This is a genomic window from Pilimelia terevasa, from assembly GCF_014647915.1.
GTDB lineage: Bacteria > Actinomycetota > Actinomycetes > Mycobacteriales > Micromonosporaceae > Pilimelia > Pilimelia terevasa.
This window is the reverse complement of the sequence record NZ_BMQC01000002.1, coordinates 171,131-228,801: the sequence shown is the minus strand read 5'-3', so window position 1 is coordinate 228,801 and position 57,671 is coordinate 171,131. Positions and strand designations below refer to the sequence as shown.

General features: G+C 75.9%; 49 protein-coding genes and 1 pseudogene (2 of these 50 running past the window's edge). 21 read left to right on the top strand and 29 right to left on the bottom strand.

Annotated elements, in window-relative coordinates; all coding sequences use genetic code 11:
- Positions 1–1,211: the 5' portion of a chemotaxis protein CheA gene (locus tag IEY75_RS03995; protein WP_189112807.1), read on the bottom strand. Its footprint begins 1,132 nt before the window's first position; 1,211 of the gene's 2,343 nt are visible here — the first part of the coding sequence; it begins with the start codon at positions 1,209–1,211; its stop codon lies beyond the left edge, outside the window.
- Positions 1,212–1,323: 112 nt separating this feature from the next.
- Complete coding sequence (locus IEY75_RS03990; RefSeq protein ID WP_229789332.1) at positions 1,324–1,713, bottom strand: response regulator; 390 nt, start codon at positions 1,711–1,713, stop codon at positions 1,324–1,326.
- A gap of 437 nt (positions 1,714–2,150) precedes the next feature.
- On the opposite strand from IEY75_RS03990, the gene IEY75_RS03985 reads away from it, so the two are divergent.
- Positions 2,151–2,444, top strand: a complete 294-nt coding sequence (locus tag IEY75_RS03985) for a hypothetical protein (RefSeq protein ID WP_189112806.1) — start codon at positions 2,151–2,153, stop codon at positions 2,442–2,444.
- Positions 2,441–4,642, top strand: coding sequence for a bifunctional polysaccharide deacetylase/glycosyltransferase family 2 protein (locus tag IEY75_RS03980; RefSeq protein ID WP_189112805.1), 2,202 nt, complete (start codon positions 2,441–2,443; stop codon positions 4,640–4,642). The genes IEY75_RS03985 and IEY75_RS03980 overlap by 4 nt, the downstream gene beginning before the upstream one ends.
- Here the strand turns inward: IEY75_RS03980 and IEY75_RS03975 are convergent.
- The 13 genes from IEY75_RS03975 to IEY75_RS03915 form a co-directional block, all read right to left on the bottom strand.
- Entirely contained in the window at positions 4,639–5,121 is a 483-nt protein-coding gene (locus IEY75_RS03975) for an SRPBCC family protein (protein WP_189112804.1), read from the bottom strand. The two genes, IEY75_RS03980 and IEY75_RS03975, sit on opposite strands and share 4 nt — an antisense overlap.
- A gap of 25 nt (positions 5,122–5,146) precedes the next feature.
- Positions 5,147–5,491, bottom strand: a complete 345-nt coding sequence (locus IEY75_RS03970; RefSeq protein WP_189112803.1) for an ArsR/SmtB family transcription factor — start codon at positions 5,489–5,491, stop codon at positions 5,147–5,149.
- A gap of 75 nt (positions 5,492–5,566) precedes the next feature.
- On the bottom strand, positions 5,567–6,001 hold the full coding sequence (gene soxR / locus IEY75_RS03965; RefSeq protein WP_189112802.1) for a redox-sensitive transcriptional activator SoxR: 435 nt from the start codon (positions 5,999–6,001) through the stop codon (positions 5,567–5,569).
- A 34-nt stretch (positions 6,002–6,035) separates the two neighbouring features.
- Positions 6,036–6,875, bottom strand: a complete 840-nt coding sequence (locus IEY75_RS03960) for a hypothetical protein (RefSeq protein WP_189112801.1) — start codon at positions 6,873–6,875, stop codon at positions 6,036–6,038.
- Between the two features lie 65 nt (positions 6,876–6,940).
- Positions 6,941–7,201, bottom strand: a complete 261-nt coding sequence (locus tag IEY75_RS03955; RefSeq protein ID WP_505847392.1) for a glycine-rich domain-containing protein — start codon at positions 7,199–7,201, stop codon at positions 6,941–6,943.
- A gap of 174 nt (positions 7,202–7,375) precedes the next feature.
- The gene (locus tag IEY75_RS03950; protein ID WP_229789331.1) at positions 7,376–7,816 is read right to left on the bottom strand and encodes a hypothetical protein; all 441 of its coding nucleotides are present in this window, start codon (positions 7,814–7,816) and stop codon (positions 7,376–7,378) included.
- Between the two features lie 22 nt (positions 7,817–7,838).
- The gene (locus tag IEY75_RS03945; protein WP_189112799.1) at positions 7,839–9,086 is read right to left on the bottom strand and encodes a helix-turn-helix domain-containing protein; all 1,248 of its coding nucleotides are present in this window, start codon (positions 9,084–9,086) and stop codon (positions 7,839–7,841) included.
- A 161-nt stretch (positions 9,087–9,247) separates the two neighbouring features.
- Positions 9,248–10,309, bottom strand: a complete 1,062-nt coding sequence (locus IEY75_RS03940) for a right-handed parallel beta-helix repeat-containing protein (protein ID WP_229789330.1) — start codon at positions 10,307–10,309, stop codon at positions 9,248–9,250.
- Positions 10,306–12,234 (bottom strand): right-handed parallel beta-helix repeat-containing protein, encoded by a 1,929-nt coding sequence (locus tag IEY75_RS21215; protein WP_189112798.1) that lies wholly within the window; start codon positions 12,232–12,234, stop codon positions 10,306–10,308. The genes IEY75_RS03940 and IEY75_RS21215 overlap by 4 nt, the downstream gene beginning before the upstream one ends.
- Positions 12,231–13,541 carry a glycosyltransferase gene (locus tag IEY75_RS03930; RefSeq protein WP_189112797.1) on the bottom strand — a complete coding sequence of 437 codons (1,311 nt, stop codon included), beginning with the start codon at positions 13,539–13,541 and terminating at the stop codon, positions 12,231–12,233. Before IEY75_RS03930 ends, IEY75_RS21215 begins: the two co-directional genes overlap by 4 nt.
- Before the next feature lie 299 nt (positions 13,542–13,840).
- A complete protein-coding gene (locus tag IEY75_RS03925; protein ID WP_229789329.1) occupies positions 13,841–15,043 on the bottom strand; it encodes a S8 family peptidase in 1,203 nt (400 codons plus the stop codon).
- 17 nt (positions 15,044–15,060) lie between these two features.
- A complete protein-coding gene (locus tag IEY75_RS03920; protein ID WP_189112795.1) occupies positions 15,061–17,142 on the bottom strand; it encodes a S8 family serine peptidase in 2,082 nt (693 codons plus the stop codon).
- 185 nt (positions 17,143–17,327) lie between these two features.
- The gene (locus IEY75_RS03915) at positions 17,328–18,983 is read right to left on the bottom strand and encodes a DNRLRE domain-containing protein (RefSeq protein WP_189112794.1); all 1,656 of its coding nucleotides are present in this window, start codon (positions 18,981–18,983) and stop codon (positions 17,328–17,330) included.
- A 285-nt stretch (positions 18,984–19,268) separates the two neighbouring features.
- Between IEY75_RS03915 and IEY75_RS03910 the strand changes: the two genes are divergently transcribed.
- The 3 genes from IEY75_RS03910 to IEY75_RS03900 all read left to right on the top strand — a co-directional run bounded on the left by IEY75_RS03910 (position 19,269) and on the right by IEY75_RS03900 (position 22,396).
- The gene (locus tag IEY75_RS03910) at positions 19,269–19,505 is read left to right on the top strand and encodes a DUF7455 domain-containing protein (protein WP_189112793.1); all 237 of its coding nucleotides are present in this window, start codon (positions 19,269–19,271) and stop codon (positions 19,503–19,505) included.
- Positions 19,506–19,602: 97 nt separating this feature from the next.
- Positions 19,603–20,262, top strand: coding sequence for an O-methyltransferase (locus IEY75_RS03905; protein ID WP_189112792.1), 660 nt, complete (start codon positions 19,603–19,605; stop codon positions 20,260–20,262).
- A gap of 97 nt (positions 20,263–20,359) precedes the next feature.
- Entirely contained in the window at positions 20,360–22,396 is a 2,037-nt protein-coding gene (locus IEY75_RS03900; protein ID WP_189112791.1) for a sensor histidine kinase, read from the top strand.
- Positions 22,397–22,420: 24 nt separating this feature from the next.
- On the opposite strand, the gene IEY75_RS03895 is transcribed toward IEY75_RS03900, so the two are convergent.
- Both IEY75_RS03895 and IEY75_RS03890 read right to left on the bottom strand, forming a co-directional pair.
- Positions 22,421–23,185, bottom strand: a complete 765-nt coding sequence (locus tag IEY75_RS03895; RefSeq protein ID WP_189112790.1) for a hydrolase — start codon at positions 23,183–23,185, stop codon at positions 22,421–22,423.
- 180 nt (positions 23,186–23,365) lie between these two features.
- The gene (locus IEY75_RS03890; protein ID WP_189112789.1) at positions 23,366–24,094 is read right to left on the bottom strand and encodes a response regulator transcription factor; all 729 of its coding nucleotides are present in this window, start codon (positions 24,092–24,094) and stop codon (positions 23,366–23,368) included.
- A 233-nt stretch (positions 24,095–24,327) separates the two neighbouring features.
- Here IEY75_RS03890 and IEY75_RS03885 point away from each other — a divergent pair, with 233 nt between their 5' ends.
- The 4 genes from IEY75_RS03885 (at position 24,328) to IEY75_RS03870 (ending at position 26,610) form a co-directional block, all read left to right on the top strand.
- Positions 24,328–24,993 (top strand): response regulator transcription factor, encoded by a 666-nt coding sequence (locus IEY75_RS03885; protein WP_189112788.1) that lies wholly within the window; start codon positions 24,328–24,330, stop codon positions 24,991–24,993.
- 199 nt (positions 24,994–25,192) lie between these two features.
- Positions 25,193–25,864: a GNAT family N-acetyltransferase gene (locus IEY75_RS03880; protein ID WP_189112787.1), complete on the top strand. Its 672-nt coding sequence runs from the start codon at positions 25,193–25,195 to the stop codon at positions 25,862–25,864.
- A gap of 4 nt (positions 25,865–25,868) precedes the next feature.
- Entirely contained in the window at positions 25,869–26,222 is a 354-nt protein-coding gene (locus IEY75_RS03875) for a hypothetical protein (RefSeq protein WP_189112786.1), read from the top strand.
- A complete protein-coding gene (locus tag IEY75_RS03870; RefSeq protein ID WP_189112785.1) occupies positions 26,215–26,610 on the top strand; it encodes a hypothetical protein in 396 nt (131 codons plus the stop codon). Before IEY75_RS03875 ends, IEY75_RS03870 begins: the two co-directional genes overlap by 8 nt.
- Here the strand turns inward: IEY75_RS03870 and IEY75_RS03865 are convergent.
- Both IEY75_RS03865 and IEY75_RS03860 read right to left on the bottom strand, forming a co-directional pair.
- On the bottom strand, positions 26,600–28,033 hold the full coding sequence (locus IEY75_RS03865) for a DUF2079 domain-containing protein (protein WP_189112784.1): 1,434 nt from the start codon (positions 28,031–28,033) through the stop codon (positions 26,600–26,602). The two genes, IEY75_RS03870 and IEY75_RS03865, sit on opposite strands and share 11 nt — an antisense overlap.
- A gap of 60 nt (positions 28,034–28,093) precedes the next feature.
- The gene (locus tag IEY75_RS03860; RefSeq protein WP_189112783.1) at positions 28,094–28,873 is read right to left on the bottom strand and encodes a hypothetical protein; all 780 of its coding nucleotides are present in this window, start codon (positions 28,871–28,873) and stop codon (positions 28,094–28,096) included.
- A gap of 306 nt (positions 28,874–29,179) precedes the next feature.
- Here IEY75_RS03860 and rocD point away from each other — a divergent pair, with 306 nt between their 5' ends.
- Entirely contained in the window at positions 29,180–30,388 is a 1,209-nt protein-coding gene (gene rocD / locus IEY75_RS03855; RefSeq protein WP_189112782.1) for an ornithine--oxo-acid transaminase, read from the top strand.
- 177 nt (positions 30,389–30,565) lie between these two features.
- On the opposite strand, the gene IEY75_RS03850 is transcribed toward rocD, so the two are convergent.
- Positions 30,566–31,726 carry an FHA domain-containing protein gene (locus IEY75_RS03850; RefSeq protein WP_189112781.1) on the bottom strand — a complete coding sequence of 387 codons (1,161 nt, stop codon included), beginning with the start codon at positions 31,724–31,726 and terminating at the stop codon, positions 30,566–30,568.
- Positions 31,727–31,833: 107 nt separating this feature from the next.
- Positions 31,834–35,382 carry an SCO7613 C-terminal domain-containing membrane protein gene (locus tag IEY75_RS03845; protein WP_189112780.1) on the bottom strand — a complete coding sequence of 1,183 codons (3,549 nt, stop codon included), beginning with the start codon at positions 35,380–35,382 and terminating at the stop codon, positions 31,834–31,836.
- Positions 35,383–35,556: 174 nt separating this feature from the next.
- On the opposite strand from IEY75_RS03845, the gene IEY75_RS03840 reads away from it, so the two are divergent.
- From IEY75_RS03840 to IEY75_RS03810, 8 genes and pseudogenes are all read left to right on the top strand, one after another.
- Complete coding sequence (locus tag IEY75_RS03840; protein ID WP_189112779.1) at positions 35,557–36,171, top strand: hypothetical protein; 615 nt, start codon at positions 35,557–35,559, stop codon at positions 36,169–36,171.
- 410 nt (positions 36,172–36,581) lie between these two features.
- Complete coding sequence (locus IEY75_RS03835; protein WP_189112778.1) at positions 36,582–37,247, top strand: DUF4360 domain-containing protein; 666 nt, start codon at positions 36,582–36,584, stop codon at positions 37,245–37,247.
- A gap of 135 nt (positions 37,248–37,382) precedes the next feature.
- Positions 37,383–38,048 carry a DUF4360 domain-containing protein gene (locus IEY75_RS03830; RefSeq protein ID WP_189112777.1) on the top strand — a complete coding sequence of 222 codons (666 nt, stop codon included), beginning with the start codon at positions 37,383–37,385 and terminating at the stop codon, positions 38,046–38,048.
- A gap of 115 nt (positions 38,049–38,163) precedes the next feature.
- Positions 38,164–38,808: a DUF4360 domain-containing protein gene (locus IEY75_RS03825; RefSeq protein ID WP_189112776.1), complete on the top strand. Its 645-nt coding sequence runs from the start codon at positions 38,164–38,166 to the stop codon at positions 38,806–38,808.
- A gap of 54 nt (positions 38,809–38,862) precedes the next feature.
- Positions 38,863–39,513, top strand: a complete 651-nt coding sequence (locus tag IEY75_RS03820) for a DUF4360 domain-containing protein (RefSeq protein ID WP_189112775.1) — start codon at positions 38,863–38,865, stop codon at positions 39,511–39,513.
- A 102-nt stretch (positions 39,514–39,615) separates the two neighbouring features.
- Entirely contained in the window at positions 39,616–40,419 is an 804-nt protein-coding gene (modA, locus tag IEY75_RS20725) for a molybdate ABC transporter substrate-binding protein (protein WP_229789328.1), read from the top strand.
- Entirely contained in the window at positions 40,416–41,189 is a 774-nt protein-coding gene (locus IEY75_RS20720; protein ID WP_229789327.1) for an ABC transporter permease, read from the top strand. Before modA ends, IEY75_RS20720 begins: the two co-directional genes overlap by 4 nt.
- Positions 41,186–41,818: pseudogene (locus tag IEY75_RS03810) on the top strand (ABC transporter ATP-binding protein); the annotation flags it as partial. The gene IEY75_RS20720 and the pseudogene IEY75_RS03810, both read left to right, overlap by 4 nt.
- 45 nt (positions 41,819–41,863) lie before the next feature.
- On the opposite strand, the gene cphA reads toward IEY75_RS03810, so the two are convergent.
- From cphA to IEY75_RS03795, 3 genes are all read right to left on the bottom strand, one after another.
- The gene (gene cphA / locus IEY75_RS03805) at positions 41,864–44,596 is read right to left on the bottom strand and encodes a cyanophycin synthetase (RefSeq protein WP_189112774.1); all 2,733 of its coding nucleotides are present in this window, start codon (positions 44,594–44,596) and stop codon (positions 41,864–41,866) included.
- Entirely contained in the window at positions 44,593–45,456 is an 864-nt protein-coding gene (locus IEY75_RS03800) for a cyanophycinase (RefSeq protein ID WP_229789325.1), read from the bottom strand. The genes cphA and IEY75_RS03800 overlap by 4 nt, the downstream gene beginning before the upstream one ends.
- A gap of 101 nt (positions 45,457–45,557) precedes the next feature.
- Positions 45,558–48,902, bottom strand: a complete 3,345-nt coding sequence (locus IEY75_RS03795) for a cyclic nucleotide-binding protein (protein WP_189112773.1) — start codon at positions 48,900–48,902, stop codon at positions 45,558–45,560.
- 158 nt (positions 48,903–49,060) lie between these two features.
- Between IEY75_RS03795 and glpK the strand changes: the two genes are divergently transcribed.
- The gene (glpK, locus tag IEY75_RS03790; RefSeq protein WP_189112772.1) at positions 49,061–50,557 is read left to right on the top strand and encodes a glycerol kinase GlpK; all 1,497 of its coding nucleotides are present in this window, start codon (positions 49,061–49,063) and stop codon (positions 50,555–50,557) included.
- A 78-nt stretch (positions 50,558–50,635) separates the two neighbouring features.
- On the opposite strand, the gene IEY75_RS03785 is transcribed toward glpK, so the two are convergent.
- The 5 genes from IEY75_RS03785 to IEY75_RS03765 all read right to left on the bottom strand — a co-directional run bounded on the left by IEY75_RS03785 (position 50,636) and on the right by IEY75_RS03765 (position 56,335).
- Positions 50,636–52,219: a S1C family serine protease gene (locus tag IEY75_RS03785; protein ID WP_189112771.1), complete on the bottom strand. Its 1,584-nt coding sequence runs from the start codon at positions 52,217–52,219 to the stop codon at positions 50,636–50,638.
- Between the two features lie 66 nt (positions 52,220–52,285).
- Positions 52,286–53,848, bottom strand: a complete 1,563-nt coding sequence (locus IEY75_RS03780) for a sensor histidine kinase (RefSeq protein WP_229789360.1) — start codon at positions 53,846–53,848, stop codon at positions 52,286–52,288.
- A gap of 44 nt (positions 53,849–53,892) precedes the next feature.
- Positions 53,893–54,603 carry a response regulator transcription factor gene (locus IEY75_RS03775; protein WP_189112769.1) on the bottom strand — a complete coding sequence of 237 codons (711 nt, stop codon included), beginning with the start codon at positions 54,601–54,603 and terminating at the stop codon, positions 53,893–53,895.
- A gap of 65 nt (positions 54,604–54,668) precedes the next feature.
- Positions 54,669–55,556: a lysophospholipid acyltransferase family protein gene (locus tag IEY75_RS03770; RefSeq protein ID WP_189112768.1), complete on the bottom strand. Its 888-nt coding sequence runs from the start codon at positions 55,554–55,556 to the stop codon at positions 54,669–54,671.
- Complete coding sequence (locus tag IEY75_RS03765; RefSeq protein WP_189112767.1) at positions 55,553–56,335, bottom strand: GNAT family N-acetyltransferase; 783 nt, start codon at positions 56,333–56,335, stop codon at positions 55,553–55,555. The genes IEY75_RS03770 and IEY75_RS03765 overlap by 4 nt, the downstream gene beginning before the upstream one ends.
- A gap of 89 nt (positions 56,336–56,424) precedes the next feature.
- On the opposite strand from IEY75_RS03765, the gene IEY75_RS03760 reads away from it, so the two are divergent.
- Positions 56,425–57,093 (top strand): hypothetical protein, encoded by a 669-nt coding sequence (locus IEY75_RS03760; protein ID WP_189112766.1) that lies wholly within the window; start codon positions 56,425–56,427, stop codon positions 57,091–57,093.
- A 131-nt stretch (positions 57,094–57,224) separates the two neighbouring features.
- Positions 57,225–57,671 carry the 5' portion of an ABC transporter ATP-binding protein gene (locus tag IEY75_RS03755; RefSeq protein WP_189112765.1) on the top strand. Its footprint extends 462 nt past the window's final position, so 447 of the gene's 909 nt are visible here — the first part of the coding sequence; its start codon is at positions 57,225–57,227; the stop codon falls past the right edge of the window.

Sequence of the window (57,671 nt, the reverse complement as noted above, 5' to 3'; positions counted from 1 at the left end):
GCGGCGGCGAGGATCCCGCGCTCGACGGCCTTGGCCCGAACCTTCTCCACGTCGATGCCGGCGCCGTCGTCGATGACCTCGACCGTGACGTGCCCGCTCTCGTGGTACGCCTTCAGGGTCAGCGTCCCCTCGGCCGACTTGCCGGCGGCCACCCGCTGCTCCGGGGACTCGATGCCGTGGTCGACCGCGTTGCGCACGAGGTGGGTCAGCGGGTCCTTGACCGCCTCCAGCAGGCTGCGGTCCAACTCGGTCTCGGCGCCGACCATGGCCACCCGGACCTGCTTGCCGAACGTCGTCGACAGGTCCCGGACCACCCGCGGCAGCTTCAGCCAGAGCTGCTCGATCGGCTGCATCCGGGTCTTCATGATGCCCTCTTGCAGCTCGCTGGTGATCAGGTTCAGGCGCTGCGTCGTCCGCACGATCACCGGGTCGGCGGCGTCGGTGGCGGCCCGCACGAGCTGGTTGCGGACCAGGACCAGCTCCCCGACCAGGTTCATCAGCGAGTCCAGCAGGTCGACGTCGACCCGGATCGTGGCGTCCGCCACGCTGCGCCGGCCCTGCGCGGCCAGCGCGTCGTTGACGGCCGCGGGGTTGGTCTTGCCCTCGTCCAGCAGGATGGCGCCCAGCCGGCGCTCGTCGCCGCCGGTCTGCTTCTCCAGCGCCCAGTTGACGTCGGTGTCGACCGCCGCGCCGGACTCCACCAGCAGCTCGCCCAGCGGCCGGCGGGCCTCCTCGTCCGGGGCGCCGGCCGGCGCGTCGACGCTGACCGTCGCCTCCCCGGTGCCGGCCGCCGCGTCGGCGGGCGGGGCGTCGGCGGGCGGGGCGGCCGCGTCGGCGATCTGCGCGTTGACCTGGGCGACCAGCCCGTCGATTGGGATGTCGCCCTCGACGCGACCCTCCTCGATGCTGGCCAGCAACGCCCGGACGCCGTCGACCATCGCGAGCAGCGCCGTGATCGTCTCCGGGGTCACCGGCTGGACCCCGTCGCGCAGCCGCGACAGCAGCGACTCGCCCGCGTGGGTCAGCGCCTCCAGACGGCCGAAGGCCAGGAAGCCGCTGGTGCCCTTGATCGTGTGGATCGTGCGGAAGATGCTCGACAGCAGGTCCCGGGAGGGCTCCCGTTCCAGGGCGACCAGGTCGCCGTCGAGCTGGTCGAGGTTCTCGTGGCTCTCGACCAGGAATTCGTCGACGATCTCACCGAGATCATCCACAGCGGGGCCTCCAGCTCCGTCGCGGGCGCGGTGGCCCGGTGTCGCATCGGGGTGGCGCGGCCGGGAGTGGCGGCGCGTGGTCCGGGTGCGCCGTGGCACGTCGGCCGGGCGCCTAGTGCGCGAGCGCCTCGCGGACGGCCGCGACGAGGCTGTCGGTGGTGAACGGCTTCTGGATGACCGTGTCCTCGTCGTGGAGCAGGCCCCGGCTCACGGCGCTCTCCTTGGGCAGGCCGGACACGTAGAGGACCCGGATCCCCGGGCGGACGGCCTGGGTGTCCCGGGCCACCCCCAGGCCGATCGCGTCGGGCATCCCCAGGTCCGCGAGCAGGACGTGGATGTCGCCCTGGTGCTCCTTGCACACCGCCACGGCGTCGCTCGGATCCCCGGCGGGGAGCGCGGTGAAGCCCTTGCGCTCCAACATCCGGCACATCACCTCGCGTAGGTCGTCCTCGTCATCGAAGACGAGGACCGTGGGGTGCTCTAGCTGTGCTGGCGCGGCCACATCTGCCCCCTAGGACTCGGCGCTGCCCCGGTGCGGGTACTCCGTCGGTGCCCGGCATCAGGGTAAGCCACTGTTTCCGAATAATACTCGCAAAATGCCCGATCACGGAACGCCCGTCCTGCGACCGCCGGTGCGGCCCCGGACACCCTCGTCCGGCGACCCTCGTCAGAGAATAGGACATCGCTGGCCTATCGCCTACTTGGGAGAGGGATCTCACGGTGGTGAATATCCCGGCCTACGGGGTGGCCGGACAGGAATGGGCGATAGCAACGCACAATTCGTGGCCGACAATCACGAGACGGAAAGCACAATTTATCGCAGTCGATTTTCTCGAATAGTTCTGGTAAACCTGACGCGTGGCTCTCAATGATGCACTGGACCTTGCCCCACCAGCGGAAACGTCAGATTGGCAGACCCTGTCGACGATCGGCTCCCCCGTGCCGAACGGGGCCGCCACCCCCACGGTGAGCCCCGCCGCCCAGCCCGCGGCAACAGTCGCCGAAAGCACGCCGGTATTCGTCGACTCCAGCGGTCGGCGGCAGCGTCGGATTCTTCGTTTCGCGTACCTTTTCGGCCTGGCCGCCCTCGCCTTTGTGGCCGCCACGATGATCAGCGCCTTCGGCGGCCGGGTCACCCCCGCGGGTACCCCGTCCGCGCCCCTGCCGGCCGGCGGCGTGGCGCCCCCGGCCACCGTCTCGGTCCCCGCCCTCCCGGGGGCCACCGGCCGATGAGGGTCCGGTCGAGGCGCGACCAGCAGCGCGCCGGGCGGACCTCGGCCGTCCCGCTGGCGCTGGGCCTGCTCGTGGCCATCGCCGGGGTGCTGGCCGTGAACGCCTACCTGTCCGACCGGTTCACGCCCGACCACGAGGTCGGGTCCGGCGCCACCGCCACCGTGCCGGCCGCGGTGCAGCGCGGCGGGCCGCTGCTGGAGGCCCGGCCCGACGGCTTCCACACGTACCCCGTCCCCGACCGCACCCTGGTGCTGACCTTCGACGACGGCCCCGACCCGACCTGGACCCCGAAGGTCGCCGACGTGCTGTACCGGCACGGCGTCCGGGCCACCTTCTTCGTCGTCGGCGGCCAGGTCGCCAAGCACCCGGACCTGGTCCGCCGGCTCGTCGCCGAGGGGCACGAGATCGGCGTACACAGCTTCTCCCACCCGCAGCTCGCCGCGCTGCCGGCCTGGCGGCGCGAGCTGGAGCACAGCCAGACCCAGATCGCGCTGGCCGGCGCGGCCGGGATCACCACCAAGCTCGTCCGGTTCCCGTACTCCTCGGTGAACGAGGCGATCGACGACGTCAACTGGCCCGTCTACCGGGAGGCCGGCGCCGACGGGTACCTCAACGTGCTCAGCCAGCTCGACAGCCGGGACTGGGCGCGGCCCGGCGAGGCGGCGATCGTCCGCAACATGACGCCCGCTGCCGGGCGCGGCGGCGTCGTCCTGCTGCACGACGCGGGCGGCGACCGCAGCCAGACCGTCGCCGCCCTGGATCAGTTCCTCGGCCGGATGCGCGCCGAGGGCTACCGGTTCAGCACGCCCGCCGAGGTGCTCAGCGAGGCCCGACTCGCCGCCACTACCGGGGAGGCGCCGCCGCCCACCTTCCGCGCGAACCCGCAGGCGCCCGACAGCCTGGTCCTGCGCGGCGAGGTGATGCTCGGCGCGATCACCTTCTCCGGGCGCGCCGTGGCCCTGCTGCTGGCACTGTTCCTGCTGATCGGGCTGCTGGCGGTCGCCCGGATGCTGCTGCTGGTCGGCACCAGCGTCCGGCACCTGCGCATCCGCCGGCACCCCGACTTCCGCTGGGGGCCGCCCGTCACCGCGCCGGTCTCGATCATCGTGCCGGCGTACAACGAGGCGGCCGGGATCGCCGCCGCCGTGCGCTCGCTGGCCACCGGCGACCACCCCGGGATCGAGGTCGTGGTCGTGGACGACGGCTCGACCGACGACACCGCGGCGATCGTGCGCGGGCTCGGCCTGCCCAACGTCCGGCTCGTCTCCGTGCCCAACGGCGGCAAGGCGGCGGCGCTGAACATCGGCGTCGACGCGGCCCGGCACGACCTGATCGTCATGGTGGACGGCGACACCGTCTTCGAGCCGGAGTCGGTCCGCCGACTCGTCCAGCCGTTCGCCGACCCCACCGTCGGCGGGGTGTCGGGCAACGTCAAGGTCGGCAACCGGCGGGGCCTGCTCGCCCGGTGGCAGCACATCGAGTACGTGATGGGCTTCAGCCTGGACCGGCGGCTGTACGACGTCCTGCAGATCATGCCGACCGTCCCCGGCGCGATCGGCGCCTTCCGCCGGCAGACGCTGCGCCAGGTCGGCGGCGTGAGCGACGACACCCTGGCCGAGGACACCGACCTGACGATGGCGGTGACACGCGCGGGCTGGCGGGTCGTCTACGAGGAGTCCGCGCGGGCGTGGACCGAGGTGCCCACGAGCGTGCGGCAGTTGTGGTCGCAGCGGTACCGCTGGGGGTACGGCACCATCCAGTCGATGTGGAAGCACCGGCACACCCGCGACGACGGGCCGGCCGGCCGGCGGTTCGGGCGGGTCGGGCTGCCGATGCTGGTGGTGTTCCAGGTGTTCATGCCGCTGGTCGCCGGGGTGATCGACCTGTTCGCGCTGTACGGCCTGTTCTTCTACGACCTGCGCCTGACCGCGGTGGCGTGGGGCGCCATGCTCGCCGCCCAGCTCCTGACCGCCGCGGTGGCGTTCCGGCTGGACGGCGAGCGGCTGCGGGTGCTCTGGCTGCTCCCGCTGCAGCAGCTCGTGTACCGGCAACTGATGTACCTGGTGGTGGTGCGCTCGGTGGTGGCGGCGGTCAGCGGCGCCCGGATGCGCTGGCACAAGCTGCGCCGCGCCGGCAACGCCGCGATCCTGACCGCCCCCGCCCCGACCCCGGCGGCGCCGGGCGTGCCGGTCGGCTAGCCGACCGACGCCCCGGCCGCCAGCAGCTCCGTCAGCCGCTCCATGCCCTGCTCCACGCCGTCGGCCATCCCGCTGGCGACCAGCGCGTCGCGCTCGGCGACGCTGCGGTAGACGGCGAAGTTGCGCAGCAGGGTGCGGCCGTCGACCTCGGTGAACGTCGCGTACTCCAGGCTCACCGCACCGGGTGCCCCCTCGTACTCCCAGGTCTGGATGATGCCCTCCACCGTCGGCTCGCCGTGGTAGACGCCCCGGAAGCCGTACTCGGTGCCGTCCTCCTCCACGTGCACGAACCGCCACCGCCCGCCGTCGCGGGCCTCCAGCCGGTCGATGCGGGTGGTGAGCCGGCGCGGGCCGAGCCACCGGGGTAGCAGGGCGGGGTCGACGTGGGCGCGGAAGACCAGCTCCCGCGGGGCGTCGAACTCCCGCCGGATCTCGACGGTGGGCTGGCCGGGCTCGGTGATGATCTCGGTCTGGTGCATGGCGGGTCCTCTCGGTGTGGGCGGTTCAGGGGCGGTCGGTGGGCGGCGCGGCCAGCAGGGCGGCGAGCCGGTCGTGGCTCTCGGACCAGTAGTCGCGGTACTCCGCCAGCCAGCCGGCGGCCGCGCGCAGGGGCGCGGCGTCGAGGTGGCTCAGCCGGGCGGTGGCCCGCCGGCTGCGGGTGATCAGGCCTGCCTCCTCCAGTACCCGCAGGTGCCGGGAGACGGCCGGCTGGGACATGGCGAACGGCGCCGCGAGCGCCGCGACGGTCGCCTCGCCCTCCTTCAGTCGGCGCAGGATGGCCCGCCGGGTGGGGTCGGCGAGCGCGCCGAACACCGCGTCCAGCCGGGCCTCGCCCCCGTCGTCCACCATTTATAACCTCCACATTCTAAAACTTATTAGTTATATAAACAGGTACAGGCGACCCCGTCAAGGACGCACAGCGGGTCAGGGACCGAGCAGCCGGCGCGGCCCCGGCCCCTGCCCGGCCAGGACGTCGCCGGGGTTGGCCAGGCGGCACGCGCGCAGCGAGAGGCAGCCGCAGCCGATGCAGTCGGTGAGGTCGTCGCGCAGCCGCTCCAGCAGGGCGATCCGGGCGTCCAGCCGGTCCCGCCAGCCCTGGGACAGGCGCGCCCAGTCCTCCTTGGTCGGGGTCCGGCCCTCCGGCAGCTCCGCCAGGGCGGCGCCGACCTCCTCCAGCGACACGCCGGCCTGGGCCGCGATCCGGATGAACCCGACCCGGCGCAGCGCGATCTGCGGGTACCGGCGCTGGTTGCCGCCCGTGCGGTCCGCCCGGATCAGGCCGAGCCGCTCGTAGTACCGCAGCGCGGAGGGGGCCACGCCGCTGCGGGCGGCCAGTTCCCCGATCGTCAGACCCGCCACCGCCGCTCCCCTTAATCTCAACCCCACTTCATATTCAGCCTACGGTGCACCGAACGTCCGTGCTGTGGCCACAGCGCCGATGTCCAGGTCGCAGGAAGTCCACCAGGTCGAGTGTGGCGGCGACCAGCTCGGCGCGGTGCGGAGCAGGGGCGGCGTGTTCGCGCCGCCGCCATATGTCAGCCACACCGTGCAGCACCTCGGCCACGACAGCCGGGTCGGCGGCCTTCCACGGCGCCACTCCTTCGGCCCAGGCGAGAGCTTGAGAAGGACGGTGACCGGCGCGCACCAGCCGACAAGCGACGAGCGCCGTGTCTATCCAGGCAGGACCGCGGCCAGGCGTCGCCCAGTCCACCAGGACGACCTGCGTGCCCCGCACCAAAAAGTTGCGTGGGCTGACGTCGGTATGGGCCACCGTGTCTCCGGCCACCAGCTCCGGGACCACCCGACCAGCCCAACGGCGACCCATGGGCAGGACCGGGATCGCACAGCCGGTCAGCCTCTCGGCGGCGCCAGCCAGCGCCGCGGCCAGCAGCGGAAGGTCCGCCGTCCCAGGGGAAAGGTCCAGGTGCCGGCCGTCGTGGTGGTCGAAGAGCAGCACCAGCCACCCGTCGACCTCCACGACAGCGCGTAGCGCCGGGGCGATACCCGTCGGCAGTAGGGGCACGATCCGGGCCTCGTTGCGGTGCATGGCCGCGCGGTGATCGGCAACGCGGACCGCCTTGATGAACACCGGCGGTCCGGCGGCCGTACCGAGCACGGCGACGCAGTCCGACGCCGACCCGTACGGCAGGTCCCGGACATGGGTGACGCCGCCGCACCGCGCGGTCACGCCGCGACGCACGGCGGCGGGCAACTCAGTCCAATGAGTGCGCATGACTCGACCCTCCGTCACGCCTGACCACGCCAGCGCAGACGGTTCAGGCGGCCCGTCCGCAGCCCCTACCTTCCGCCGGTGGGGCTGTCGTGACAGCCCGCGTGGCACTGGCTGCACTTGGTCAGGTCCGCGGCATCCGCGCAGTCCCACAACTCGCGGTCGACCTGCCAACCAGCGGCCGCAATGACCTGCGCCGTCCGGCTTACCGAAACCCGAGCGTCGCCGTCAGTGTCGGGAACGTGGTGGATGAATCGACTGGCGACACGCTGGCAGAAGACGTGATAAGCCATGGTGTCGAGCAGGAAGGTGTGCCAGCCGAGATCCACCAGACGCAAAGGACCGATTGGCTCAGCCGCCACTGCGCAAGTGGCCAAAATGCGCACGTCTGGTCGACAACCCGCGCAGCGGTACCCAGATCAATATCGGGGTTCTCGGAGTGGACGCTCAGGGTCAACCTGTCGAACGTCGCGTCGTCCAGCAGGGCGCGACCGGGCTTGAGTTCAGCGGCGGTCGAGGCTTGTGACATCGTTGTCTCCCATCGGCTGGCCACCCGTTGGGGGCGGCGTGAACGCGCCGAGACGATGACCGGCGAGGGCGTCGAAGATATCGATGTCGGTGGCCTGCTGCCACGGTGGCAACTGCGCCCAGTCCGCGACGTACCCGGGTTTCGGATCTCCGAAGTGCCGGTACATCTGCCCGAGCCAGCAGAGGGCCACGAACTGTCCCCGCTGGGTGGGCGTGAGTCTGCCCGCCGCCCCGCCGGTCACCTCGACGAACCTGCGGACCTGCTCCTCGACGGCCGCGGCCGCCGCCCGTTCCCACAGTGGAGTGTCCGCCCAGGGCGTGACGTAGCTCGCCCTGGGCTCTCCGGGGTGGTGTCGGTGCACGCCGGCTATCCAGGCCACCCGCAGCGCCTCGCCGGGTTCCATGCTGCTGTTCACGCTCGCTCCTGTCGTCAGTGGATCAGGTACTCAGGGCCGCGATCTGCGCGTCGACTTCGGCAACTCGCCGGTCCGCGCCGAGTTGGCGGAGCGCCGGCCGCGCCGACCGTAGCCGGCTGGCAACGGCGCCTGAGCCGGCCGCCAGGGGCAGGGCGGCCGAGGCGTGGGCAAGCACCTGGTCGATATCGCCACGACCAGCGCCAACGGTGATCAGATCAGCGAGGACCGCACCCCTTCTTCGGGCGGACAGCGGCTGGTTCAGCGCGGCGGTCAGGCTGGCCGCCGCGGCCGCGTGGTGACCGAGTCGGGTCTGCCACGCGCCGCGCTCCTCGGCCAGGCGCGAACCGTCGAAGCGGAGCCATCCGGTGTTCCGTGCCACGGGTAGGCGCAGTACCTCACCAGCGCACTCCCACGCCCGCCGGCAGGACGGCCCGTCACCGGCCGCGGCGTGCGCCTGGGCGGCTACCGAGGCGACCCAGAAGCGGGTTGTCAGTTGCCGGTCGCCCTGGGCGGCGACCCTGCCGGCGGCGTCCAGTACGGCGAGGGCGTCGCGGGGCCGACCGGTGTACAGGCACACGTAGCCGTGGCGGACCATGGCGCAGGCCTGCCGGTCGGCATCCGCCGCGTCCGCGGCCGCGGACGTCGCCAGTGCGTAGGCGTGGGCCGCCTCCTCGTACCGGCAGGCGTCGAAGAACACTTCTCCGGTCAGTTGCAGAGCCTCACTGAACGTGGCGAGCATCGGTGTGGTCTCACCGATTGCGTCACGGAGCACCCCGGCGATCATCAACAGATGGTCATGTAGTGGCGGCAGCAGAGTCTGCTTGTCGGCCGTGGCGGCGAACCGCTGCCACAGCGCGGCTGTGCCACGCGACAGGGCTGCGCAGGTCGCCGACCCGGTCACCGTGACGGCGGAAGACAAAGGGGCTATGGCCGCGGCCACGCCAGCGACGCGCAGAATATCTCGGCGGTACACAGCGTCATTCTCCCCGTCGGCGATGGGCGAACCGGGCAGCGTGAACCACAGCCGCTTTGGCGGAATATGCAGGGTTCGCGCCCAGTGAACCAGGCGATCCAGATCCTGGACCGACCCCCCAGTCTCGATCCTGCTCAATTGGGACTGCGTCAGCCCGATCCACCCGGCCACGACCTCTTGCGACAGTGGTGCGGCGCGGGCGGGATGACGGCGGTAGGCAGCGATCACCTGCCCCATATGCCGTGCTGCCAGTGCCTTTTGCAGCGACGGATGCTGCCAGAACGACGGGGGAACCACGGTGGGATGCGAGGCCGAATGGTGACGACTCACTGCCGGTCCGGTAGCCGCTCGCACGCACGTTCTTCGCCCTGCTCGGTTGTCGTCACCTGCCTACTCTACGAGCTTCGCGGGCACGCGGCGGGTCACGGCGGCGATTCCCTGTGCCGTACTCAACGGGATCAGGTAGCGCGGGGCGGCGGGGTGTCGGCGCAGGGGATGTTGGCGACGCCGCGGGCCGCGCCGGTGACCGTGTTGTCGCAGGTCACCCGGTTGGTCGACGCCGGGGTCAGGCGGAAGCCGAACCCCGGTCCCGCCACCTCGGCGACGTTGGCCGAGAACACGTTGTCGCGCCCCCAGCCGGGCAGGATCTCGTGGGTCTGGAAACCGTCGCCGCGCGAGCGTCGGCCGCGGTTGCCGGCGACCGTCCAGCCGTTGCCCTTGACGTCCACCCACGAGTCGGCGTACGCCCCGGCCAGGCGCGCGCCGTCGAAGGTGTTGCCGAGGATCTGCCCCGCGGTGGTCCCCTCCTTGACGTCCACGGCCTCGGCCGCGGTCTGGGCGATCCGGTTGTCGCGCACGACGTTGCGGTCGGAGGCGTCCGGCGCGCAGCCGGAGACCGCGCACCACTGGGTTTGCGCCGAGCCGATGTAGACGCCCTCGCCGAACTCCGGGTGCCGCAGCCCGGTGGCGCGCACCACGCTGTCCACGACGAGGTTGTCGGTGGAGAACTCGCGCAGCCGGATCCCCTCGTCGCCGGTCCGCTCGACGGTCAGCGCCCGGAGCTGTGCGAACCGGGTCCGGTCGGCGACCACGCCCTTGAGTCCGTTGCGGACGGTCAGGCCGACCAGGCGCACGTGGGCGGCGCCGTCGAGGTGCACGACGTAGCCGCTGCCGGTGCCGGAGCCGTCCAGCACCGCGGCCGGGCCGCCGCAGATGTGGATGGGCGCGGCGGCGGTACCCGAGACCCGGACGACCAGGCGGCCCGGGTGTACGCCGTCGGCGAGCCGGACGGAGTCGCCCGGCCGGGCGGCGTCGACGGCCGTCTGGAGGTCCCCCGCGTCCCGGGCCGTGCGGGTCGGCGCGGGGCAGGCGGCGCCGGGCGGGTCCGCCGTCGGCGTCGCCGCCACGGGCGCGGGCGAGGCGCCGGGAGTGCCGCCGCGGACGGCGGCGACCCCGGCGGTGCCGGCCAGGACCACGACGGCGGCGCCGGCTGCCCAGGACAGCCGGTGCCGTGCGCTCACGGCCCCGCCCGGCGGTCCGGCTCCGGCGCGGGGTGGGGCGTCGGGCCGGGTCCGTAGGGGGCGCGGCCGGCGACGCGGGGGCGGCGCCGGCCGGCCAGCCCGGTGCCGGCGGCCAGCAGGAGCAGCAGGGTCCACAGGATCGTGGTGGGTGTCGCGTACCGGGCCGCCGCGGCCCAGCCGCTCGGTCCGGGTCGGCGCTGCAGGGTCCGGTTCTCGCCGACGTCCACGCCGCCGTCGGCCTGGGCGGTGTCCAGGGCGGACGGACCGGTGGTGGCCAGCAGGTTCTCGCTGGCCGTCGAGCCCGCCGCCGACCCGACGAAGGAGATGCCGTGGCGGTGCGCCTTGGTCACGGTGTTGCCCTGCACCACGGCGACCGCGTCGCGCACGTAGACGCCGTTGCCGACGTCGGCGATCACGTTGTCCACGACGGACGCGCCGGTGCCGGCCAGCACCGCCACGCCGTGCCGGCGGGTCTCCCGGACCTGGTTGTTGGCCACGGTCACGTGGGCGGCGCGGCGCAGGACGATGCCCATGTCGCCGCCCACCACCCAGTTGCTGCGCAGGGTCAGGTCCGCGGCGCCGTCGACCACCATCCCGTGGTGGGCGTTGTTGCGGGCCACGCCGCCGGTGATCGCCGTACCGTCGGTGCCCGCCACGACCGCCGTGGCCGCCGCGGCCGCGGGGTCGGCGCCGACGACGAAGCCGTCCTGCCGGTTGTCCTCCGCCCGGCACATCACCAGGGCGACCCCGCGGGCGGCCGCCGCGCTGACGAAGCCGCTGCCCCGGTTGCCCCGGGCGACGGCCTGGGTGACCCGCGCGTCGCGGACCGCACCGGCGAACACCAGCCCGTCGGTCAGGTTGCCGGCGAGCGCGGTGTGGGCGACGACGACGCCCGCGGTGTCCGCCAGGTGGAGGCCGACGGCGTTGCCGGCGAACTTCGCGCTGCGGACCAGCGCGGTGTAGGGCGCGGCGCCGCGGGTCGGGGGCGCGCCGGTGACGCTGACCCCGCCGGTCGGCCCGGCGCCGAAGCCCAGGCGCAGGAACGCCGCGTAGGTGAACTGCGCCGTACCGCCGACCACCCGCAGGTGCGCCCGCCCGTCGGCGGTGGCGCCGTCGGGTGCCGCCGCCCGCCGGTCCCAGCTCGTGACCGTGACGGGGGCGCCGGGGGCGCCGGTGACGGTGAGCCGCCCGCCGAGGACGTACAGGCCGGTGTACCCGTCCGGGCCGCTGGCCAGGCGCAGGGTGAGGCCGCCGGGGTCGGCCACGTCGAGGGTCGCCCCCGCGGGCACGAGCAGGCTGGCGCTCAGCAGGTACGCCCGGGTATCCGCCGCCGCGAGGACCGGCGGCGCGGACCGGCGCAGGTCGGCCAGCGTGTACGGGGCGGCGCGCGGGACGAGCACGAGCACGTCGCGGCCGGCGACGACCGTGGTGTAGGGCGCGGTGGCGGCGCCCGCGAGGGTCGACACCTGCGCCCGGAGCTGCGCCAGCCAGCGCTCCTCGGCGGCGACCGCGGCGGCCTGCCGCGCCTGCGCAGGGTCGGCGGCCGGCACCGGCGCGGGAGCCGCGGTCGACACCGGCGCGGGCCGGCCGGCTGTCGACGGTCCGCTGACAACGGTCCCGTCGGCCGGGGCGGACGTGGCCGGGGCAGGCGGGACATCGGCCGGGGCGGAGGTGGCCGGGCCAGGCGGCACGTCGGCCGCCGGGGCAGTGGCCGGGGCGTTGGCCGTCGGGGCGGGGGTCGCCGGGGCCGCGACCGGGCGGACGGATCCCGGCCCCGGGGCCGGGGTCGGGCGGGCGGCGGCCGGGGGCGCGGCGCCGGCCGGGGCGGCTGCCGCCGGCCCGGCGAGCGCGGCGCCCAGCAGCGCCGCCGCGAGCAGCACCCCGCGCCGCGCCGCGCGCCGCGGGCGGGACCGCAGGGCGCTCACGCGTGGGCTCCCGTGCGCCGGCCCGCGCGCGGGCGCCGGCCCCCGACGCGGGGCCGGGGGCGCAGCGTGCCCGCGTCCTGGCCCTCGCCGCCGATCCGGTCCGGGGTGCGGGTGAGCCAGCCCTGCCGGTTCATGGTCAGGAAGGCGTACAGCTTGATCGGCAGCGCGACGGCGATCACGACGAGGGCGACCAGCGGGAGCAGGAGCAGCTCGCCGAGGTGCCGGCGCAGGTGCGACCAGCCGCGGATCCCCCGGCCCACGAGCAGCCAGGCGACCGCCAGCAGCACGCCCCCGGCCGTCGGGCTCAGCCGCGAGGCGACCAGGTACCCCAGCGTCATCCCCATCGTCAGCGGGGTCAGCAGGATCTGGAGCACCGTCACCTTGGTGACCAGCGGCGCCCGCCAGAGCCAGCCCTTCCAGGCGGCGGTGAGGTAGCACCGGTAGGAGTTGCGCGACCAGCGCACCCGCTGCTTGACGAACGCGCGCAGCGAGGCGGGGAACATCGAGACGGCGCGGGCGCTGGACTGGTGCACGGTGCGGTACCCGGCGGCGAGCACCAGCCAGGTCAGCCGCCCGTCGTCGCCGGCCACGCAGCGGCGGCCGAGGAAGAACTCGTCCTCCAACTGGTCCAGGACGGGCAGCACCGCGGCCCGTCGGTAGGCGGCGGTCCGGCCGGAGAGGCAGGCGACGGCACCGGCCCGGCCCATGGCCGGCACGTAGTCGTAGTACCGGAGGTTGACCAGCCAGTCCGCGATCCGCCGCCAGACGCTGGAGGTGCGCTGGTACACGTTCTGCTGGGTGCCGACGCCGCCGACCCGCCAGTCGGCGAACGGCATCTGGACCGCGGCCAGCAGGCCGGGCTCCCAGCGGGTGTCGGAGTCGACGAGGACGACGACGTCGCTGACCGCGGCGCGGATGCCGACACCCAGCGCGGAGCGCTTGCCGCGGTGGGCGAACGGCAGGATCCGCAGCCGGGGGTCGCGCCGCGCGCGCAGTTCGGCGATGACCTGCGTGTCGCCGAGGTCGGGGACGACGATGACCTCGTGCGGGTTCTGCTCCAGCCAGGTGTCGAGGCACTCGCGCAGGATCTGCGGGTCCTCCCGGTAGGCGGGGACGACGACGGAGACGGTGGTGCGGAAGTCGTTGACGACCGGCCGGGCGAGCCGGGACAGCACCAGCCGGTAGATCCAGATGCCCCAGACGAGCACCCCGGCGACGCCCAGCGGCATCAGCTCCCGCCAGGTCGAGGCGCCGAGCGCGCTGACGAGCCAGGACCACAGGGCGTCGAAGGACCCAGAGTCGGGCATACTTCCCTTCCCACGAACACACCGGAAAGCGGTTTGTCTTGGTGATCCGAGGCGGCGACAGCAACGGACCACGGCTGTCGCATAGCACCGTAGGCAGGGAGTGCCGGGTATTCCAAATCATCCGTCGAATTGACTGTCATTGTTTTCGGCAGGGTCGGATGACTGGCGGGAAATCGGGCGTTTTCGCTGGTGAGATGGCCAGGAAGGGTTGACGAAAGGGCTCCGGCGGTCGGCGGCCGGGGACCGGGCGCCGACCGCGACAATTGCGCCGACGAATGCGTGTCCGTGCGGCGGGGGACTCAGTACACGAAAAGCAGCCGGTTGGGACTTCCCGATCCCGCGCCCGCCACCCGGTACTTGGTCGAGCGCGCCGCCAGCGCTCCGGCGACCTGGGCCGGGGTCAGCCGCGGATTCCGGCTCAGCAGCAGCGCCGCCGCGCCGGCCACGTGCGGGGCCGCCATGGAGGTGCCGCTGCCCTTGGCGAGGCTGGCGTTGTCCAGCCGGAACGCCGACACGATGCCGACGCCGGGGGCGAACAGGTCCAGGCAGCCGCCGAAGTTCGAGAAGCGGGCGCGGCGGTCCCGGGAGTCGGTGGCGCCCACGGTGATCACCTCGCGGACGCGGCCCGGCGAGCTGCCGCACGCGTCGCGCCCGTCGTTGCCGGCGGCGGCCACGAACGTGATGCCCCTGGCGATCCCCCGGCGCACGGCGTCGTCGAGCGCGGGCGAGACGCCGCCGCCGAGGCTCATGTTGACCACGGCGGGGCGGCGGGCGTGCGAGGTCACCCAGTTCACCCCGGCGATGATCTGCGAGTACTGGCCCCAGCCGGCGCAGTTGAGCACCCGCACGCCGACGAGCCGGACCGACTTGGCCACGCCGTAGGTGTTGCCGCCCAGGGTGCCGGCCACGTGCGTGCCGTGGCCCTCGCAGTCGTTGGCGTTGGCGCGCCGGTTGACGAAGTCGTAGCCGTACCGGGCCCGGCCGCGGAACTCGCGGTGCGTGGTGCGCAGGCCGGTGTCCAGCACGTACGCCGTGACCGTGGCGCGGGCGGCCGGGTACCGGTAGGTCCGGGTCAGCGGCAGCCGCCGCTGGTCGACCCGGTCCAGGCCCCAGGACGAGGAGCGCTGCACGGTCTCGGCGCGCACCCAGCGGTCCTGCTCGACGGACGCGACGGCGGGGTCGGCGGCGAGCCGCCGGGCGCTCTCCAGCGGCATCCGCGCCGCGAAGCCGGCCTGGCCGGCGGCGTAGGTGGCCGTGACGGCGGCGCGGTAGCGGCCGGCGACCGAGGCCGCGGCGGCCGGGCCGCCGGCCGGCGGCCGGCGCCAGGTGACGATGAAGGAGCCGGGGACGGCGAGCCTGTCGCCCTCGTGCAGGACCGGGCCGGCGGCCGGCGCGAGCCGCGGCGCGGCGGCCGCGGGCGCCGGGACGGCCCCCAGGCCGGTGGCCACGGCGAGGCCGGCCAGGCCGGCGGCGAGGCGGGTGCGGGCGGGGTGGGACGTCATCCGTGACTCCTCCATCGTCACCGGCTCCAGCGCCAGGCCGCTGAGAGCCTGACGTTGCCGGCATTGTCGGTCGACCGGAGCTGGGCCCGCATGGTGCGGGGCTGGGCGGCGGCGACCAGGGGCAGGACGTACGGGCCGCGGGTGTCCCGGGCGACGACGCGCCCGTTGACCCACAGCGCGACCTCGGCGACGCCCGAGGCGTCGGTGGTGCGCACCGGCACCCGCACCAGCCCCCGGACGCGGGCGCCGCCGCGCGGGCCGCCGATCCGGGTGACCGAGGGGGCGTGGTTGTCGACGTACACCGGGCGGTAGGTCAGGGCGGCGTTGCCGGCCCGGTCCCAGGCGCGGGCGTACAGCCGGACCGGGCCCTCGGCGCCGCGGGAGTCCCAGCTCGGGAGGTACGGCGCGGTGCTGTCGGAGGAGACCTTGACGCCGCCGACGAGCAGGTCGACCCGGGCGATCCCGCTGCTGTCGGCGGCCGTGACCGCGACCTGCACCCGCCCGCGGACCGGGGCGTGCGCGACCGGCGCGGCCACGGCGACGGACGGCGCCTCGTTGTCGACGGTCGCCGGCACCGTCAGCACGCCGAGGACGCCGTGGGCGTCCTGCGCGACGACGGTCAGGCCGACCTGCGCGGACCGGCCGTCCGTGGCCAGGTCGTGGGTGTGCGGGCCGGCGCCCGCGGCGCTGGCGGCGACCGTGCCGTCGACCAGCAGCGCGACCGCGGCGACGCCGTCGGGGTCGGTCGCCCCGTAGCTGAGGCGGGCCGTCCCGCGCAGGAGGGCGCCCGGGGCCTGGTCGAGGGTGGCGGCCGGGCCGCCGGCCGGCGTGAACCGCTGGACCGCGGCCAGCGCGTCGACCCGCCCGTGGGTGGTCCAGCCGGTGGTCGCCGCGTCGGCGGTGTCGGTCAGGGCGGCGGTGAGGTCGGCGACGGACGCGGCGGGGTCCGCCGCCAGCGCCAGGGCGGCGATGCCGGCCACGAGCGGGGTGGCGGCGCTGGTGCCGCAGAACTCGCGCCACCAGTCGTAGCGGTCGCCCGCGATGACGCAGCCGGGGGCGGCGACGTCCACCCAGGACGCGCCGTGGTTCGACCAGGGGTACCGGCCGTCGGTGGGTGTCGCCGCGCCGACGGCCACGACGCCGGGGCTGGCGGCGGGGTAGAACCGGGCGGCGGTGCCGTCGTTGCCGGCCGCGGCCAGGACCAGGACGCCCGCGGCCACCGCGTCGGCGATCGACTGGTCGAGGGTGAGGCTGTCGACCGCGCTGCCCAGGGACAGGTTGACGATGTCGGCGCCCTGGGCGACCGCCCAGTCGACCCCGGCGGCGATGCCGGCGATGTCGCCGTCGCCGTCGGCGTCCAGCACCTTCACCGGCATGATCCGGCAGCTCCAGCACATGCCGGCGCTGCCGCCGTGGTACCCGCCGCCGACGGCGTCGTCGCCCGCGCCCGCCACGGTGCTGGCGACCATCGTGCCGTGGCCGTGGTCGTCGACGGGGTCGGCGTCGTTGTTGACGAAGTCGTACCCTGGCGTGATCCGGCCGGCGGGCAGGTCGGCCGTGGCCATGACGCCGGTGTCCAGGACGGCGACGGTGACGGCCGGGTCGCCGGTCCCGTACTGCCAGGCGCCGGGGGCGGCGATCCGGTCGAACGCCCACTGGTCGGGGCGGAAGTAGTCGTCGGCGGTGACCACGGCGGTGATCCGCGCCCGGGTGTTGCGCTCGACGTACCGCACGGCCGGGTCGCGGCGCAGCGCGGCGGCGGCGGCGCCGGCCTGGCCGGCGGGGACCGCCACGGTCGCGGCGGCCAGGCCCGGCACCGGCGCGGCGGCGGTCACGTCGACGCCGCGGGCGGCCAGCCGGGCCACGGGGGCGGCGAGGGTGGCCCCCGGGCGCAGCCCGACGACGAGGTCGCCCGGCGGGGCGGCGGCCGGCGCCGACGCGGCCAGCGGAGCGGCGGCCGGCGGGGCCGGAGCCGGCGCGGCCGGGGACGCGGCCGGCGCGGGGCTCGCCGGGGCGGCGGCGGGCAGCGCGCACACCGCGGCGGCGGTCGTGGCCGCCGCGAGCAGGCCGGCGGTGGAGCGCCGGTGGCCGTGCTGCATCGTGTCGCTGCCTTCCTGGCACCGGGGAGGTCCCCGTCCGTGGGGCGTGCGGGTACCCATCGCCCGCGGGACCGCCCGCGTGAGTGCGGACGGGGTGCGGCTCGGTTGCCGTGCCGGCCGCGGACGTGGTGCGGCCCCGCCACCGCGCCCGAGGGCAGCGACGGCGGGGCCACGTGCGGGTCGGGCTAGCGGACGGTCACGTCGAAGCGCGGGTCCGCGGCGATCCGGCGGAACTCGTCCAGGGCGCCGGTGGAGCTGTCGATGCGGATGTCCGATCCGTTCTGGTCCTTGGCGGTGTCGAACCAGAACATGCCCTTGATCGCCGGGAACTGCTTCATCTCGTCCAGCACCGTCGACAGCGTCTTGGCCTTCTGCGCGGGGTCCGCGGCGTACTCGTGCACGCCCCACTCCGAGAGCATCAGCGGCTTGCCGGCGTGGTGGGCCTGGTGCCAGTTGTAGAAGCCGGGGAACTTGGTCTTGTCGGTGGTGCGGTTCATCAGGTCCTTGAGGGTGCCGTAGTGGTAGCCGCCCGGCTGCGACGCGACGTAGGCGTCCAGGCCGATCCAGTCCACGACGTCGTCGCCGGGGTACAGCTCGTTCCACCAGGGCTGGTTGTAGAACTTCTCGATGCCCATGTACGCCACCACGAACACCGCGTTGCCGACGCCGTTGGCGCGCATCCGCTGGACGGTGTACCGGAACATGTTGGCGAAGTCCTTGGCGGTCATGCCGGAGCCCGGGGTGTTGTTGACGTCGTTCTCGGGCTCGTGGTGGAAGGTCAGGAAGAACTTGTCCTGGTAGGTCGCCTTGAGGTACGCCGACAGCTTGTCGATGCGGGCGTCCTGCCGGCCGGCGGCCACGTCGGCCCACTTGCCGCCGTAGTTGACCTTCCAGTTGATGAACAGCAGGCGCTGCTTGCCGGGCTCGTTGGCCATGGCGACCTCGGCCTTGGTCGGGAACATCTCGTCACCGCGGTGGTACGTGTGGTACACGGTGTTGCCCTCGCGGCCACTCTTGGCCTCCCACTCGCGCATCGCCTGGTCGCGCGGGGTCTCGGAGAAGCCGCCCGCGGCGGCGCCCCAGAGGATGTTGCAGCTCGGGACGAGCAGGGCGTCCACGGTGCACGGTCCGGTCGGGGCCGGGGTGGACGGTGCCGGGGTGGGGTTCACCGGTGCCGGGGTGGGGTCGACCGGTGCCGGGGTGGGGTCGACCGGTGCCGGGGTCGGCGCGGTGGCCTTCACCACGGTCAGGCGCAGCGTGGGCTTGCCGGCGGCGGCCTCCGAGGACCGGAACCGGGCGAGCTTGGCGACCGGGGTGGTCACGGCGAAGGCGTAGACGCCGCCGGCCAGGACGTTCTTGCCCAGGTCGAAGGTGACCGTGGCGGCGGTCGGCGCCGGGGCGGCCGCGGCGATGTCGGTACCGACGGCGGGGCGGCTGCGGTGGGTCAGCGCGGACTCGGCCCAGGCGGCGGAGCCGGCCTTCTTCAGGCGCAGCGCGGCGGGGAACGTCTCGACGTCGCGGGTGAGGGTCAGCGTCGCCTTGCTGACGCTGGTGCCGGCGGCGAGGGCGCCGACCTTGAACTTCAGGTACGTGGTGTAGGACTGGGCGCCCGAGCGGCCGGTCACGAGCTTCGTCCACGACCCGGTGGCGGTCTTCGTGGCGCCGCTGACGCTGTAGGCGTCCTCGACGGCGACGTACGCCGCGGTCGAGGTGGTGGCGGCGGCCGCGCCGGTGGCGACGACGGCGCTCGCGCCGCACATGACGGCGGCGGCGAGGAGCGGGAGGGCGGTGCGTCGGGTGGCCTGGCGGACGCCGAACCGGGTGATGGTTCGCTTGCTCACGAAGAAGCTCCCTTGGCTGGTCGGCACCGCAGCGGTTCACCGCGGCCACTTACGACAGTCGGGGGGCCGGAGTTCCAACCGGGTCAGGGGACGTTGCCGTTCGGGAGCGGGCCGCCCGGCTGGCCGACGCGGGCCCGGAAGCGGGGGTCGGCAACCGGCCCGCACCCCGACCGCGACCGCGGAGCCGGGCGATACCCTCAGTGCCGTGCAGGAGGGGTCGATGGGAACGGGTGACACACCGCCCGGCCCCACCGCCGCCACCGCGAACCGACCGAGGAGGTCGCCATGTCGTCGACTCTGCTGCCGCCACCTCGGCTGGACGTCGTACCGGAGCTCACCGAGCGCTGCGACCGCTGCGCGGCCGCCGCCAAGCTGACCTTCCGCCTGCCCACGGGCGGGGAGCTGGTCTTCTGCGGCCACCACGCGAACCGGCACACCGAGGACATCCTTCGCGCTGCCGCCGTCGTGGTGATCGAGGACGGTTTCGTCTGGCAGGGCGCCGATCGGGTCGCCAGCGGCTGACCGGCCCGCCCGGCCGCCGCGCGGCCGCCCCCGGCTGCCCGCCCGCGTGAGTCGGGTCACACTCCGGCCGGGCCGCGGATCCGGCTAGCGTGAGGGCATGGCCTCTTCCAGCGCGTACCTGCCGGAGCACCTGCACGCCTACACGCTCGCCCACACCACGCCCGCCGACGACCTCGTCGGGGAGCTGGTGGCGCGGACCAGGGAGGCACTGCCGGAGCAGTCCCGGATGCAGATCTGCCCCGAGCAGGCGACCCTGCTGGCGATGCTGACCCGGCTGACCGGCGCCCGCGACGCCGTGGAGGTCGGCACGTTCACCGGGCTCAGCTCGCTGGCCGTCGCCCGGGCGCTGCCGGCCGACGGCACGATGCTGTGCCTGGACGTCTCCGAGGAGTACACGGCGATCGCCCGGGAGTTCTGGGCGAAGGCCGGCGTCGAGGACAAGGTCACGCTGACGCTCGGGCCGGCGGTGGACTCGCTCGCGGCGCTGCCCGACACCCCGCGGTTCGACCTCGCGTTCATCGACGCCGACAAGGTCAACTACGAGCGGTACTGGGCGGCCCTGCTCCCCCGGATGCGCACCGGCGGCGTCATCGTGGTGGACAACGTCCTGTGGAGCGGGCGGGTGCTGGACCCGGCGGAGGACGACGCGGACACCGCCGCGCTGCGCGCGTTCAACGCGCTGGTGGCGCGGGACCACCGGGTCGACACCGTCATGCTGCTGTTCGCCGACGGCCTCACGGTGGCGCGCAAGCGCTGACCGGCACCCGGTGACCGGCACGATATTTCCCGCTCGGTACCGGTATGAGCCATCTTCTCGTTACGCTTGATCTTCACCGCAAGGGTGGAGGTCGAGCGTGCCGCGCTCTCCCGCAGTGCACCGCCTTCCCGCGGCGCTGGCGGTCCTCGCCGCGGCGGCGGCCGTGACCTTCGGGGTCGGGGCGCTGCTGCGGTGGGTGGCCGGCGGCACCGGCGTGCCCGGCGGCTTCGGCACCCCGCCCCCCGAGGCCGCCGTGACGCTCGTCCTCGCCGGGCTCGGGCTGCTGACCGCCGTCGGCCGGCCCGCCCTGCCCCGCCGCTGCGCCACCCGGGTCCTGGGCGCCGCGGTCGCGGCCTTCGGTCTGCTCGGCGTGGTCGAGCACACCGGCCTGGTGACCCGCTCCCCCCTCGGCGAACTCGCCCGGCGCCTCCTGGACACCGAGGCCGCCGCCCGCCCGATGTCCGCGGCCACCGGCTGCGCCCTGCTGCTGCTCGGGGTCGCGCTCGCGCTCCTGGACACCCGCCCGCCGGGCTACATCACCTGGCCGCAGGTCTTCGCGCCCGCCGCGGCCACCATTGCCGGCGTCACGATGCTCGCCTTCCTGTTCCGGGAGACCTCCGTCCCGGCCGTCGGCGCCCTGGTGGCGATGACGCCGCTGAGCGCGCTCGGCACGCTGGTGCTCAGCATGGGCATCTTCGCGGTACGGCCGGAGCAGGGGCTGCTGCGCCGGCTGGAGAGCCTGGGGCCGGGCGGCACCCTCGCCCGGCGCGTCGGCCCCACCGTCCTGCTGCTGCCCCTGGGCATCGCCGTGCTCTCCGGCACCGTGATCCAGGCCGGCTGGGGCGAGCCCGCCCTCACCGTGGCGCTGAGCACCGCCGCCTTCGCACTGGTCCTGCTCATGGTCCTCGGCGGCACCGCCCGGGTGATCGACGCCGCCGACGCCGCCCAGCGCGGGCTGGTCGACGCGCTCGCCGCCGAGCGGGACTTCACGGCCACCCTGCTGCGCTCGCTGAGCGAGGCCGTCGTCGTCACCGACGCCCAGCTCCAGGTGATCGACGTGAACCCCGGCGCCTGCCGGCTGCTGGGGCGCCGGCGGGAGAGCCTGGTCGGGCAGCGCCCGCCGTACTCCTGGGAGGAGCGCGACGCCCAGACCGGCGCCGGGCTGCCCCGATTCGTACTCCGGCCCGACGGCGCCCGGGTGCCCGTACTGGCCATGACGGCCCCGGTGCTGGACGACCAGAGCCGCCCCCGGGCGTACGTGAGCACCTTCGTCGACATGACCGAGCAGCAGCGCGCGGAGGACCGGCTGGCCCGGCACACCGCCGAGGTCGAGCGCGCCAACGCCGAACTCCAGGCGCGCGCGGACGCCCTGGTCGAGGCGGCGGCGTTCAAGGGCGACCTGATGTCGATCGTGTCGCACGAGGTGTCCCAGCCGCTCAGCTCGGTGGCCAGCCTCGCCGAGCTGCTGACGACCGAGTGGGCGGACCTGCCCGACGACATGCGCCAGGAGCTGGCCAGCAAGATCGACCGGAACACCCGGCGGCTCACCGGAATGATCAACGACATGCTGCTGCTGTTCCGCCTCGACGCCGGCGTGGTGTCGGCGCGGCGCGCGGCCGTACCGGTCGCCGAGGTCGTCGAGACCGTCGCCGACACCCTGCCGCCGGGCGCGCCGGTCGCGGCCGACCTGGACGGCCAGATCCTGGCGCTGGTCGACCGGGGCCACCTCTGGCAGGTCCTGCACCACCTCGTCGACAACGCCGTCAGCTACGGCGACCCGCCCGTGGAGGTCACGCTTGAGCGGCGGCCGGAGGGCGTCGTCGTGGCCGTCCGCGACCACGGCGTGGGCATCCCGGAGGAGGACCGGCCGACGCTGTTCGAGCGGGTGGCCCGGCGCAGCGGCGACAAGAAGCGGGTCAAGGGCACCGGGCTGGGGCTGTTCATCGTCCGGCACCTGGTGGAGCTGAACGGCGGGGCGATCTGGTACGAGCCGGCGGACCCGCGCGGCGCCCGCCTGGTGGTCCGGCTGGAGGCCGCGGGCGCGGCGACGCTGCCGGAGCCGCCGGCCACCCGGCCCACGGCAGCGGCCGGGACCCTGGCCGCCCCGGTCCGGGACGAGTCGATGACCCGGTAGGCGGGCGGCCGGGCGCGGGGCCGGTCAGGCGGCGGCGCGCTGGGCCTCGGCCATGGCCAGGCTGGAGAGCAGCCGGGCCACGAAGCGCCACTGGCCGAGCTGCGCCACGTCACGGGCGTCGCTGGCGGCCAGCAGCGGCACGCCGGCCGCGGCGAACAGGCCGGCCAGCCGGCCGGCCGGGGCCCGCCAGGACTCGCTGACCTCGACGGCGGTGCCGCTGCACCGGCACGCCTCGACCAGCGGCGCGAACACGCTGTCGTCCAGCTCGTCGAGGTCGAGGCCGACCTGGGCCAGCAGGCTCAGGGGGCGGGCGAGCTGGGTGGGGGCGTACCGCGACGCGCGCTCCACGGCGTGGACGCTGGCCTGCACGGCCAGGTCGACCACGTCGACGGCGCGCAGCTCGCCGGCCCGCAGGGCCTCGGCCACGCGGCGGGGCTCCAGCAGCGCGCCGCCCACCGGCAGCCGGCCGACGCTGACGCTGAGGGCGTCCAGCCCGCCGAGGTCCTCGGGGAAGTCGAGCCAGCCGTCGGCCCGCACGACGTCGACCTCGACCGCCATGCGCAGGTCGACGTCGGTGCGCTGCTGCGCGCGCAGGATCGACTTCTGGTACACGGGCAGCCAGTTGACCCGGGGGCTGACGATGTCGGCGAAGGTGAGCTGGCGGAGGCCGACGCGCTCGGCGGCGGTGACGATGGCGCCCACGCTGTCGCGGCCCACGGAGAACCCGGTGTGCACGTGCGCGTCGGCGTTGAGGTCAATCAACGGCGTCACGAGATCGCGGTTCGCCACGGTTACTCCCCCATCAGGCTGCTGTTCTTCCGCGACCTACGATCCCCCGCCCGCACCGGCGGCGCCGTTGTCGCCCGGGTGCAACCGCGGTGCGGGCCGCCCGGCTGGTCACCGGCCGCGCACCCGGGCGCGGGCGCCCGCGTCAGGGCGGCGGCGGCCGGCGCGGTCCGCGGGTACCCGTCAGGGCGCGGGGGCGGGCGCGGGGGTCTGCGGCGTGGCCGCGGTGGTGGGCCGGCGGTAGCGGTAGCCGAAGCCGCGCACCGACTCGACCGGGGAGGCCTCGGGGTCGGTCCAGCCGAGCTTGCGGCGCAGCCGCAGGACCGCGAACTTGACCCGCTCCTGCCCGATGCCGGTCGGGTCGTCCCACGCCTGGCTGAGGAGCTGGTTGGGCGACAGGACCGCCCCGGCGTGCCGGACCAGCGTGTTGAGCAGGCGGAACTCCGTGGGGGTGAGGCGCACCTCGTTGCCCTCGACGAAGACCCGGCGGGAGGTCGGGTCCAGGTGCAGGACGCCGTCGTCGTACACCTGGGAGGCCCAGGACGTGGAGCTGGTCGAGCGGCGCAGCAGCGCCTCGACCCGGGCGAGCAGCTCGGCGTTGGCGAACGGCTTGGTCAGGTAGTCGTCGGCGCCGCTGCGCAGTCCGCGCACCTTGTCCGTTTCCTGCCCGTGCGCGGTGAGCACCAGGACCGGTACGTCGCTGATGTCGCGCAGCCGCTCCAGGACCTGCCAGCCGTCCATCTCCGGCAGGCCGACGTCCAGGACGATCAGGTCCGGGTGCTCGGCGTACGCGTCCCGCAGGCCGGCCCGGCCGTCCCGGGCGTGGTGGACCTCGTACCCGGACCGGGTGAACAGCAGCTTGAGGGCCAGCGAGATGTCGGGGTCGTCCTCGACCACCAGCAGTCGGCTCATCCGTTCGCCCCGTTCCTACGCTCACGCCGGCCGATCGGGAGGAAGCCGGCACCGAGTTGAACAGCGGATACCACTATAAGCGGAAAAATCAGCCGCACGGAGCCCATGTCGCGCAGAGCAGTCACCTACGCCGCCGGGCGGCGTCGGCCAACCCGGCCCCGGGCTACCGATTCGCACCCGAATCGCTCTCGTAACACACCCGGGCCGGCGGCCCAGGTGCCGAATGACAGGGCATGCCCCCACCGATCCTCCCCGTCCGCGACGGCGCGCACGTCCGCCTGGTCGCGCTGGACCGCCACGAGGTGGCCCGCCTCGGCCTCGCGTACCTCGCGCAGCGCAGCGCCGGCATCGCCATGGTCGGCCACGCCGCCGGGGCGCAGGAGGGCCTGCTCCTGGCCGCGCACGCCCAGCCCACCGTCGTGGCGATCGGCATCGAGCTGGCCGACGGCGCCGGCTTCCCGGCCGCCCAGGAGCTGCGGCGCCGGTACACCACCCTCGGCATCGTCCTGCTCACCCACGAGCCCGACGAGGACCTGCTGGCCCGCGCGTCCGAGGCCGGGCTGTCCGCGCTCGTCAGCCGCGCCGCCCCGCTGCCCACGCTGGCCGCCGTGATCCGCCAGGCGTCCGTCGAGCCCACCCGCTTCCGCGCCCCCGGCGCCGCCCTGCTCCCGCGCGCCCGCCGCACGGCCGTACCGGCCCTGAGCGCCCGCGAGCAGCAGGTGCTGGCCCGCCTCCCCGACGGCGAGACGCTGGAGTCGATCGCCGAGGCCCTGGAGGTCAGCCGGCGGACCGTGAAGACGTACGTCGCCCGGATCTACAGCAAGCTCCAGGTGCAGAACCGCGCCCAGGCGGTCATCGTGGCGGCCCGCCACGGCCTGCTGCCCCAGCAGCAGGGCTGACGCCGCGCCGACCCGGCGCGGGCCCGGCGCAGCGCGGCCGGCGCAGCGCCGGCGCAGCGTGGCCGGCGCGGGGCGCGCCGCCGCGCGGGTGGGCAGCTCCGCCCACCGGCCGGGGCGTGAAAGGTCCGCGGAAAGAGTAGCGTCGGCTGTCCACGCCGCGCGCCCGGCAGGCAGGCGGCCACGACCCCGGGGGTGGTCCGTGCCGCTGCGCCTCCTGCACCACCTCGCGGGCTGGCTCGGCCAGTGGCCGCCGCTCGCCCCGCTCCAGGTCGTGGGCTCGGGCCGGCGCGCCGCGCCCGGGTGGGACGGGCGGATCCACCCCCTGCTCGGCGTCGCCTGCCCGGACGGGCTCATCCTGTCCGTGCCGCCGGGCGTCGCGGCGCTGGTCCGCCGCGAGACGCGGGACGCCAAGGTCTGCGACCTCCCGCCGGAGCTGCCCCGGCTCGTCGGGTGCCCCGGGCACCGGCTCGCGCACGGCGTCTTCCGCTGGACGACCGCCCCGGCCGCCCTGCCCGACGCCGGCCGGTGGCTGGCCGCCGACGACCCCGCGGTACCGGCGTGGCTGGCGGTGTTCGGCCGCGAGGTCCTCGTCGCCCGCGACCCCGACACCGGCGCGCACCTGGCGGGCGTCGGCGTCAAGCGGCACACCGCCGACGGCCACGAACTCGCCGTGCGCACCGCGCCGCGGGCGCGCGGCCGGGGACTGGCGGGCCGGCTGGTCGCCCAGGCCGCCCGGCGCAGCCTGGACGAGGGCGCGGTACCGACCCTGGTGCACGACCCGGGCGACGCGGCCGGGGCCCGGGTGGCCGACGCCGCCGGGTTCGCCGACCGCGGCTGGCGGTACTGCGGGCTGTCCGAATCAGTACGATGACGCCGTGAACTCCGCCCTCGCCCACGTGGTGATGATCACCGCCCTCGCCCTCGCCGCCGCCGGCGGGCTGGCGGCGCTGCTCGACCGACGGCCCGGCCGCCTGCTCCAGCTCGGCGCCGGCCTGGTCGAGCTGCTCCTGGTGGTCCTCGCCGTGGTCGTCGTCGTCGAGGTCGTCGGCGGGGACCGGCCCGCCGAGGCGGCCACGTTCCTGGGCTACGCGCTGACCACGCTCGGCGTCCTGCCGGCCGCGGTGGTGCTGGCCCGGATGGAGCCGACCCGCTGGGGGTCGGCGATCATCGGCGGCGGCGCCCTGCTGCTGCCCGTCCTCATCCTGCGGCTGCAACAGGTCCATGGCTGAGCGGGCGCGCTCCGGTACCGGGGTCGGCCGGGTGCTCGTCTACGTGTACGGGCTGTTCGCCGTCGCCGCGGGCGCCCGGGCCGGCGTCCAGATCGCGACGAAGTTCGCGGTCGCGCCCGTGGCCTACCTGCTGTCGGCGGGCGCCGCGCTCGTCTACCTGTGCGCCGCGGTCGGGCTCGCCCGCGGCGGTACCGGCGGCCTGCGCGCCGCCCGGGTGTGCTGCGCCGTGGAGCTGGTCGGCGTCCTGGCCGTCGGCGCGGCGAGCCTGCGCTGGCCGGCGGCGTTCCCGGACGCCACCGTGTGGTCGCACTTCGGCGAGGGCTACGGCTACGTACCGGTGGTCCTGCCGGTCCTCGGCCTGCTCTGGCTGCGCCGCGTCAGCCGCTGACCCCGCCGGCCGGCGGTGCGGCGCGGCGGTACACGCTGATGCCGGCCTCGGTGCCGACCAGGGTGTAGCCGCGCGCGGGCAGCGTGGCCACGTACGCGCGGTAGGCGGCCGGGTCCAGCGGGAAGCTGCCCGGGGGCTCGCGGACGGCGATCCACTCGGTGTCCGGCGGCCGCGGCACCGGCAGCGGGTTGCCCCGCGGGTCCACCGCGTCCGGGAACATCCGCACCGTGCACCGGCTGACCAGGTGCGGGGCGATCCGGTTGTCCGCGGCGACCACCGCGCCGTCGGGGACCGTGGCGGCCAGGAACCGCTTGGCGGCCACCACGGTCGAGGACACCCGGCGCTGGCCGGGGTCCAGCAGCAGGCCCAGCGGCTGGTCCCGGACGGTGCCGACGACGGCGTACCCGGCCACCAGCGCGGCCACCGCGACCGTCACCCAGGGCACCCGGGGGGCCACCGCCGGCCGCGCCCGCAGCCAGCCGGCGAGCCGGGCCAGGCCGTCCACCGCGGCGACGAACAGCAGCGGCATGAGAACGCTGTTGTAGTGGAACCCGACCGCCCAGTACGCCGGCTTCTCCGTCCAGAAGCGCAGGGCCAGCGGGACGGCGGCGACCAGCGTCAGCGGCGAGAGCAGGGCGAGGAAGCCGACGCAGAGCAGCAGCAGGTACACCAGGTGCCACTTCGCGGCCGGCGCGAACAGCCGGACCAGCGGATTGGCGGCGCCGCCGTCGGCGGTGCCCAGGTAGGGGTACTCCCCCGCGGGATTGATCGCCGGGATCACCACGAGCAGGACCAGCAGGCCGACCGCCACCCCGATCCCGGCCAGGACCGCCCCGCGCCGCCACTGCCCGCGCAGCGCCAGGTACCCGCCGACGGCCACCACCAGCGCCGCCTGGTCCTCCTTGACCAGCAGCAGCGGCAGCGTCCACCACATCGCCGCCGCCCACCGCTCGCGCAGCAGCGCCTCGGCGGCGAACGCGAGCAGCGGGACCGCGAACGCGATCTCGTGGAAGTCGAACACCATCGCCTGCTGGATGCCGAACGACAGCGCGTAGGCGACGCCCAGCAGCGCGCCCGGCCAGGTGCCGAGCCGGTGCATCCCGATGCGGGTGACCGGGATCACCGAGACCGCGAACAGCAGGGCCTGCGCCACCACCAGCGTGACGGGGCTGGGGAGTACGGCGTACGCGGGGGCGAGCGTGGCCAGGATCGGGTGGAAGTGGTCGCCGAGCAGCGGGAAGCCCGGTCCCTTGAGGTCGGCGGTCGGGGCGCGCAGCTCGGCGTACGACCGCACGGCCTGGGTGAAGATGCCCAGGTCGAACGCGGTGGCCTGCATCCGGGCGTAGCGCAGCACGCCCAGGGCCGCGTACAGCGCGGCGAACACCGCGGCCAGCGCGTACGGGACCACTCTGACTCTGCCCACCGACGTCCTCTCGTCCCGACTGTCGCCGTTCGTCCCGACTGTCGCCGTCGCGGGGTGAGGCTACTCGTTGAGCAGGTCGTAGACCGGCCCCGGGGCGTCCGCGGCGGCGGCCGGGGCGGCGGGGACGTCCGGCGCCCCGTACCCGGAGTAGGTCGCCACCCGCGAGTACGCCCTGGCCCTGCCGGCGGCCGGCACCTTCAGCTCCAGCCGGCTGAGCCGGTTCTGGTCGTCGACCTCCGCCACGAACGGCACCGCGGCGGCCGCCGGCCCCAGCGCAGCCACGGTCTCCGCCGGCACCACCGCCGGGTCGGCGAGGGCCACCAGGTCGACGGTCCCGCGGTAGGCCGCGCCCTCGCCGACGACCTCGCCGGTGTGGGCCAGCAACGCGGTGGCGCCGGTCGGGTCGCCGGCGAACTCGGCGAGCAGGTCGGTGCGGGTGACCTTCGCCGGGTCGATCCGCAGCCAGGTCGACGGCACGTCGAAGCCGGTGATCTTGCGGCTGGCGGTGATCCGGGTCCAGAGGTCCTTGTCGACCTTGAGGAAGCGCGTCTGGACGACGAGCCGGTCGCCGTCGGCGCGCGGGCTGAACTCGGCGTAGCCGCGGCCGGCGGCGGGCTCGCGGGCGCCGGCACCGGTGCTGTCGGCGTCGCTGAGGGTGTACCGGAAGGCGGTGTCCTGGTCCGGGGCGGCGGCGCGCAGGGCCTCCTGCGGGGTGCGCAGGCGGCCGGCGGTCTGGCCGGCCCCGCGGCCCCCGTCGCCACACGCCCCCAGGGTCGCCAGCAGCGCGGACGCCAGCAGCAGGACGGCCGGACGGGTGAGACGGCGGTCGATGCGATCCACGAGCGAGAACCCTCCCCGGCGGCGCCACCGCTCCGCCGCGCCTGGTCACCGCGGGCGGCCGGGCGCCGGCGCGGGTGCGGCCGGGGTCGCGGTGCGGCGGATCCGCACCTGGCCCGCGGCCGGGTCGAACAATAGCCAGCCGCGGCGTGGATTTTCCAGCCCGGACCGCGCGGCCGGGGCGGCGCCCGAGGTCGACGGCGGGGCCGCGGCCGGCAATGATGTGTCCGGGCGAACGACCGTAGGACAGAATCGGGGTCGGCTCCCGCGCGCCCGCGGGGGCCGGACCGCCGCCGTGGGAGGCACCGCATGACCGAGAACACACCGCGCACGCCCCAGGCGATCGCCGACGCCGAGCGGTGGACCGCACACAACTACCACCCGCTGCCGGTCGTCGTGGCCGAGGCGGAGGGCGCCTGGGTCACCGACATCGACGGCCGGCGGTACCTGGACTGCCTGGCCGGGTACTCCTCGCTCAACTTCGGGCACCGGCACCCGGCGCTGGTCGGGGCGGCCCACGCCCAGCTCGACCGGCTCACGCTGACGTCGCGGGCGTTCGTGCACGACCAGTTCGCGGAGTTCTGCCAGCGCCTGGCCGCCCTGTGCGGCAAGGACCTGGTCCTGCCGATGAACACCGGCGCCGAGGCGGTGGAGACCGGTATCAAGGTCGCCCGCAAGTGGGGCTACCAGGTCAAGGGCGTGGCCCGGGACCGCGCGCACATCGTGGTCGCCGCCGACAACTTCCACGGCCGCACCACCACGATCATCTCGTTCTCCACCGACGAGGACGCGCGCGCCGACTTCGGCCCGTACACGCCGGGCTTCACCGTCGTCCCCTACGGCGACCTGGACGCCCTGCGCGGCGCGGTCACCGACGACACCGTCGCGGTCCTGCTGGAGCCGATCCAGGGCGAGGCGGGCGTCCTGGTGCCGCCGGCCGGGTACCTGCCCGGCGTGCGCGCGCTGTGCACGGAGCGCAACGTGCTGTTCGTCGCCGACGAGATCCAGTCGGGCCTGGGCCGGACGGGGCGGACGTTCGCCGTGGAGCACGAGGGCGTCGTGCCGGACATGTACCTGCTCGGCAAGGCGCTGGGCGGCGGCATCGTGCCGGTGTCGGCGGTGGCCGCCGACGCGGCGGTCCTCGGGGTGCTCCGGCCGGGCCAGCACGGCTCGACGTTCGGCGGCAACCCGCTGGCCTGCGCCGTCGCCACCGAGGTGATCAAGCTGCTGGAGACGGGCGAGTTCCAGGCGCGCGCGACCGAGCTGGGCGAGCGCCTGCACAACGGCCTGGCCAAGCTCATCGGCGACGGCGTCACCGAGATCCGCGGGCGCGGCCTGTGGGCGGGGGTCGACATCGACCCGGCCCGGATGACCGGCCGGGAGGCCAGCGAGCGCCTGATGGCCCGCGGGATCCTGGCCAAGGACACGCACGGTTCGACGATCCGGCTGGCGCCGCCGCTGGTCATCACGGCGGACGAGATCGACTGGACGCTCGACCAGTTCGCCGCCATCCTCTGACCGCCGCACGCCACGGACCGCCGCACTGCCGCACCGCACCACCGCGACGGTCCGTTGCGCACCGCGTGCTCCGTCGCGCGGGGAGGGGCCGCCCGGTCCCTCCCCGTCGCCCGGGCCGCGCCCGGCGGCCGCCGCGGTTCACTGCGACCGGCGCGGGCTCGGTCCGGCCGGCGCGGGTCAGTGCTCCGGCGGCGGGAGCTGCATGAGCATCGTCGGGGCGTTGGCCATGACCGACTCCGGGTTGGCCACGCCGCCCGCGGCCCACCGGCCGGCCCGGGCGAGCTGGACCCCGGGGTACAGCTCGACGACGTCCTCGGTGGCCAGCGTGCGCACCTGGTCCCGGGTCAGCAGCAGCCGGTTGGCCTCGGCCATCGAGCCGCCCACCCGGATCACCGTGCCGTTGGTGCTGACGTCGCGGACGAGGATGTCCCGGCCGAGCAGCTCCAGCCGGACGTGCGCGCGGCTGATCCAGCGCCGCGCCTCCTCGCCGAGCCACGGTCCGAGCATCAGCGCGTCCGGCCCCTGGCTGGCGCCGTCCGGCGCCCGGCCGACGGTGACCGGCTGGTCGGAGGAGACCACGAACCGCTGCCGGATGGCACCGTCCACCCGGCACACCATCAGCTCGGCCGGCGGGCGGGGTCCGGCGGGGAGCAGCTTCTCGTCGTGCCGGGGGCAGTACGGCGCGCCGTCGCGCAGCCGCGGCGGCGGCTGGCCGCCGGGCCGGCCGACCCGGCCGTTGCCGAAGGCCGCGCACCCCGGCTCGGGGCACCGCCACAGTCGCGCGAGGACCTTGCGGGCGGCCTCCGGCGCGGGCAGCGCGCCGTACGGGCCGACCGGTGTGGGCGCGGCGCCCACGGGCTCCGGGACCGCCACCGCTTCCAGAACCGCCCCGCCCGGCCCCGGTACCGGTGCCAGCAGCCGCCCCGGCGCGGCCAGCCAGGGCACCTGTCCCCGGGCGGCGCCGAAGTCCCGGCGGGTGATCAGCGGCAGCTCGGTCATCGCCGCGACCTCCAGCACCCGCGGCCCGACGCCGGGGATGACCTCGATGAGCCCGTCGTCGGCCCACCGGCGGATCACCATGCGCTCGTTGGAGGTGAGGTCCGCGTCGGACAGCAGGCCGCGCTCGGCGATCACGTAGACGGGGACGTTCTCCTCGGCGACGTACCGGCTCAGCGCGTCCACGACGTGGCCGAGGCGCAGCAGGGTCGCGGGCCGGCCGCTGTCGAGGTCGGCGTACCGGACCACCTCGGCGAGGTCGAGCACCCCCCGGGCGAGCGCCGGGTCGGTGGAGAGCCGCTTCTCGATCGCGTCGAGGACCTTGCTGACTTCGAATCTCACCCGCCCATGATGCCCGGTTCAGCCGACGTTTCCCCAATACCACCCGGCGCCCGTCAGCCGAAGGTGCCGCAAACCGGACGACACGCGGACACCGGCGGCCGGGCCGGTCAGCTCAGCCGCCGCAGCGCCGCCCCGAGCCGGGCCAGGTCGCGGCGGCGACGCTCCAAGGTGACCGCCACGAACACCAGCAGCACGCCGCCGGCCGCCAGCGGGATCCAGCTCGGTACCCGCTGCCACAGCACCGTCAGCTCGTGCAGGGCCACCAGGCCCAGGGCCAGGCCGCCCAGGACGACGGGCGCCTGCCGCCGGCCGCGGACCCCCCACAGCAGGACGGCGAGGGCGGCGGCGCCGAGCAGCAGCCGGCGCAGCGGCGGCGCGTCGCCGGCCAGCACCCCCGTCGCGGTGGGGACCAGGCCGACGGCGAGCCCCGGCCCGTAGGCGACCCAACTGCTCAGCGCGGGGCGGCCGCGCAGCGCCCACGCCCCGAAGCCGACCGCGACGAGCGCCGCCGGGACGGTGTACCCCTCGATCGCCGGCACCGACAGGTCGTAGGCCAGGCACCACCAGGCGGCCACGAGCGCCGCGGCGGCTGCCCCGGCGTACCCGGTCCGGTGCCCGGACGGGTCCGCGGGGCGCAGCGCCCGGACGCCGAGCGCGAGCCCGCCGAGGGCCCAGACCAGCGCGGCGTACCGCGCGGGCGCGCCCGCGGTGCACAGCAGCGCCACCGCGAACGCCCCGGCCGCCAGCCAGCGCAGTACCGCCGACTCCGCGCGGCGGCGGTCGCGCAGCAGCGCCTCCAGCCCCAGCGCGGCGACGGCGACGGCGAGCACCGGCAGCGCCCGCCACCGCGCGCCCCAGCCCAGGGCCGCGCCGACGGCCAGCGCCAGCAGCACGGCCGCGGCCACCGCGACGTGCCAGGCGGCGACCCGGGTGCCCCGCAGCCGGCCGGTGGCCGCCGCGAGGCCGGCGACGGCGGTGACCGCGGCCAGCGCCACGACGGTGGACCACCGGGTGGGCAGTGCCCCGGCGACACCCGGGCCGGCGAGCAGGAAGCCGGTGGCGGCGGCCAGCACCCTCCGCTCGACGGGGCCGGGGTACCGGCAGGCGACCAGCAGCGCCGCGAGGCCGCCGGCCAGGCTCAGCGCGGGGACCGCCGGCCACGGCACGGCCGCCGCGGCGGCCGCCACCGGCACCGCCGCGACGAGCGTGGCGGCGCAGGCCCACTCGCCGGTCCGCTGCCCGAACCGCCGCGCGCCCAGGATCGAGGCGGCGATGCCGAGCAGGACGACGCCGACCGCGGCGGCGGTGGCCGGGGGCGGCGCCCACCCGGCGCCCGCCGGGCCGCCCGGCCCGAGGCCCACCCCCGCGGGGCGGCCGGCCCACACCTGGACCAGCCAGCCGTACGGCAGCAGGTACACCGCACTCAGGGCGGGCAGGCAGCCCACGAGCCAGGCCAGCAGCGGCAGCGCCGCGCCCCAGGCCGCGGCGCCGATGCGGGCGCGCACCAGGCGGACGGTGGCGGCCACGGCGACCAGCGCCAGGCCGGCGTACACGGCGATCGGCTCGTCGGTCGCGCCGCCGCCGGCCCACATCGGAGTGAGGGCGGCCAGCAGCAGGACCGGTACGTAGACGTAGCGGCGGTGGGCGGGGACCCGGCGGGCGACGACCGCGGCGGCGGCGACGAAGGCGGCCAGCACGCACAGGTAGGCGCGGGCCCGCCACCAGTCGGGGACGTGCAGCGCGTCCAGGGCCGCGAACAGCGCGAGCGGCGCCAGCAGCACGGCGGCCGCGGCGCCCGCGCCCCCGGCGTGCCGGCGGACCGGGTCCGGCCCGGTACTGCGGGCCAGCAGCAGGGCGCCGGCCAGCAGCACCGCGGCCACCCCGGCCTGCGCGGCGGGCCAGCCCAGCGGTACCGCCAGCGCGAAGACGCCGAGCCCCGCGCCGAGCACCGCCCGCGCCACCACGGCGCCCGGCCGGGGGGCGCGCGCGGCGGCGGCCACGAGCAGCGCCGCGACCGGCGCGGCGAGCAGGCCGACGCCCCAGCGCGGCAGGGCCAGGGCTACGCCCGCCAGCGGTACCGCCGGCACGAACGCGGCCAGCAGGGCGTCGGCGCGGTACGCGCGGGTGCGCGCGGCGGCAGGTCCGGCGGACAGCAGGACGAGGACGGCGGCGGTACCGGCCAGGTGGGCCAGCGGCGCCAGCCACGACCACGGCCCGGCGGCCGCGGGCCGGCCGACCACGTCGCCCGCGGCGACCAGCGCGGCGGCGAGGACGGCGCTGACCCCCACCAGGGCGACGGCCGCCGCGACGCGGTGCAGGCTCTCCCGGAGCCGCGGCGCCAGCCGGTGCCACGCGGCGGCGTACCCGACCGCGGCCAGCAGGGCCAGCACCGGCGCGCCGTGGGCCTGCAGGGGCGGGAACGCCCGGGCCGCGAACAGCAGCACCGCCGCCGCGGCCAGCAGTCCCGCCGCGACGTCGCCCAGGTTGCGCAGGGCGGCCAGCCGGCTCTCGTAGACACCGGACAGTCCGACCGCGACCACGGCCAGCGTGCCGGCGGCGGCCAGCGCGCCCGGCGCCATGGCGTCCACGGTGGCCAGTCCGGCCAGTCCCCACAGCAGGCCGAGGGCGACGGCGCCCGCCCCCGTGAGCCGGGCGACCACCCGCAGCCCGGCCTCGGCGGCCCGGCGGGCGACGAGGGTGCCGCCGAGGGCCTGGAGGGCGCAGGCGAGGGGCACGAGGTCGATCCGGTCGTACGCCCACCCGGCCAGCGCCAGCGGCACCGCCTGCCCGGCGAGCAGGGCCGCGTACCGCGGCGCGGCGACGCCGACCGCCCGCGCGTACCACCAGCCGGCCGCCGCGACGGCCGCGCAGACGGCCGCGGTGTGCGGGGCGGCGGGCACCGCGTCGAGGTCGGCCAGGCCGGCGGCGCGGGCGGCGTACCCGTCGAGCAGCAGCAGGAGCATCCCGACGGCCGCGAAGGTCTCCGCGGTACCCCGCAGCCCGCGCCGCCGCGCCACCGGCGGAACGGCGAGCACCAGCGCGGTCACCACGGCGAGGATCGAGGCGCGGACCGGTACGCCGTAGGTGGCCCAGGCGACGGCGGTGAAGGCGATCGCCGCCGCGCCCAGCAGGACCCCGCCGAGGACGAACAGGACCGTCTGGACCGTCCGCGTCGAGGTCTCCCGACGCGCGGGCGGCTCCTCCGGCACCCCGGCGTGCCGGAGGAAGACGTCGACCGGGACGCCGCCCGGGGGGAATGCGGGGGGGCCGGGCAGCCCGGCCGGACCGGCGGCGGGAGCGGCGGCCGCCGGGTCGGGCCGCTCGCCCGGATCGGGCCGCTCGCCCGCGCCGGTCGGGGCGAGGCGGCCGGCGGCGGCCCGGACGCGGGCGACGACCGCGGCGGACAGGGCGGCCCGCCGGCCCTCCGCGTCGGCCAGCGCGGCATGGGCGGCGTCGGCGGCCTCGGCCGCGCGGTGCAGCTCCCCGGCGGCCCGCTGCCGGGCGGCGCCCGCGTCGGCGGCGTGCCGGCGCAGGTCCGGCAGGATCCGGTCCAGCGCCACGACCTCGGCGGCCTCGGGGTCGGGTCCGGCGCCGCAGCGGGGGCAGCCCCGGCGGGTGTCGGCGGGTCCGCCGCAGTACGGGCATGGGTACGTCACGCCACTGATCATCACCCCCCGACCAGCGCGCGCGGCTGAGCACGCGTACCTAAATGTCCGCCAACGAGTGAGGTGGTTCGCCGTGATTCATTCTGATTTGGCCTATATCACGCGGTACATTGGCGCGGGAATCCGGGGTCGGCCGCGTCGCTCCCGGAGCGAGAGGAGCGCGCCATGGGCAGCCCGACCACCTCCGCCGGACTCCGCGTGCCCCCCGCCTGGGACCTGCCCGACCCGTACGCCCACATCCGCGCCGAGGCCCGCGTCCTGCGCGAGCACCAGCGCCTGTCGATCGCGGCGGCCGCCGCCGCGCTGGTCAGCGGCATCGCGCTCGCCGCCGTGGCCCCCCGGACCGCCCCCGGCGTCGGCGCCGTCCTCGGCGCCTGGCTCGTGGCGGCCGGCGCCCTGCACCTGATCGAGGCGGCGACCGCGGGCGGCGGCTCCCGCGCCCTGACCGGCGTCGGCGGCCTGCTGCACGTGACCGCGGGCGTCGTCTGCGTCCGCGGCCTGCCCGGCGGCGTCGAGGCGCTCGCCGTGGTGGTCGGGGTGGCCTGGCTCGCGGGCGGGATCGCCGCGGTGCTGGCCGCCGTGTGCGGCCCGCGGGGCGACTGGGCGCTGCGCGGCGCCGTGCTGACCGGGCTCGTGGGCGTGGCCGCCGGCCTGGCCCTGACGTTCTGGCCCGCCGCCACGCTCCCGGTGGTCCGCGGCGTGGCGCTGGCGATGCTGGCGGGCACCGGCGCGCTGCACCTGCTGCTGACCGTCCGCGCGACCAGGCCCGCTGCCTGCTGAAACCCGCCGAGCGGGCCGCCGCGCGACCGCCGCGGCTCACTTCCGGCAAGAGATAGACAGCCATCATCCGTTCGGCCACACTCGCGCTCCTGGACGGCATGTTGCATAGACACCTTCGGCTAGAGCGAAGGTGAGCCAGGTCACTTTCACAGCCTTTTCCCAGCTCGATCAAAGGGCCTCTGACCTGCGGTTTTGTCAATTCAACGACGATCTTAAATGGGGTCTATCCATATCGTCGTGATATGACGAAAGCCCTGAAACATGTTATTGACGACAGTCGATGAGGGCTGCTAAGTTGCCGCCACGGGATCCCGAAAACCCGATCCGGTGAAGCTGATCCGCAAACGCCTGGGCCCCCGCACCGGCGCCCACCCTTCACCGATCCGCACCAACGATTGAGGGGACACTCCATGAAGCGCACACTCGTCGGACTCGGCGCTGCGACCGCGGCCGCTGGCATCGTGATCTCGGGCCTGGCCGCCCCCGCCTCGGCCGCCCGCCCCGCGCGCAACGACGACCCGGACGTCAAGATCACCGACGTGGTCCTGAACGGCACGGGCTGCAAGAAGGGTGACACGTCCATCATCATGTCCAACGGCAGCAAGGCCATGGACGTGATCTTCTCGGCGTTCACCGCGCAGGCCGGCGCCGTGCCGAAGGACAACGGGACCACGCCCTGGGTGCCGCGCGCCAACAAGAACTGCCAGATCAACCTCAAGCTGTCGTACAAGTCCGGCTGGACCTTCGCGCTGACCACCGTCACCGCGCGCGGCTTCGCCGACCTGTCGAAGAAGACGACCGGCAAGCAGATCACCACGTACTACTTCGCCGGCATGACGGAGACGGGCGAGGGCACCTCGAACCTGGAGGGGCCGATCTCGGAGACCTACGCCTACAGCGACGAGATCAAGACGCCGAACTACAGCGAGTGCGGCAAGACCCGCGCGTTCAACATGAACGCCCGCGTCCAGGTCGACGCCAGCAAGTCCGCCAAGGACTCGCTGAGCGAGATCACGCTGGACTCCAAGTCGATCGACGTCTCCACCAAGTACTACCTGGGCTGGAAGAACTGCTGATCTTCCCGGTATCAGCGGCTCCACCCGCGTAGTGGACGGGGTGTCGACGCATCGGCGACGACCGGCGGCGCCCCGCCCGCTTCCACACCAGTGGGATCTGCCATCACCATGCACCACCATCAAAAGGGGAACACCATGAAGCGCACTCTCATCGGGTTCGGCACCGCGGCCGCAGCCGCAGCCATCGCCCTCTCCGGCCTCGCCGCGCCGGCCTCCGCCGACGAGGTCGAGCCGGCGAGCGGCCCGGACGTCAAGATCACTGACGTCACGCTCAACGGCTCGGGCTGCAAGCGGGGCGACACGAGCATCATCATGTCCAACGGCAACAAGGCCATGGACGTGATCTTCTCGGACTTCGTCGTGCAGGCCGGTTCGGTCGCCAAGGACAACGGCACCACGCCGTGGGTCCCGCGCGCCAACAAGAACTGCCAGATCAACCTCAAGCTGTCCTACAAGTCCGGCTGGACGTTCGCGCTGACCACGGTCACCGCGCGCGGCTTCGCCGACCTGTCGAAGCGGGCCACCGGCAAGCAGATCACCACGTACTACTTCGCCGGCATGCCCCAGACGGGCGAGGGCACCTCGAACCTGGACGGGCCGGTCTCGAAGACCTACGCCTACAGCGACGAGGTCAAGACCCCGAACTGGAGCGAGTGCGGCAAGACCCGCGCGTTCAACATGAACGCCCGTGTCCAGGTCGACGCCTCCAAGTCGGCGAAGGACTCCACCAGCGAGATCACGCTGGACTCGGAGTCGGTCGACGTCTCCACCAAGTTCTACCTCGGCTGGAAGAACTGCTGAGCCGTTCCCGGCCCAGCCGCTCCTGAGAGTCGGTAAGCGGTGAGCGTCGTCGGTCCTGTCGGGCCGGCGGCGCTCACCGTCGTCTCGCACAACTGAAGATCATGGGGGAAACATGATGCGTACCGTCACCGCCGCCGCGGCCGTCGCCGCGGCCCTCGCGCTCGCCGCGCCGGCCGCACCCGCCGCGGCGGGGCCGCGCCCGGGCGACCCGGACGTCAAGATCACCGACGTCACGCTCCGCGGCACGGGCTGTAGCAAGAGCGACACCAGCATCGTCATGTCCAACGGCAACAAGGTCATGGACATCGTCCACTCGGGCTTCGTGGTCCGCGCCGGTGCGGTACCGGCCGCTGACGGCACCACCACGTGGGTGCCGCACGCCCGCAGGGACTGCCGGATCAGCATGAAACTGACGTTCAGGTCCGGCTGGACCTTCGCGGTCACCTCCTCGCTCACCCGCGGACACGCGCAGCTCTCGGCCGGCGCCAAGGCCCGGCACGCGTCCAGCACCGCGGTCGACCACCTCGCGGAGCCGCTTGAGGACACCCGGCACCTCGTCGGCCCGATGTCCGACGTGTACGCGCTGCAGCCCGCCATCGAGAAGCCGGTCTACGGCCCCTGCGGCCAGGCCCGGACCTGGACCGCCACGAACACCGTCGACGTGTACTCGGGCGGGACCCCGAGCGCCGACCTGGACGAGGTGTCCCTCGACTGGACCGGCGGCGCCGGCAAGTTCGGTCTGGACTGGCGCACCTGCTGAGCCGCTCCGGTGCCCGTCCGAGACACACCAGCCAGAAACGACATGGGGGAACTGATGAAACGCACTGGCACCGTCCTGGCCACCCTCGCCGCCGGCCTCGCGCTCGCCCCGCCCGCCGCGGCCGCTGCCCCACCTGCGTCCGACTACCCGGACGCCCAGCTCACGGACGTACAGGCGACGGGCACCGGATGTACCCGGGGCAACACGGTCGCGGTGACGTCCAACGGCGGCAGGGCGCTGGACGTCATCTACTCGGCGTTCCACGTCGAGTCGGGCGCCGTGCCTGCCGATGACGGGACGACAACCTGGATCCCGCGGGCGAGTCGGCACTGCCGCGTCTCGCTGACCCTGACCTACCTGCCCGGCTGGACGTTCGCGCTCACCGCCTACGGCCTGCGCGGTACCGCGACCCTCGCCGCCGGCAGCACCGGGCGGCGGACGGCGGTGCACCACGTCGACGGGCTGCCCGCCCCGATGGCGAGCACCCGGGATCTCGCCGGCCCGATGGACGGGGCCTTCGCGATGTACAGGGAGGCCGCACCGCCCGTGTACGGCGAGTGCGGCAGGCCGCGGCGCTGGGAGCTGTCCAACACCGCTACCGTCGACTCGGGCGACACGGCCAAGGCGACGCGGGACGAGGTGATGCTGGATTCGACGTCACTCGGTGTGTACGACAAGTACCACCTCGCCTGGCGCCGTTGCTGAGCGGCGGACCGCACCGGGTGGGGACCTGACACAGCCGCGGCGACACACCGCCGGTCGATCGGTGGTGTGTCGCCGCGCGGGTGCGGCGGGTTACCATGCGCCGTGCGCATCCCCGCGGGCGACCTTCCGGGAGCGCGGCGCGGTCGGCCGCGCCGCACCCGGCGCTCCCGCCTGTCCGGCGCCGCGGTCGCGCTCGCGGTGGCCGTCGCCGGCTGCGGCGCCCCGGCCGCCCCGGCGGGGCGGCTGACCGTCTTCGCCGCCGCGTCGCTGACCGCCACCTTCCAGGCGCTGGCCGGCACGTTCGAGAAGGAGCGCGCCGGCACCCAGGTCGTCTTCCACTTCGCGGCCAGCTCCACCCTGGCCCAGCAACTGGTCGACGGCGCCCCGGCGGACGTGTTCGCGGCCGCGAGCCCCGAGACGATGGCGACCGTCACCCGGGCCGGCGTCGCCGCCGGTCCGCAGACGTTCGTCCGCAACCAGCTCGTCATCGGCGTGGCCGAGGGCAACCCGAAGAACCTCCGCTCGCTCGCCGACCTGGCCCGGCCCGGCGTCGCCGTCGCCCGCTGCGCCGCGCAGGTGCCGTGCGGCGTCGCCGCCGACCGCGCCCTGCGCGCCGCCGACGTGACCCTGCGGGGGCCCACGCTGGAGCTGAACGCCAACGCCACCCTCACCAAGCTCACCCTCGGCGAGGTCGACGCGGCGCTGATCTACCGCACCGACGCCCTCGCCGCCGCCGCGGCCGTCGACGCCGTGGACTTCCCCCAGTCCGCCGCCGCGGCCACCGACTACCCGATCGCCCTGATCAGCCGCGGCGACCGCAAGGAACTGGCCGCCGCGTTCGTCGCGCTGGTGACCGGCGAACGGTCCGCGGCCGCCTTCCGGCGCGCCGGCTTCACCACCCTGTGAGCAGGCTGCTCGCGGTCCCCGCCGGACTGGCGGTCGCCCTGCTCGCGGCGCCGCTGCTCGGCCTGCTCGCGCGCGCGCCGTGGGCGGCGCTGGGTCACTGGTGGGGCCGCGCCGAGACGGTCGAGGCGCTGCGCACCTCGCTGCTGACCGCCAGCGGCGCGACCCTGGTCTGCGTGGTGCTGGGCGTGCCGCTGGCGGCGGTCCTCACCCGGGTGCGCGGGTGGGCGCGCCGGCTGCTGCGGGTCGCCGTCCTGCTCCCGCTGATCCTGCCGCCGGTCGTGGGCGGCGTGGCGCTGCTGCTGGTCTTCGGCCGCGGCGGCCTGCTGGGTGCCCCGGTGTACCGGTGGTGGGGGGTGAGCCTGCCGTTCACGCCGGGCGCCGTGGTGCTGGCCCAGGTGTTCGTCGGGCTGCCGTTCCTGGTCCTGGCCGTGGAGGGCGCCCTGCGCGCGGCGGACCGGCGGGTCGAGGACGCGGCGGCGACCCTGGGCGCCGGCCCGTGGACGGTGTTCCGGCGGGTGACCGTGCCACTGGTCGCGCCGGGGGTCCTGGCCGGGGCGGCGCTGAGCTGGGCGCGGGCGGTGGGCGAGTTCGGGGCGACGATCACGTTCGCCGGCAACGTGCCCGGGCGGTCCCGGACCGTCCCCGTGGCGGTGTACCTCGCGCTGGAGACCGACCCGGCCGGCGCGGTGGCGCTGAGCCTGCTCCTGCTGGGGGTCTGCGCCGTGGTGCTGGTCGCGCTCCGCGACCGGTGGTGGGGCGGGCTGGCGTGAGCGCGCTGGAGGTGGCGGTCACGCTGCGGCGCGGGGCGTTCCGCCGCCGGCTGGACCTGCGCGTCGACGGCGGCGAGGTGGTCGCGCTCGTGGGGCCCAACGGCGCGGGCAAGACCACCGCGCTGCGTACCCTGGCCGGGCTGCACCGGCCGGCCGCCGGCACGGTCCGGCTGGGCGGCCGCACCCTCGACGACGTACCCGCGGGCGCGCACGTGCCGACGCACCGGCGGCGGGTGGGCCTGGTCTTCCAGGAGTACCTGCTGTTCGGGCACCTGAGCGTCCGCGAGAACGTCGCCTTCGGCCCGCGCTGCGCCGGGCTCGGCCGGGCGGCGGCCCGGCGCCGGGCCGACGAGTGGCTCGACCGGATGCGGCTGGCCGGGTACGCCGGGCGGCGCCCCGGGCACCTCTCGGGCGGCCAGGCACAGCGGGTGGCCCTCGCCCGGGCGCTCGCCGCGGCCCCGGCCCTGCTGCTGCTGGACGAGCCGCTCGCCGCCCTCGACGCCGGCCTGCGCCCGGCCATCCGGGCGGAGCTGCGCGCGTACCTGCGCGACTTCGCCGGGCCGACCGTCCTGGTCACCCACGACCCGGGGGACGCCGCGGCGCTCGCCGACCGCGTGGTCAGCCTGGACCGGCCCGACGCCACCGGGCCGCCCGGAGACTGAGCGCGGGCGTCCTCAGGCCGGCGCCGCGGACATCGCCCGCGGGGCCGGTCCGACCGGTTCGGGCGCCTGCGCGACCGGGGTCGCGCCCGTCCGGCGCAGCACGTCCTGGACCTCCTCCACGTGCTCGTACATCACCAGCACCACGTCGCCGGGGTCGGCCATGGCCAGCGCGGCGGTCACCGCCTCGTCCGGGTCGGCGGCCATCACCCGGCGGGTGTCCGCGCGGAACGCGGCGATCTCGTGGCTGAGCAGCGTCGGCAGCGCGCCCGGCGCCCGCCCGCGCAGGTCGTGGTCCTCGTAGAGCACCACCCGGGAGAAGCCGGCCGCCAGCGCCCGCGCGGAGGCCGCGAGCAGGTCGTCGCGGCGGTCCCCGGGCAGGGTCGCCGCGGCGATGGCGCGCTCCCGCCCCCACAGCCGGTGCAGCGGCTCGGTGACCGCCTCGATCGCCGCGGGGTTGTGCGCGTAGTCCACCAGGATGTGGACGCCGTCGCGGTACCACAGCACGCCCCGGCCCGGGTTGTCCGCGGCCCGGAACGTCGCCAGCCGGGCGGTCACCACCTGGGCCGGTACGTCCAGCGCCCGCGCCGCCGCCACGGCCGCGAGCGCGTTGGCCGCCGCGTACGTGGCCAGCCCGCCGAAGCTGCCCGGCAGGGCGGACACCGGGAGCAGCGGGACGGCCTCGGCGCCGGTGGCCTCCACGAGGTGGCCGTCGCGCAGCAGGTAGGCCCGGCCGCCGCGGGACAGGTGCCCCCGGACCAGCGGGTTGTCCGGGTCCACCGTGCACCACAGGATCCGCTTGTCCGCGGCGCGCACCCGCGGCCGGCGGGCGATCTCCCGGACGCGCGGGTCGTCGGCGTTGAGCACCAGCGTCCCGCCGGCCCGCACCTGCTCGGCGACGAGCGCCTTGACGTCGGCGATGTCGGCGACGCTCTCCAGGCCGTCCTGGCCCAGGTGGTCGCCGGTGATGTTGGTGAGGACGCCGACGTCGGCGAGGTCGTAGCCCAGGCCCCGGCGCAGGATGCCGCCGCGCGCGGTCTCCAGCACCGCCGCCTCGACCGTCGGGTCCGCCAGCACCAGCCGGGCCGAGCGGGGGCCGGTGGCGTCGGCGCGCTGGACGAGCTGGCCGCCGACGTACACGCCGTCGCTGGTGGCGGTACCGACCCGCAGCCCGCAGCCCGCCAGCAGGTGGGCGGTCAGCCGGGTGACGGTGGTCTTGCCGTTGGTGCCGGTGACGGCGACCGTCGGGATCCGGCCCGGCCCGGCCGGCGACGCCCCGGCGGCCCGGCGCCCGGCCGGGAACAGCATCTCGACGATGGCGGTGCCGACGTCGCGCGGGCTGCCCTGCGTGGGCTCCAGGTGCATCCGCAGGCCCGGCGCCGCGTTGACCTCGACCACGCCACCGACGGGCCGGCGGTCCTCGTCGTCGGGCGGCAGCGGCACGGTGGCGTCGGGCAGGCGCAGGTCCACCCCGGCGATGTCCAGCCCGACGAGGGCGGCGACCCGGACGCACAGCGCCGCCACCTCCGGGTGCAGGTCGTCGGTGACGTCGCGGGCGCTGCCGCCGGTCGACAGGTTGGCGTTGCGGCGCAGCCACACCGTGCGGCCGGCGGCCGGGACGTCGCCCGGGCGCAGGCCGGCCTCGGCGAGCAGGGCCAGCGCCGCCGCGTCCAGGGCGATCCGGGTCAGCGGCAGGGCGTGTCCGGCGCCGCGCCGCGGGTCGGCGTTCGCCCGGTCGACCAGGTCGGCGACCGTCGCGCGGCCGTCGCCGACGACGTGCGCGGCGAGCCGCTCGGCCGCCGCCGCGACGGCGCCGTCGACTACCAGTACCCGGTAGTCGCGCCCGGCGAGCTGCTGCTCGACGACCACGTCGCCGCCGAAGCCCAGCGCCCCGGCGTACGCGGCGCGCAGGGCGGCGGGCGTGGTGACGTCCAGGTGCACCTGCTGCCCCTGCCGGCCGCGGGCGGGCTTGACCACCACGGGCGGGCCCAGCCGGTCGAACAGCGCCTGTGCCTCCGCCTCGCTGCGGGCCCGCCCGCCGGCGGCCACCGGCACGCCCGCCTCCGCCAGCAGCCGCCGGGTCAGTTCCTTGTCGCCGGCCAGGTCGATGCCGATGCCGCTGGTGCCGTCGGTCAGCGCCGCCCACACCCGGCGGCGGTGCACGCCGTGCCCGAGCTGAATCAGGCTCAGGTCCCGGTGCCGCTCGACCGGGATGCCGCGGCGGCGGGCGGCGGCGGCGATGGCGGCCGTGCTCGGGCCGAGCTGCGCCGCCTGGTGCGCCGCGCGCAGGCCCGGCAGGGCCGTACCGTGCCGCCCCGGCCGGCCCGCCAGCAGGTCGGCGACGAGGTCCGCGGCCGTGGCCAGGAAACGCGCGGGCAGCCCGGAGTCGCGCGGCTCGTCGACCGGGCACTCCATGATCACGTCGTACCGGCCGCGCGCCCCGGCGTACGTGGTCCGGCCGAAGTTGACCGGCCGGCCGACCAGGTTGGACAGCTCGATGGCGGCGTGCTCCACCACGTGGCCGAAGTACGTGCCGCCGCGCAGCCGGGCGACGAACCCGCCCGGCCGGCCGGCGGCGCAGTGGTGCTGGGCCAGCCCCGGCAGAGCGGCCAGCAGCGCGTCGGTGAAGCCCGGGAAGTCGACGCTCTCGCGGTCGGCCAGCTCGCCCAGGGTGATCCGGGCGACGGCGACGGGGCGGTGCAGGTACCGGTTCGGACCGCGCAGGGTCCGCACGTGCTCGATCTTCACGCCGATGTTCCCCAATCCTGGGTGTTCGCCGGTGCCGAGCCGGTCACCGGCTGCCGGGCACCGAGGTCGAAGCGGTGGCCGCCGGGCAGGACGTGCAGCTCCACGCCGGACAGCGCGATCAGCCCCTCCCCTTCGACGGGCGTGCGGATCATCGCCGCGCGGCCGGCGTCGATCACGGTGACGGCGCCGGTGCCGATGACGTCGAAGCAGCCGCCCGCCACCACGATGGCGGTGTCCTCGTCGATGCCCAGGCCCAGCTCGTGCGGGTAGAGGGCGATGGCCGAGAGCAGCCGGTTGAGCCGGCCGCGCTCGGCGAAGTGCATGTCGATCAGGACGCCCGAGACGAACTCCAGGCCGGGGCCGGTCTGTACCGCCTCGGTGCTGACCGAGTCCAGCCGGCCGCCCCGGACCATGGTGGCCGACATCATCGCCGCCCCCGCGCTGGTCCCGGCGAGCACCACCTCGCCCGCGTCGACCCGCCGGTGCAGCAGGGAGTCGACCTCGGACCCGCCGACGGTGGCGATGATCTTGCGCTGGTCGCCGCCGGTGAAGAAGATGCCCGTACAGCAGCCCAGCGCCTCGACCGCCGCCGCGCTGTTGGCGTCGGCGCGGGTGGCCACGGGTACCGCGTGCGCGCGGCCGGCGCCGAGCCGGGTGAAGGCGGCGACGTACTCGTCCTCCAGCACCTTCGGCTCCGCGCTCGCCGTGGCGACCACGGCGATGTCGGCCGCCGGGCCGCCCGCGAGCGCCACGAACCGCCCCAGGATGCCCCCGGCGCCCGCGTCGCGGCGCTCGGCGCCGCCGATGACCATCAGTTGCCCGCGTTCGCCGGCCGTCCCGGCGGCCCCGCTGTCGGCCACAGTCGCCCCCTCGTGGGGCGTGTACGGCGAACGCCCCGGACGGTGGGCGGATTACCCGGTATCGCCCCACTCAACCCGCGGAGCGGGGTCGCTCCGGTACGTCACCCGGGCTTGCAGGGGTTCAGCGTGATGGCGGTGCTGGACCGGCCGGTGTTGCCCGCCTTGTCGGTGGCCGTCACCGTGATGGTGATCTTGCCGCCGCCCTTGTGCCCCTCGGCGTAGCCGACCCGGAACGTCCCGGTCCACTTGCCACCGGAGCCGGACATGGCGACCTCGCCGGCCGCGCCGGCGGTACTCCAGCCGCCGGTCACCGACAGCGCGCCGTCGGCGTTGTCGCTGACGGAGACCGTCACCGTCGCCGTGTCACCGGCCCGGGTCTCCGGCTTGCAGGCGCCCTCGGGCGGCGGGCCCTGGTCCAGCTCGCCGGGCGAGGCGGACAGGCCGGAGACGCGCGGCGGCACCCTGTCGGCCACCGGCGGGCGGCTGGGCGCGGCCGTGGTCCGGCTCGGCGCGGCGGTCGGCGTGGGGGTCGGGGTCGCGCTGGGGGTGGGCGACGGGGTCGGGCTCGGCGTCGCCGTCGGAGTGGGCGTGGCGGTGCCCGTCGGGCCGAACGTCGCCGGGATCGTCGGTCCGTTGGTGGTCGGGAAGCCGGTCTCCAGGTCGCAGCTCACCTCGCCGGGCGTGGTCGCCAGCGGCGCGCCGTCGGCCAGCACGCCGCCCCGGACCACGGCGGTCTCCCCCGCGCTGGTGGAGAACCGGGCCGGGCCGGCGTTGGTCAGCGCCCGCCCCTGGTCGTACACGGTCAGCGCGAGCGGCGGGTAGGCCGCACTCGACGGCGTCGTGTCGGCGACGAGGGTGCCGTGGCTCAGCGTCAGCGACGCCGCCGGGTCGGCCGCGCGGTCCGGGCCGCCGCGCAGGGCGCCGACGGCGACCTCGCCGCCCGCGCAGAGCTGGACCCGGGCGCCGCCGCGGTAGGTGAAGGTGGCCGTCGCGTGGTCGGCCGAGGTGACCCGGTCCCCCTCGGCCAGGTACACCCGGTCGCCCGCGTCGAGGGTGCGGCCGGTACCGGCCACGACCGTGCGCACGGTGCCCTTCTCGGCGGTGAGCAGCAGCCGGGCGTCCGGCAGCTCGGCCCACGCCGTGGTGGGCAGCGCCTGGGCGCCGGTGAGCACGGCGGCCAGGACCAGGACCGGGTACACCAGCCACCACAGGTGGCGCTGGAAGCGGCGGTCCCGGTCGTAGGCGGGCGGCGGGGGCGGGCCGGGCGGCGCGGCCAGGGGCGGGTACCCGGTCGTGGGGTGCGGGCCGAACCGCGGCGCGGCGCCGTCGGCGGCGACGATCCCGCCGCCGGTGAACGCCCGCGGCGCGGGAGCGGGCGCCGGGTCACGCGGGTCGGCGGGGGGCGCGCCGAGCGCCGCCGACACCAGCAACGGCGCGCCGGCCTGGACCGCGAGGCTCCACAGCCGCACCGGCGTGCGGGCCACCGCGACCTCGGTCTCCGGGCCGTCGCCGAGCGGGCCGATCAGGGTGCCGCGGCGCAGCCCCCGCCCGTCGGGGAGGGTGACCTCGCCGGAGGCGATGACGACCGCGTCCCGGTCCGGGGTGAGGGTCACCGGCTGGCCCGGGTTCAGGAACACCGGCGCCGCCGCGGCGGCCAGGCCGAAGCGGTCCTCCTCGGGCAGCCACTCCAGCGCGGGCGTGTCGGCGAACAGCGCCTCGGCCTCCGTGCGCTCGGCGGCGCCGGCCTCCGGCAGCGGGGACATCGCCGCGGCGACCGCGTCCGGCGGCAGGCTCAGCAGGACCGTCTCGGGGCCGACGTGCCAGTCCGCGGCCGAGGGCGTCCCGCGCAGGACCGACGCGAGCGCGATCAGCCCGCCCGGGCCGACCCGCTGCCGGATCGTCCCGGCGACGTCGCCGGGCGTGCGCGCCTCGGCGACACCGGCGACGACGGCGAGGACGGCCTCGGCCGGCTGGCCGGCCCGGCCGACCTGCTCGCCGGCCGCCGGGTACCGCCAGGTGGCCCGGCTGGCCAGGCCCTCCAGCGCGCCGTCGGGGAGCTGGGCCAGGATCGTGCCGCGCAGCGCGGCGAGCCGGCGGCCCGACGTGCCGGCCTCCCGGCGCCCGGCGGCGCGGCGGCGCAGCAGCCGCACGCCCCAGCCCGCCACCGGGTAGAGCAGCGGCGCCGCGGCGCCGAGGAGGACGCCGGCCAGCAGCAGCCGGCCCCCCGGTCCCTGCGGCCAGAGCCCGAGGGCGAGGCCGCCGAGCCGGTCGCGCCACAGGCGCACGGCCAGGTTGGCCACGACGAGCAGGTAGCCGGCGCCGAGCAGGCCGTACAGGGTGACCAGGCGGCCGTCGCCGTCCAGCTCGCGCCAGGCGGTGGCCTTGCCGCGCAGCCGGGCGGCGAGCGCGGCCTGGCCGCGGACGCGCAGGTTCGGCAGTTCCAGCCAGTCGCTGAGCAGGTAGTGGCCGTCCAGCGGCAGCAGCGGGCAGAGGTTGACCACGGTCTGGAAGTAGCAGACGAACGCCAGCGCGAAGGCCACCGGCGCCAGCGGCGGGGCCGCGAGCCCGGCGAGCTGGGCCGCCCCGGCGAGCACGAGGGTGGCGGCGGGACCGGCGGCGACGGTCCGCAGCCGCGCCCCGCGCCCCGCCAGCCACACGTCGGTGGTGTCGACGAAGACCGCCGGGACGCCGAAGTACAGCAGGACGCCGGCCGGCCCGACCTCCCGGCCGGCGTGCTTGGCGGCCAGGGCGTGCCCGCACTCGTGGACGACCAGGGCCAGGACGTGCAGCAGCAGCAGGACGAGGATCCCGGTGACGTAGGAGCCGCCGAGCTGGAACAGCGGGTACGCCGCGGTGCTCCACGTCCAGCCGAACAGCCCGACGCCGACCAGCGCGACCGCGGCCAGGCCGATGGCGACGGGTCGGCGCAGCAGCCAGCCCAGCACCCGGTGGGCCGCGGTCACGGCGCCGTCGACGTCCGCGACGACCATCCGGCGCCCGCGCAGCGCGGCGAGCAGGCCGCGCCCGGTGCCGGCCAGCGTCGCGGGCCGGCGGGCCGGCGCCGCGGCCGGGCGGTCGAGCATCCCGTTGGCCGCCAGGTCGGCGATGACGCGCACGACCTGTTCGGCGGCGAGCCGGCCGGTGAGCCGGGCGAACTCGGCGACGAGCTGGTTGACCGAGCGGGTGCCGTCCATCAGGGCGGTCAGCGCCGCCTCGTCGGCGCTCAGGCGCACGAGGTGCGCCCGGCCGCCGGGCTCCGGCGACCGGAGCAGGACGTACGGCTCCCCCCGGACCGACACCAGCGACGCCTGCTCGACACCGGCGCGCAGGACGGGGCGGGCCCGGTCCCGCTGCGGGTCGTCGAACGGGAAGGACATACCCGGCCCATCGGACGGGTCGGGGGCGTGTCCGGCGAGGACCTGCCACACGTCGGTGCGACTCTCCACCACTGCCACGGTCTATGCCTCCTAGCGGACCTCGCCCGGCAGGCTAACCGATCGGCATCGAGACACGCGATTCCTCAGCGCATACGGAATGCGACTCTCCACAGAGCGTGGTGAAGAAGGCACCGCTCCGGCGCCGAACCATCCCCTTACCTCGCGGAATGGTCCAGACTGTCCCGGTGACCCGCTATATCGCCGCCATTGACCAGGGCACCACGTCGTCGCGCTGTATCGTCTTCGACGCCGCCGGCACGATCGTCTCGCAGGCGCAGCGCGAACACGGCCAGCGCTATCCCCGGCCGGGCTGGGTCGAGCACGACCCGGTGGAGATCTGGCACCGGGTCGAGGCCGTCACCCGGGGCGCGCTCGACCAGGTCGGGCTCGCCCCCGCCGACCTCGCCGCGATCGGCCTGACCAACCAGCGCGAGACCACGGTGCTGTGGGACGCGGCCACCGGCGAGCCGATCGGCGACGCCATCGTCTGGCAGGACACCCGCACCGACAAGCTGATCGCCGAGCTGGCCGCCGACGGCGGCCAGGACCGCTTCCGGGACCGCTGCGGCCTGCCGCTGGCCACCTACTTCTCGGCGCCGAAGATCCGCTGGCGGCTGGACCGCGACCCCGACCTGCGGCGCCGGGCCGCCGACGGCGCCGTCCGGTTCGGCACCGTCGACACGTGGCTGATCGAGCGGATGACCGGCGCGTACCTCACCGACGTCACCAACGCCAGCCGCACCATGCTGATGAACCTGGCCACCCTGGACTGGGACGACACGCTGCTGGCGGCGTTCGACATCCCGCGGGCGATGCTGCCCGAGATCCGGCCGTCGTCGCAGGTGTACGGCGAGGCGCGGCCCTTCGGCGGGGTACCGGTGGCGGCGGCGCTCGGCGACCAGCAGGCCGCGCTGTTCGGCCAGGCCTGCTACAGCCCAGGCGAGGCCAAGTGCACGTACGGCACCGGCTCGTTCCTGCTCATGCACACCGGCGACACGCCGACCCCGAGCCGGCGGGGGCTGCTGACCACGGTGGCGTACCGGATCGGCGACCAGCCGGCCGCGTACGCCCTGGAGGGGTCGATCGCGGTGACCGGGGCGCTGGTCCAGTGGCTGCGCGACAACCTCGGCATCATCGGCAGCGCCCGCGAGGTCAACGAACTGGCCGCGCGGGTGCCCGACAGCGGCGGCTGCGTGATCGTGCCGGCGTTCTCCGGCCTGTTCGCCCCGCACTGGCGCCCCGACGCCCGCGGCGTCATCGCCGGGCTCACCGGCTTCGTGACCCGCGACCACCTGGCCCGGGCCGCGCTGGAGTCGACCGCGTGGCAGGTGTACGACGTGGTGGAGGCAATGAACGCCGAGGCCGACACCGACCTGACCGCACTCAAGGTCGACGGCGGGATGACCGCCAGCGACCTGCTGATGCAGTTCCAGTCCGACGTGCTCGACGTACCGGTCCTGCGGCCCTCGGTCAGCGAGACCACCTGCCTGGGCGCCGCGTACGCGGCCGGTCTGGCGGTCGGCTTCTGGCCGGACCTCGACGCGCTGCGCGCCAACTGGGCCGAGCAGCGCCGCTGGACCCCGCGGATGTCGGCCGCGGCCCGGGCCGGCGGCGCGCGCCGCTGGCGCAAGGCGGTGGCCCGCAGCCTGGACTGGACCGACTGACCCCCCGGTGCCGGACGCACCGGTGGGGCGCGGCCGCCCCCTGGCCGCGCCCCACCGGTATGGGGAGGTGGAAACGTCCTACGTGGCCTCGCCCAGCGTCACCGTCGCCGTGGCCGCCTTGCCGTTGCGGGTGTAGCTGACCGAGAGGTTGTCGCCGACCTTGCCCGACTGGACGGCCGAGACCAGGTCGTCGGCCTTGCCGATCTTGCGGCCGCCGAACTCGGTGATGATGTCGCCCTTGAGCAGGCCCGCCTTGGCCGCCGGGCTGCCCGCGGCCACGCTGCCGATGAGCGCCCCGCCGGCCTCGGCGTCGGCCAGGTCCACGCCGAGGAACGGGTGGCTGACCTTCTGGCCGGACTTGATCTGCTCGGCGACGGCCTTGGCCCGGTTGCTCGGGATGGCGAAGCCGACGCCGATGTTGCCCTGGCTGCCGGCCGTGGCGATCGCCGTGTTGATGCCGATGACCTCGCCGTCGAGGTTGACCAGCGCGCCGCCGGAGTTGCCCGGGTTGATCGGCGCGTCGGTCTGCATGAGGCCCGCGAGCGTCGGGGTCTGGCTCGGCTGGCCCAGCGGCGAGTCCTCGTCGCCGCCGCCGGCCCTGATGCTGCGGTTGAGGTAGCTGACGATGCCGGCGGTCACCGAGCCCTGCAGGCCCAGCGGGCTGCCGACGGCCATCACCGTGTCGCCGACGCGCATCGCGCTGCTGTTGCCGAACTTCGCCGGCTTCAGGTCGCTGACGCCCTCCACCTTGACCACGCCCAGGTCGGTGCGGGGGTCGGTGCCCACGACCTTGCCGGGCAGGTTCTTGCCGTCGCGGAAGGAGACGGTGACCTGGCCGTTGGGGGCGGTGGCGACCACGTGGTTGTTGGTCACGATGAAGCCGTCGGTGCTCATCACCACGCCGGAGCCCTCGCCGCGCCCGGTGCTGATGGAGACCACGCTGGGCGTCACGCCGTCGGCGATCCCGGCCAGGGACTCGCGGTTGAGGACCGCGGCCGGCGCCCCGGTGGAGGCGTCGAGCGAGGTCAGCGGCCCGTCGGACATCCCGCGGGTGATCAGGGCGCCGGTCACGCCGGAGCACAGCGCGAGGAACACGGCGCCCGCGCCGATCGCGGCGATCAGGCCGCCGCGGCGGCGCCGGCGGGACTGCTCCTCGGTGCCGACAGCGGGGTGGCTGCCGGTGTTGGTGAGCCAGGACGGGGACTGGTGCGCGCCCGTGGCGTAGGCGTGGGTGGCGGCGTCGTGCGGCCCGGTCCCGTGCGCCGCGGCCCCGCCGTACCCGTGGCCGCCGGGGCCGTGCCCGGCGGCGGCGGGGCCGTAGCCGGGCGGCGGCGCGGCGGGGGTCTGGTGCGCGTGCGGCCCGTACGCCGGCTGGTAGGCCGCGGCGGCGGCCCAGGCCGGGGTCGGCTGGGGGGCGGCGTCCGGGGCCGCGGCCGGGTGGCCGGGGGCACCGGCGGCCGGCTGGGGGTGCGCCGGGTGGCCGTGGGGCGGGTGGCTGGGAGACGAGGCGCCGGGGTGGCCGGCCGGCTCCTGGCCGTCCGGGCGGTGGGCGCTCACGGACGCCGCGGTGGGCTCGGCCGGCGGGGCCGGCTCGTTCGTCCCCGCCCGCGGGGGCTCGCTGCGCTGCGGGTCGCCGTGGGCGACGTCGTCGTGTTCGGTCATGGCTCTACTTTCCCCGATCGTTCTTGGCCCCGCCTGTACCGGGACTGGACGTTGCCTGTGAGCGCCTCACTCGGCGTTGTCGGGCAGCCGCGGCAGGCGCACCCGGAACGTCGCGCCGACGCCGGGCGCCGACTCGACCTCCACCGCGCCCGCGTGGGCCGCCACGATCGCCGCCACGATAGCCAGTCCGAGGCCGGTCCCGGTGACCTCTCCGGCGTGCCGGCTGCGGGCGGCATCCGCCCGGTAGAACCGCTCGAACACCCGTTCGGCCTGGTCGGCCGGCAGTCCCGGGCCGGTGTCGGCGACCTCCAGCACGGCCGTGCCGTCCCCGCCGTCGCGCAGCCGGACCGTCACCTGGGCGGCCGGCGGCGTGTGGACGAGCGCGTTGGTGACGAGGTTGCCCAGCACCTGGCGCAGGCGGGCGTCGTCGCCGCGCACGGTCAGCCCCGCCGAACCGGGGGCCAGGTCCAGGGTGATCCGCCGGTCCGGCGCGGTGACCCGGGCGGCCTGGACGGCGTCGCCGGCCAGCACCGCCAGCGTCACCGGCGCCTGCCCCAGGGGCCGCTGCCGGTCCAGCCTGGCCAGCAGGAGCAGGTCCTCGACCAGCAGGCCCATCCGCGCGGCCTCGTCCTCGATCCGCCGGACCAGCCGCGCGGCCTCGGCGGCGTCGGCCCCGACCGCCTGCCGGTACAGCTCGGCGAAGCCGCGGATCGTGGTCAGCGGGGTGCGCAGCTCGTGCGAGGCGTCGGCGACGAACTGCCGCATCTTGTCCTCCGAGCGCAGCGCCCGGGCCTCGGACTCCCGGGCCACCGCCTCCGCGGCGCGCGCCCCGGTCTCGGCCACCCGGGCGGCCCGCTCGGACTCGGCCCGTGCCGTGAACGCCGACTCGATCTGCGCCAGCATGGCGTTGAGCGCCCGCGACAGCCGGCCCAGCTCCGAGGTCGGTTCGGCGACGCCCGGCTCGGGGTCGGGCACCCGGCGGCTCAGGTCGCCCGCGGCGATGGCGCCGGCGGTCTGCTCGATCTCGACCAGCGGGCGCAGGCTGGTCCGCACCAGGGCCGCGCCGAGCGAGGCGAGCAGGATCAGCATCCCGCCGCCGACCAGGACGTCGATCCACACCAGCCGGCCCACGGCGCGGTCGACCTCGGTGAGGTCGCGGGCCACGAGCGTGACCCGCCCGTTGTCGCCGCGGTCCTGCGGCAGGGCCAGCACCCGCCAGCGGCGCGGGCCGGAGCGCGCCTGCTCGGTCCAGGGGCGGCCGAGCCGGCGCAGCATCTCCTCCCGGTTGCGGGGGAGCTGGGGCAGCTCCTCGGCCGACATCAGCCGGGTCGAGTGGAACGTCGTGCCGTCCTCGTTGCGCTCCGCCTCGCCGTTGCGCGACACGAACGCCAGCACGTAGTCGCTGGGCAGGCCGCCGGGGGACCCCTCCAGCACGTACTGCGGGACGAGCCGGGCGGTGTCGGCCAGCTCCCGGTCCACCTCGCCGAACAGGTACGCCCGCAGCGCCAGCACCCCGCCGAAGCTGGTGACCACGAGCGCGGCGAACATCAGCGCCAGGACGGCGGCGACGAGCTTGACCCGCAGCGGGGTCCGGCGCAGGGCCGCGCCGGAGGCGGCGACCTCGCGCAGCCGGGCGAGCAGCGGCGCGGGGGGCGCCCCGGCCGGCGCGGCGGTCATGCCGAGGGCTTGCGCAGGACGTACCCGACGCCGCGCAGCGTGTGGATGAGCCGGGGGTCGACGTTGTCGACCTTGCGGCGCAGGTACGAGATGTAGGACTCGACGATGTTGTCGTCGCCGCGGAAGTCGTAGTTCCAGACGTGGTCGAGGATCTGCGACTTGGACAGCACCCGGTTGGCGTTGAGCAGCAGATACCGCAGCAGCTTGAACTCCGTCGGCGACAGCGGGACCTGCCGGCCGGCCCGGTAGACCTCGTGGGTCTCCTCGTCCAGCTCCAGGTCGGCGAAACTCAGCCGCGGCGTGGCGGCCTCGCCGCCGGTGCGCCGCAGGACCGCGCGGATCCGCGCGGTCAGCTCCTCCAGGCTGAACGGCTTGGTGACGTAGTCGTCGCCGCCGAGCGTCAGCCCGCGGATCTTGTCCTCGGTGGCGTCGCGGGCGGTGAGGAACACGACCGGCGTCCGCGCCCCCTGCTCGCGCATGAGCCGGATCACCTCGAACCCGTCGAGGTCGGGCAGCATCACGTCGAGCACGACCAGGTCCGGTCGGGCCTCCCGGGCGGCGTCGACGGCCGCGCCGCCGTTGGCCGCCGTCGTGACATCGAACCCCGCGTACCGCAGGCTCGCCGACAACAGCTCCAGGATGCTCGGGTCGTCCTCGACCACGAGCAGCCGCGCCTCGGACTCGCGGGTACCGCTCTCACCGACCATGCGGCCATTCTCCACGGGCTCCCTGGCGGTCCCCTGCACCCGCGCTGAAAGAACCCTGTGAGCGGTCAGGTCGGGAGGTGGGCCAGGTCGGCCACCGGTACCGCGGCGTGGACGGCGGCCTCGGCGGCCCGCGACAGCGTGCGCCGGGTGGCGCCGGGGGCCGGGTACAGCGTGGGGCGCAGGGACACGGTCACCGTCAGGGCGGGGGTGGCGGCGATCCGGTGCAGCGAGGCGGCGAAGGTGTCGCTGCCCACGAAGGCCGGCTGGCGGGTGGGCCGGTCGGCCTGCCGGTACCCCACCCGCACCGGCAGCACCGCGACGCCCGCGTCGACGGCCGCCTGGAACAGCGCGGGCCGGAACCGGCCGCCGACCGGGCCGCACCAGGTGGTGCCCTCCGGGAAGCAGGCCACCGGCGCGCCGGCCCGCAGCCGCTCCCCCGCCGCGGCCACCACGGCCGGCAGCGCGCGCGGCCGGTCCCGCTCCAGGAACAGCGTCCCCGCCCGGCCGGCGAGCCAGCCGACGACCGGCCAGCCGCGGACCTCCCGCTTGGCGACCAGGCGCGCCGACGGGAGCACGGCCAGCAGCGCCACGACGTCCAGCCAGGAGATGTGGTTGGCGACCACCAGCGTCGCCCGTGCGGGCGGCGCCCCGCGGACGGCCAGCCGCACGCCCAGTCCCCGCAGGACCGCCCGGGACCAGGTCCGCACGGCGCGGCCGCGCCACCGCCGCGAGGCCAGAGCCGGCAGCAGCAGCGGCGTCGCGGCCAGGACCGCCAGCAGCGCGCCCAGCCGGGCCGCGAGGCGGCCGGCACCCACGGCCGGCGCGCCCCGCGGCCGGCAGCCGGGGCCGCACGGCGAGCGCGGCACCCACCAGGCCGCGCCCGCCGGGGCACCCGCGGCGGGCCGCGCGGCCGGCGGCGGCGCGCCGCGGGCGGCCGCGCGCGCGGTCCTCACCGGTCCAGGCCCAGGAAGTGCCGCCGGTACCGCGGGTCGATGCGGTCCATCGACAGCAGCACGTACAGGTCGGCCACGCCGAAGTCCGGGTCGTAGGCCGGCTCCCCGCACACCCAGGCGCCCAGCCGCAGGTACCCGCGCAGCAGCGGCGGCATCGCCGCCCGCCCCGCCCGCGGGTCGGCGGCGGCCACCGCCGCGGCGACGCCCGGCTCGGCGAGCCACGGCCGGTGCGGGACGACCCGCATCGCGGCCGGGCCCAGGTGCCGCTCGGCGACGGCGGCCCAGACGTCGGCCGGGCCGGCGGCGGGGTCCCCGCCCACCGGCACCGAGGCGCACCCGCCGAGCCAGCTCAGCCCGTGCAGGTGCAGGTACCGGGCGATGCCCGCCCAGATCAGGTTGATCACCGCGCCGCTGCGGTGGTCGGGGTGCACGCACGACCGGCCGGCCTCGACGACGTACGGCCGCAGCCCGTCGAGGCGGGACAGGTCGAACTCGGCGTCGGCGTACCGCCGGCCGGCCCGCGCGGCCGCCTGCGGCGGCAGCATCCGGTACGTGCCGACGATCTCGCCGGTCGTGTCCTCGCGGACGACGAGGTGGTCGCAGTAGTCGTCGAAGTCGTCGACGTCCACGCCGGCCTGGTCGCCGGCCAGTGTGGCGCCCAGCTCCTGCGCGAAGACCCGGTACCGCAGTTGCTGCGCGGCGGTCACCTGCCGGGCGTCGTCGGTGAGCAGGAGGGTGTACCCGCTCGTGCGGGTCGGGGTGGTCAGAAGAACTGCCATGCCTCGATGTAAGGCCCCTGAGCTGCCCGAACAGTGTCGGCGTGGATGCGGCGGGGCGACGGCTGGGTGAACGGCGGTACCGTGGCCGCGTGCGCATCCCGGGACGCTTCAACGGACCTCCGGGCTCGGCCAACGGCGGCTACACGGCCGGCCTGCTGGCGGGCCTGCTCGACGACCCCACGGTCCAGGTGACGCTGCGGCTGCCGCCGCCGCTGGACACCGACCTGGCCGCCCGGACCTCCCCGGACGGCGTCCGGCTGTACGCCGGGGAGGCGCTGGTCGCCGAGGGCGTGCCCGCCGCGCCGGTGCCGGCTGCGGTGCCGCCGGTGGACGCGGCGGCCGCCGCCGCGGCGGCGCGGGCCTTCCCCGGGTTCACCGACCATCCCTTCCCGACCTGCTACGTCTGCGGGCCGCAGCGCCCCGCCCCCGACGGGCTGGGGGTCTACCCGGGCTTCCTGGGCGACGGCCGGACGGCGGCGCCGTTCACCGCGCCCGCCGAGGTGTCGGCCCCGGTGCTGTGGGCCGCGCTGGACTGCCCGGGCGGCTGGTCGGTCATCGGCCCCGGCCGGCCGTACGTGCTGGGCCGGATGACCGCGACCCTGCACCGCCTGCCGGCGCCGGGCGAGCCGTGCGTGGTGCTCGGGTGGTGCGCGGCGGCCGAGGGGCGCAAGGCGCAGGTCCGCACGTCGCTGTACGGGGCCGACGGGGCCCTGCTCGGCGCGGCCGCGGCGACCTGGATCGCCGTTCCCCCGTCCTGACCTGCGCCGGGCGTGTTCCGCCGCGTCGGCCCCGGCCCGCCGCCGCGGCGCCGTAGGCTGCGGGGACTGGCGGCGGTCGGGTTTGCCCGGGCCGCGCACGGCGACGCTGGCGACGGTCGGAGGGGCGGCGGGTGGCGGACGGGCGGATCGTGGTCAGCGGCCTGACCAAGCGGTACGGGACGCTGGCGGCCGTGGCCGACCTGTCGTTCACGGTCGAGCCCGGCCGGGTCACCGGCTTCCTCGGGCCGAACGGTGCCGGCAAGAGCACCACCCTGCGGATCGCCCTGGGGCTGAGCCGCCCCACGTCCGGCACCGCGACCATCAACGGCAGCCCGTACCGCGCCCTGCGCGAACCCGCCCGGCAGGTGGGCGCCGTCCTCGAAGCCTCCTGCGCGCACCCGGGCCGGTCCGGCCGCGACCACCTCCGGGTGATCTGCGCGGCGGCCGGCCTGCCGGCGCACCGCACCGACGAGGTGCTCGCCGTGGTCGGCCTGTCCCCGGCGGCCCGGCGGCGGGTCAAGGGCTACTCGCTGGGGATGCTCCAGCGGCTGGGCATCGCGGCGGCGCTGCTCGGCGAC

What these genes read in the sequence shown, in the direction of transcription:
- IEY75_RS03890 (WP_189112789.1), bottom strand. Translation starts at nt 24,094, where the DNA reads ATGAGCCGACTGCTGGTGGTCGAGGACGACCCCGACATCTCGCTGGCC.
- IEY75_RS03765 (WP_189112767.1), bottom strand. Translation starts at nt 56,335, where the DNA reads ATGGCAGTTCTTCTGACCACCCCGACCCGCACGAGCGGGTACACCCTC.
- rocD (WP_189112782.1), top strand. Translation starts at nt 29,180, where the DNA reads ATGACCGAGAACACACCGCGCACGCCCCAGGCGATCGCCGACGCCGAG.
- IEY75_RS03840 (WP_189112779.1), top strand. Translation starts at nt 35,557, where the DNA reads ATGGGCAGCCCGACCACCTCCGCCGGACTCCGCGTGCCCCCCGCCTGG.
- IEY75_RS03970 (WP_189112803.1), bottom strand. Translation starts at nt 5,491, where the DNA reads ATGGTGGACGACGGGGGCGAGGCCCGGCTGGACGCGGTGTTCGGCGCG.
- IEY75_RS03980 (WP_189112805.1), top strand. Translation starts at nt 2,441, where the DNA reads ATGAGGGTCCGGTCGAGGCGCGACCAGCAGCGCGCCGGGCGGACCTCG.
- IEY75_RS03920 (WP_189112795.1), bottom strand. Translation starts at nt 17,142, where the DNA reads ATGCAGCACGGCCACCGGCGCTCCACCGCCGGCCTGCTCGCGGCGGCC.
- IEY75_RS03905 (WP_189112792.1), top strand. Translation starts at nt 19,603, where the DNA reads ATGGCCTCTTCCAGCGCGTACCTGCCGGAGCACCTGCACGCCTACACG.
- IEY75_RS03830 (WP_189112777.1), top strand. Translation starts at nt 37,383, where the DNA reads ATGAAGCGCACTCTCATCGGGTTCGGCACCGCGGCCGCAGCCGCAGCC.
- IEY75_RS03870 (WP_189112785.1), top strand. Translation starts at nt 26,215, where the DNA reads ATGGCTGAGCGGGCGCGCTCCGGTACCGGGGTCGGCCGGGTGCTCGTC.
- IEY75_RS03925 (WP_229789329.1), bottom strand. Translation starts at nt 15,043, where the DNA reads ATGACGTCCCACCCCGCCCGCACCCGCCTCGCCGCCGGCCTGGCCGGC.
- IEY75_RS03910 (WP_189112793.1), top strand. Translation starts at nt 19,269, where the DNA reads ATGTCGTCGACTCTGCTGCCGCCACCTCGGCTGGACGTCGTACCGGAG.
- IEY75_RS03930 (WP_189112797.1), bottom strand. Translation starts at nt 13,541, where the DNA reads ATGCCCGACTCTGGGTCCTTCGACGCCCTGTGGTCCTGGCTCGTCAGC.
- IEY75_RS03885 (WP_189112788.1), top strand. Translation starts at nt 24,328, where the DNA reads ATGCCCCCACCGATCCTCCCCGTCCGCGACGGCGCGCACGTCCGCCTG.
- IEY75_RS03825 (WP_189112776.1), top strand. Translation starts at nt 38,164, where the DNA reads ATGCGTACCGTCACCGCCGCCGCGGCCGTCGCCGCGGCCCTCGCGCTC.
- glpK (WP_189112772.1), top strand. Translation starts at nt 49,061, where the DNA reads ATGGTCCAGACTGTCCCGGTGACCCGCTATATCGCCGCCATTGACCAG.
- IEY75_RS03960 (WP_189112801.1), bottom strand. Translation starts at nt 6,875, where the DNA reads ATGCGCACTCATTGGACTGAGTTGCCCGCCGCCGTGCGTCGCGGCGTG.
- IEY75_RS03820 (WP_189112775.1), top strand. Translation starts at nt 38,863, where the DNA reads ATGAAACGCACTGGCACCGTCCTGGCCACCCTCGCCGCCGGCCTCGCG.
- IEY75_RS03835 (WP_189112778.1), top strand. Translation starts at nt 36,582, where the DNA reads ATGAAGCGCACACTCGTCGGACTCGGCGCTGCGACCGCGGCCGCTGGC.
- IEY75_RS03785 (WP_189112771.1), bottom strand. Translation starts at nt 52,219, where the DNA reads ATGACCGAACACGACGACGTCGCCCACGGCGACCCGCAGCGCAGCGAG.
- IEY75_RS03975 (WP_189112804.1), bottom strand. Translation starts at nt 5,121, where the DNA reads ATGCACCAGACCGAGATCATCACCGAGCCCGGCCAGCCCACCGTCGAG.
- IEY75_RS03775 (WP_189112769.1), bottom strand. Translation starts at nt 54,603, where the DNA reads ATGGTCGGTGAGAGCGGTACCCGCGAGTCCGAGGCGCGGCTGCTCGTG.